A 57,671-nucleotide genomic window follows, 5' to 3' on the forward strand; every position below is an offset into this window, starting at 1 on the left:
TGCGCGTAGGTCGGCTTGATGCCGGGCGCGAGGGGGTGGCGGGCGAGCTCCGACGACGGCAGCACCTGCGGGAAGCGCTCGTTGCCGGGCACCGGGTCGGCGAGCAGCTTCTCGCGGATCATCGCGTTGTACTGCAGGCTCGCGAACTCGGGCGTGTTGAAGTTCAGCACCACGTCGAGCTTCTGCTCACGGGCCCAGCGGCGCACCCCCGGCAGGCGGCTGTGCTCGGGGACGTAGCAGTCGACCGCGACCCCGTTCTCGGACGAGGTGAAGATCCCGCGGGGCGTGTTGAACACCAGCGTGAGGTTGCCGAGTGTGTGCCCCGGAGCTGCGAGCAGCGCCACGCCGGGACCGACCAGCACGTCGCCGTGGATCAGCAGCAACCGGGACTCATCGATGTCGCGGTAGGTGTCGGGCTGGTGGAAGCGGGCCTGGAAGGGGTGCACCTCGCGGACGTGTTCGAGCTCGGTGCGCGGCACGATCAGGCGCGCGTTGGGGAACGCCGCCGGGACCGGAGCATCCGGGTACCCGAGGTCGGGGGCCGGGGCGGTCGTGCCGATCAGGCGCCGGATGTCCTGGGTGTGCAGGTGGTCGAAGACGAGGTAGTCGACGTCCTCGGGTGCGATGCCGAGGTCGGCGAGGTGGTCGGTGACGGTGGCGTGGCGGCGGAAGAACCACTCGATGGCGCGGTCCTTGTGCAGCGGCAGACGCTCGACGCTGGTCTGCAGGTAGGGCGTCTCGATCCCGAGCTCGTAGTCGGAAGGCTCGGCGAGCAGCGTCACGGTGCGGTCGCCCTCGCGCCAGCGCACGACCATCACGCGGTTGGTCATCCACACGTAGGGGACCGGGGCGCTGCACGCCTCCCACAGCGCGTAGCTGCGCGGATAGGGCAGGGTCACCAGCGAGCGCGACACCAGTGCATCGACCTGGCCCTGGCGCACGAACCACTCCCGGAAAGCGGCCGTCTCGGCCGGCACGCGGGCGAGGGCACGCGCGGGCGGCTCGTCGAGCGTCACGGGCGTGAACGCCTCGATCGGCGTGAACGTGGTGGTCGTGGTGGTGGAAGGCACCGTATAGCTCCTGGGTTAAAGACCTTATCTGACACCTGATGATGGCACATGTTGTGATGGGACGCAAGTCCGTGGTACAGTGGCCGATATGCGGTTGCGCATCGACGAGCTCGCCCAGCGTGCGGGGGTCACCTCGCGCAACATCCGTGCGTACCAGCAGCGTGGCCTTCTGCCCGCGCCGGAGCTCGAGGGCCGCACCGGCTACTACGGCGAGGAGCACCTGCGCCGGCTCGAGCTGATCGGCGAGCTGCAGGAGCGCGGCTTCAGCCTCGAGGCCATCCGCCACACCCTCGACGCGTGGTCATCCGGTGGCGACCTCGGCCACCTGCTGGGCTTCCGCCACCTGCTCACCGCCCCGTTCGCCGAGGAGGAGCCGCGCCGCTACGGCCTCGACGAGCTCGTCGAGCGCTTCCCCGAGGCCGCCGACGACCCCGCCCTCGTCGAACGTGCGGTGCGACTCGGGTTGCTCGAACCCGACGCCGATGGCTTCGTGGCCCGCTCCCCGCTGCTGATCGAAGCCGGCGCTGAGCTCGCCCGAGCCGGTGTGCCCCTGCGCGCGATCTTCGACCTGGTCGTGGCGGTCCGCGCCGACCTGGCCGACATCGCGCGACGCTTCGTCGGGATCGTCGAGGAGCACGTCGTGCGGCCGTTCGAAGCCGCGGGCGGCGATGGCGACCCCGGCGAGGTCATCGAGACCGTGCAGCGCCTGCGCCCCATCGCGCTCGAGGTCGTGCGTCCCTTCCTCGCCGAGCAGATGCAGCGCGCCGTGGAGGAGACGCTCCGCGAGGTCGGCCTGCGCCTCGACCGCGACCTCGAACCGCCTGCCTCGGCCTGACTCCCTCTGGCGACGGCGCCTCCCGCCCTTTGTCGACGCCGCATCCGCGTCGTCGATCCGATGCTCGCACCGTGCACGCGACCGAGAGCGCGGTCTCGGTCGCTGGCCTGGCACGTCACTCGCCGCCGAGAGCGTGGTCTCGGCGGCTCCGATGTCAGGGGGACCCTTCGGCGTCCGGGGGGCGGCGGACGGCGGTGTCGTACGGGGCGAGGTGGCGGGTCACCAGCTCGTAGTGGGCTGAGTGCTCGTCGAACCGCAGCAGCAGCTCGCGTGCTTCGTCGGGGACGACCGATGCGGTGGCTTCGGCCCCCGCGAACTCCTCCACCGCCTGGTGGTCCTCGAAGTTCATCACGGTCACGAACTCGACCTCGTCGCCGACGTCCCGCCGCATCGCGTCGATCCCGTGCAGGCCCACGATGCCGCGCGCGATGATCGCCGGGAGGATGTGCGAGTCGAGCAGGTGCTGGTAGTCGTCCGCGTCGTCTGCTGACGTCCAGCCGTGCCACATGCGGATGATCACGTTGGCCCTCCGGTGCGACGGGGGAACGTTAGAGGGAACGCGAGCGGTCGGTACCTTCCATGCTCCTCCCGACCTGGAGCGCCCCGCTGCGCCGTCCGATCCTGCTCGCAGTCGTCGTCGCGCTCGCGACGGGGACCGCATGCGGGTCGCGCGTGCCGGTGGATCCCGTCACGGGCCTGCCGCTGTCCGAACCGACCGCGACCGCCACGAGTGCCTTGCCACCGACCGGCGACGACGACGTCGTCGCGCCGACCGCCATCCCGACCTCGATCGGGGCCGCCCCGAGCCCGACCCCCGGCGGGGCGCCGACCGGCGAGGGACAGGCGGCGCCCGTCACGCGTCCGCCGGCCGGTGCCGAGACCGAACCGTCCGCCGAGCCCAGCGGCGAGCAGCCACCTCCGGCCGACGTGCCGATGCGCCGACCGGGGACCTACACCTACGACACGAACGGATCGACGTCGACCAGCTTCACCGGCGAGCGCGAGCTACCGCCCGAGACCACCCTGACGGTGCGCCCCGCCGACGGCGCGACCCAGGTGTCGGTCCGTGACATGCGGGGCGAGAACGGGCGCGGCTCGGTGACCGAGTCGACCCTGGTCTTCTCGACCGAGGGGGTGTCGCTCGCCCGCTTGAGGGTGACCACGGTGGTCAGCGAGGGCTTCACCGACGAGCGTGAGTGGGTCCTCGACCCGCCCGAGCTGATCGCCACTCCGAACGCGGCACCAGGGGACCGGCTCACGTTCACGATGGACGACGGCGAGACCCAGGCCGACGTCACCATCGAGGTGCTCCGCGAGGAGGCGCTGACCATCGGCGGCACCGAGGTGATCACGGTCGTGGCGCGGACCACCACGCAGCTGTCGGGCCAGGTCGAGGGGGAGCAGACCACGACCTCGTGGATCCGTCGTGAGGACTTCCTGCCCGTCCGCGAGGAGGGCAGCAGCGACGTGCGCAGCGGGCCCGTCCGGGCGCAGGGGGACTACGAGGCCCAGCTGCGCTCGCTCGACCCCGCGTAGGGCGCGCCCCGCTGCCGCTGCCGCGCACCGAGTGGGAGCAGAACGAGGCAGATGGGCCCCGAACTGCTCCCGCTGGCGCTGCCGCGCACCGAGTGGGAGCGGAACGAGGCAGATACGCCTCGAACTGCTCCCACTGCTCTAGGTCGTGACGAGGGGGCGGCTCGGGACGTGCTCCACGATGAACCCGGCGACCTCCGCGACCACGCCGTCGTCGCGGAGCACGCGGTCGTGGCCGAGACCCGACGTCGTCACCAGCCGCGCACCGGGCCAGGCACGTGCCAGCCGTTCGATGCTCGCGATCGCTACCTCCGGGTCATCACGGTCGCCGACGACCAAGCCGGGCACGTCGAGCCCGGTGACGATCCGCTCCGCCGCCACGGCGGCCCACACCTCGGGTCCGAACCGGGCCTCGATGCGATCCCACAGCCCCTCGGCGGCGCGCCGGGGCAAGCGGAAGCGTTCGACGAACCGAGCCACCGCCTCGTCCAGACGCACCGCTGGAGCGATCAGGGCGACCGCGTCGACCTCGAGAGCGGCGTCGAGCGCGAGGAGCGTCGTGGGGCCACCGATCGAGTGCGCGACGACCGCGCGGGCGTGGACCGTCTCGGCGACGGTGCGCACAGCGGCGGCAGCCTCGTACAGGTTCGTGCGGCGCCCCGGACTGTCGCCGTGCGCGGGCAGGTCCATCACCACGGCGCGGTAGCCCGCGGCCGCGAGGGCGTCGGCCGCCACGCGCATCGTCGCCCCGCGCGTGCCCCAGCCGTGGACCAGCAACACCGTGGGGCCGTCGCCGGTGGCGGCGCCCGCGAGGCCGTCGGGCAACTCGAGCCGGGTCGCGCGTTCGAGCCACGCATCACCGCCAGCACGGGCCCGGGGGGTCTCGACCCGCCACGGCGTGAACCACAACGCCCCGGCCAGCGGGGCGGCCGCGCGACGCGACACGCGTCCCACGGTGCGGGTGGCGAGCAGTGTCGCGAGGGCGATGCCGCGACGGTCCTGGATCCTCATCGTTGTCACCTCCGGGGCTGGCTCGACGTCCTGGCGACGTCGAGCTTGGCGAGTTAGTTGCGGAACGCAACGGACGATAGCCGGGGTCAGTTGCGCAACGCAACTCACGGGCTACGATGGGATCCATGGGAACCGACTTCGGCGCGATGGCCTGCTCGATCGCCCGCACGCTCGACGTGGTGGGTGAGCGCTGGGCGCTGCTCATCATCCGCGACGCGCTCTACGGCGTGCGGCGGTTCGAGGACTTCCAACGCGACCTCGGCATCGCGCGCAACGTGCTGACCAACCGACTCAACGAACTCGTCGAGGCCGGCGTGCTCGAGCGCAGGCTCTACGAGGAGCACCCGCCCCGGTCGGAGTACGTGCTGACGGCCAAGGGCCGCGAGCTGCTACCGGTCATCCTGGCGATGATGTGGTGGGGCGACCGCTGGACCGGCGACGGACCGGCGCCGGTGATCTTGACCCACACCACGTGCGGCGAGGTGACCCGTCCTCACGTCACCTGCGACCGTTGCGGCGAGCCCATCCGCGCCGGCGAGGTCCGCGCCGAGCCGATCCCCGTCGATGCCGAGGTGTGGGAGCGCATCCAGGCCGCCCGAGCCGCCGTCAGCTCCTGACGGTCACATCCGTGTTGGTACATCGCAACCGCAGAGGGTGCGAAGTACCTACATCGATGGAGACTCGACGGGCACTCAGGTCGGCCGGGTGATGCCGAGGAGCGCGCGTGGATCGTCGAGCCACGCGTCGAGCAGCTGCTGACCCAGCGGGTCCGCGCCGACCTTCATCGGTGGTGCCGCCGCGGTGATGGCGTCGACGATGCGGACCGCAGCCTCGTCGACGGCGGTGGTCATCGGCTCGATCGCCAGCCTCCCTGCGTGGGCGTGGCCGGCCAGCTCGGCGTAGCCGTCGAACGCCGCTGCCTCGGGGACCCGCGCTGAGGCGGCGAGCATGTCGGTGGCGACCGGGCCGGGCAGCACCTCGACGACGCTGATCCCGAACGGGGCGAGCTCGACCCGCAGGGTCTCCGACAGCGCCCCGACCGCCGCCTTCGACGCGCGGTACACACCGTAGAACGGCATCGGCACCACGAGGGACGAGGACGTGACGTTCGCGATGACCCCACCGCCGGCAGCTCGCAGCACGTGGATGGCGCGGCGTGTCACCTCGACCAGTCCGAACAGGTTGGTCTCGAACACCCTGCGCCAGTCCTCGAGCGGCTGGTGCTCCACCGGCAGGTAGTCGCACTCGATGCCGGCGTTGTTGACCAGGATGGTCAGGTCGTCGGGCACCTCGATCGTGTCGGGATCGGTCACGTCGAGCCGGGCGATCTCGATCGCACCACCGCTCGAGACGAGATCCTCACCAGCGGCCGGATCGCGCATCGTCGCCACGACCGGGATGCCGCGGCTAGCGAGCTCGAGCGCGACCGCGCGGCCGATGCCGCGGCTCGCGCCGGTGACCAACGCGGTCATCGTTCGCCTCCCACTATCGGCCGGTGAACCGCGGGGCGCGGCCCTCGGCGAAGGCCGCGGCACCCTCGCGAGTGTCGTCCATGTCGACCAGCTCGAGCGCTCGTCGTCGGGCGACCTCGGCGAGCTCGTCGGGAGGCTGCGTCGACGCCGCGTACGTCAGCACCTTGGAATCACGCAGAGCCGCCGGGGCGAGCACCGCGATGCGCTCCGCCCAGGCCAGAGCCGCCCCGAGCGCCCCGCCGTCGTCCACGACGCGGTTGAGGAAGCCCATCTCGGCGAGTCGCTCCGCTGGCGCCTGCTCGTCGGCCAGCAGCGCCAGCTCGAGCGCGTGCCCGGGTGCGATCCGCCGCGCCAGCGCCGCCAGCCACGGCGTGGGCAGGTTCCAGCGCGCCTCGGGCAGGCCGAACCGCGCCGACCGTCCGGCGATGCGCAGGTCGGCACCGGTCGCGATCATCATCCCGCCGCCGAGGCACACGCCCTCGATCGCCGCGATCACCGGCTTGTCGGCGAGCCCGTCGGCGACCTCGGGGTAGGGCGGGTCATCGAACCCGCCGCCGGCGGCCGCCGCGATGTCCGCCCCGGCGCAGAAGTCGTCGCCCGCTCCCGTCACCACGCCGACGCGCAGGTCGGGGTCGCCATCGAGCACGCCCCGCAGCGCCCCGACGGCGTGCAGGCCCGGCCCGTCGTAGGCGTTGCGACGGTCGGGGCGGGTGAGGGTCGCGATCAGCACCGCGCCCCGCCGCTCGTACCTGACGTAGCCGTCACCCATGGGGTGAACGCTACCCCCACAACAACTCGCGGAGTCCGGAGTTGCGCGCGACGCCTCGCTCGACCCCGGCACGGACCGAGGCCTCGGTCCCGAGCACGGTGAGGCGCTGTTGCGCGCGGGTGACTGCGGTGTACAGCAGCTCGCGGGTCAGCACGCGCGAGGTCGGGTCGGGCAAGACGACGACCACGTGGCCGAACTGGCTGCCCTGGCTCTTGTGGATCGTCATCGCGTGGACCGTCTCGACGTCCTCGAGACGGGTGGGGCGGAACAGGCGCGCCCCGTCCGGTCCGGGGAACGCCACGACGAGGCGGTCGTCGTCACCCACGACGGTCACGCCCTGGTCGCCGTTCCACAGCCCGAGGCGGCGGTCGTTGCTGGTGACGAGCACGGGGCGGCCCTCGTGCCACGTGCGGTGGGGGGCGAAGCCCGGTGCGGCCGCTGTGAGCCACGACTCGATCAGTGGCACCCACCCCGAGACGCCGGCGGGGCCCCGGCGGTGCCCGCAGAGCACGCGCAGCTCGTGCAGGTGGGCGAGTGCCTCGTCGACGCGCCCAGCCATCGCCGCGCGCACGACCGCCCCGCCGGCGCCGCACACCGCGTCGTGCACCGTGCCGAGGTGGTCGGCGCTGCGGTCGGCATCTCCGGGCGCGTCGAGCCAGGTCAGGTCGTCGTAGCCGCCGCGCAGCACGTCGACCGCGGTGTCAGCGTCGCCGGACCTGGCCGCGGTGGCCAGTGCGGCGATCCCCGAGTCTTCGCGGAAGCGGTGCACCCGGGTCAGCACCACGATGCCAGCGGCGATGGCGCCGTGCGGCTCCGCCGGAGCCGCAGCGGTTCGGGCACCGTCGCTGGCGCGGACCGGTCGCTCCGGATCGCTGCCACCTGCGCCAGCGGTCGCTGCGGGACCGACGATGTCGCCGAACACGGTGCCCGCCTCGACCGACTGGAGCTGGTCGGGGTCCCCCACGAGCACGATGCGGGCGTCCTCCCGGAGCGCGTCGAGCAGCTTCGCCATGAGCGCGAGCGACACCATCGAGGTCTCGTCGACCACGATGACGTCGTGGGGGAGGGGGTCCTCGGCGCGGTGGCGGAAGCGCGTGGGGTTGCCCGGGTTCCAACCGAGCAGACGGTGCAGGGTCGTCGCGGTCGACCCGCGTAGCCGGTCGCGCACCTCGTGGGACGTGTCGAGCTCGCCGGCGGCGTCGTGGATCGCGACCGTCAAGCGGTCGGCGGCCTTCCCGGTCGGTGCGGCCAGGCCGACCCGAGGCGCCCGCGCCCCGCCTACCTCGGCCACCTCGTGCAGCGTCGCGAGTAGCCGCGCGACCGTGGTGGTCTTGCCCGTGCCCGGCCCGCCGGCGATGACCGCGACCCGGCGGCGGACGCCGGTCTCGGCAGCCACACGCTGGCGATCGTCGTCCTCGACGCCAGGGAAGAGGCGGTCGAGGATGGCGGCGAGCGCGCGGTCGTCGACCCGCGCCTCGGCGAGCTGCGCCCGCCGCTCCAGCTCGGTCGCCACACGCCGCTCGTAGCGCCAGTAGCGGTCGAGGTACAGCCGCGTGTCGACGAGCGTGAGCGGCTGGTGCCCGGCGCTCACCGCGTCGAACAGGGTGGGCTCGCCGTCACGGTCCGGCGTCCCGATCGCGACGGCGGGGGAGCTGCGCACGAGCTCGACCCAGTCGGCGAGGTCGGGCCAGGCCAGCGCGTCGGTGGGAACGGTCGCGTCGTCGTCGGGCGCGACCGTGTCGGCGACCGTCGCGAGGTCGGCGCAGACGTGACCGAATCGGGGCGCGCGGACGGTCAGGGCGATCGCGAGCAGGACGTCGTCGCGGTTCTCGCCGGTCAGCCGGCAGATGACGCGTGCGGCGTGGACGTCCGCGGGTCCGAGGATGCCCGCCGCGTTGAACGGTGCGAGGCGCTGCGGTGGGCGTGCGACCGAGCGCACGTCGGAGGGTTCGCGCTCGATCATGCCTCCCCCCTTGAGGGGGGAGGGGCCGGCGTTGCCGGCCTGGGGGGTGGACTCGGAGTCGTCACGCCGCGATCTCGGCGCCGTCGAGCAGGTCGCTGAGTCCGGTCACGAGGGCGCTCGGCGGCCGCCAGGTGAACACTCCGCAGACGTCGTCGCCGACCGTGGGCGTGTCCGCGCCCAGCATCCCGCGGACGAACAGGTAGAGCACGCCCCCGAGGTGGCGGGCCGCGTCGTAGCCGGCAACGCGCCAGCGCAGGTAGCGGTGCAGGGCGGCGCTGTAGAGCAGCGCCTGCAGCGGGTAGTGGCTGTGGCGCATGGCCTCGGCGAGGGCGGCGGGGCGGTAGTGCCACGCGGTCAGCGGCTCGTCGCGGGGCGCCAGTCGGTTGGTCTTGTGATCGACGACGACGTAGCGATCGTCCACTCGGAGCACCACGTCGATGCTGCCCGTGAGGAAGCCGCGGAGGTCCCGCTCGAGCATCCAGGTGGGCAGGTCGTCGGCGTAACCGGCGAGGGGGTCGGTGTGGGGGAGGTGGGTGCGGAGCAGGTGGGCGATGTCACCGACCCGGACCCGCGTCGTGGGCGTGACGCCTCCGGCGAGCGGCAGCTCGAAGGCCATCTCGTCACGCCGGTCGCGGCGGGGGAACGAGGCGAGCGTCCGCCCGTCGGTCAGAGGGCCGAGGGGGGTCGCGATCACGTGCATCAGTGCCGAGACCCACGGGGCGGCGTCTGCGATGTCGAGTTGGCGCCGCTGCGCCTGCCGCGCGACGTGGGTCGTCAGCTCGTCGTCGAGGTCGTCGGCGGCCCAGTCGGATCCCTCGAGCACGGCGTGCACGAAGGTGCCGACCTCGGCTCCGCCAGCCAGATCGCTCCAGGGTGATGCGTGCGCGTGCAACGACGCCAGATCGTCATCCGCCACGAGCGGGATCACGGATGGCTCGTCGTCGGTGGTGTCGGTCTCGGGTTCGCTGGCGACCTTGCGCTCGACGTCACTACGGGGATCGGCCGCGACCGCGCTGTAGGAGGTGCGGTGCCACGCGGTGTCGATGGGGCGCTCGAACGGCGCCGCGCGCAGGTCCGGCTGGGCCGCATCCCGGGGCGACCACGGTCCCGCGACCGGCTGCGGTGGTGTGGTCTCGACCACGAACGTCCCCTCGGCACGTCCCTCGATGGAGCGGCACAGCTCGAGGATGCGGTCGTCGTCGAGCACCCGCGAGGGGTTGGTCGTCACGCACGTGTCGCGCCCCACCCGGTTCAACAGCACCCGCCCCATCGCGGACCACTCGGGCTTGCCGGCGGGGGCGTAGTAGGCGACGACCTGGTGCTCGGCGCGGGTGAGCGCGACGTAGAGCAGCCGCAGCTGCTCGCCGCGCTCCTCGTGCTCGGCGCGTTCCCGGTGCGCGTTCGCCTCGGGTGTGTCCTCCCCGCCGACGTCGATCGTGCGCGCCCCGTCGGGGCCGTGGAAGGAGTGGATGTCGGTCTCGAACCCGCCGGACGACCACAGGAAGGGCACGTAGACGATGGGGAACTGCAGGCCTTTGGCACGGTGGATGGTGAGGATCTGCACCGCGTCGTCGTCCGATTCGAGCCGGCGCAGCTTCTCGTCGTCGCCTTCGGCGGTGCGACGCGCCTCGTCGATGCGCGCCCGCAGCCACGACGTCAGCGCCGTGGGTCCGAGATGCTCGGCCGCGGCGGCCGCGTGGAGCTGCTCGCCGATGTGCTCGAGGTCGGTGACGTGGCGCTCGCCATCGGGGCGACCGAGCAGCCGCGCGTGGACCCGCTGCTGCAGGACCACGGTCCGCAGCAGCGAGGTGACATCGCGGTTGCGCAGCACGTCGGTCCAGTGGTGGACCGCGTCGTGCAGGTCGTCCCAGTCGTCGTCGCTGGCTGCCGCGACACGGTCACCGTTCCAGCCCACGAACGCCGACAGCGCCAGGGCCCGGACCCGCGCCCCCGACGCGGGGCGCTCGATCGCCTCGAGCAGCCGGAGCCAGTCGCTCGCCGCGGCGGTCTCGAACACGCTGCCGACACCGTTGATGATCGCGGGCACGCCCGCGGCCACGAGCGCGGCGTGGACGCGCGCGGCCTCGTCGTTGCTGCGCACCAGCACGGCGACGTCGCCGGGGGCGACGCGGTCCCGGCGCTCGGTGCCGTCGGCGTCGCGGTCGACGATGTGGGCATCGGAGGACAGCAACGTGACGATGTCGTCGGCGACGTCATCGGCGATGTGGTTGCGCGCCTGGTCGGCGTTGATCTTGCGCTGGTACACGCGCATCCGATCGTGACGGGGGACCAGGCGCAGACGGAAGGCCGCGTCGACCGGCGCCCCCACGAGCCTCGGGTCGGCGTGCGCGGGCGCGTGATCGACCGGGCGGAACGCGATGTCGTCCTCGCCGAACGTCGCGCCCGCCAGGACGCACTCGAGGGCTCGCAGCAGGCGCGCGTCGGAGCGCCAGTTGGTCCCCAGCGTCCGGCGCGTGACCGATGGCGTGCGGACGGCGGCGAGGTAGGCGTACACGTCCGCGCCACGGAAGGCGTAGATGGCCTGCTTGGGATCTCCGATGAGCACGAGCGCGGAGCCGTCGGCATCCTCGAACGTGGCCCGCAGGATGTCCCACTGCACCGGGTCGGTGTCCTGGAACTCGTCGATCAACGCGATCGTGTAGTGGTCGCGGATCGCCCTGCGCACGTCGTGCCCGCGCGCCTCGTCGAGGACGGCCGCACGCAGCCGCGTGAGCAGGTCGTCGTAGCTGATGCGGCGGCTGCGACGCTTGCGTCGTTCGGCGTCGTCGCGGATCGCGTACGCGAGGTCGACCCGCAGCCGCGCGATGGGGTTGTCGGTCTGGAGGGGTAGCAGCGGGGTGATGGGGTTGCCCATCACCACACGGGCGATCTCGAGCGCCTTCCGGCGAGGCAACTGCCCATCGCCGCCACCGTGGAAGCGCCGGACGAGGCAGTCGTCGACGGTCTCCTCGACGAGGTCCGCGAGGTCCTCGACCAGCTCGGCATCGCGCTCCAGGTCGCTGGCCAGCCCCAGGCCCTGCAGTACGTGCTGGCAGAAGCCGTGGATCGTGCTGATCGTCGCGGCGTCGAACTCCGTCAGCGCCTCGCTCAGGCGGGCGTGACGCAGAGCCAGCTCGTCGTCCTCGACGTCGGCGATCAGCCCGAGCACCGGATCGCTGGTAGACGGCGCCCCGCCCGCCAGTACGGCCTCGAGGTGGGTCGTGGCGGTCACGAGACGACGCCGCACGCGTTCGCGCAGTTCCGCGGTCGCCGCGCGCGTGAAGGTGAGGATGAGCAGCTGGGGCAGCCGCGCGTGTCCTTCGGCGACGTAGCGGGTGGCGAGGCCGGCGATGGTGTAGGTCTTGCCGGTGCCCGCGCTCGCCTCGAGGACGGTCGTGCCCCGAGGGAGCGGGTCGGTCAGCGACATGACGTCCGTCACGACAGATCCTTCACGGTCTCGCAGCTGACCAGGGGGTGCCACAGGCTCGCGGCGAGGTGCAGCAGACGGCTGTCCTGGTCGATCTGGCTCAGCAGCGCCGCCTCGACCTTCTTGGCCTCGTCGGCGATCAGGTCGAGAGGTGGGGGATCGGTCTTGCGGTGCAGCCACTCCGCCCGCTCGAGAGCGGCCCGCGACACGAGGGCTGCCAGCGCATCGCTGCGCTCGTCGTCGCGCACCGACCGGCGTGCGAGGTCGGCGAACGGTAGAGCGCGCCCGAACGCCAGCACGTGGTAGTCATCGGCGTTCTCCGACCACGATCGGTACGGCGTCGCCTCCCAGCGCTTGGTGGCGTAGGCGTCCGGCGGCTTGTTGTGCAGGATCGACTCGAGGCACGCCAGCGCGGTGTCGCACGGCAGCGGCAGCGGCTCGCACAGTCCCCGGTCGTACAGGGCGACGAGCCGCTGCAGGTGCATCCGCGCGTCGTCGTGGCTGGTACCGGTGAGGACCGACACCGATGCCCCGTCCCCGCCGCGCTGGCGCCGCCCCGCCGTCACGACCGTGAGGTCTCGGTCAGGCTGAGCGACCGTGGCGGCCAGCAGGTGCACCCACGACTCCAACCGATGCTTGGCGCCGAGCCGGCTGTAGCGCAGCGCCGTCGCGACGGCGCCCCGGACGCCGGAGATCGCCCCGACGATCGTGCGCCCGTCGTCGAGGTCGACGGTGACGTCGAGCGTCTCACCTGCGCCGGGCTTGGCGCCGTGGTCGGCTGCGAGCGCCAGGATCGAGTCGGTCGTGGCAGTGATCTCGCTGAGGTCCTCGTCGGCGAGCGCCCCGGGAGGCAGCACGCCCCGAGCGCGGAGCGTCGCGATCACGTGGTCGCGCTCGTGACCCGCGATCGCGGCGTCGATGAAGCGCTGGCCGACCTCCCACTTGGCCAACCCGTCGAGATCGATCGGGATGGCGTCGGAGGGCTCCTCGGCGCTCGACGGCAGCGACACCTGCATGCGCGTCCGCACGAACGCCTTGACCGGATGGGCCAGGAACGCGATCAGATCGCGCAGCTCGATGGTGTCCGCGTCGTCGGCGGAGGTCAGCGGGGCGGTGAGGAAGGCCGGTGCGGGCTCGCGCTCGGCCAACGACGCGCGCGCGGCGTCCAACCCGTCGGCGTCGAAGCTCCAGGGGCCAGGGACCCCGAGCATGCCGTCGCGGTAGTTGCGCGCGTCGAACGGCTGCAGCGGGTGGTGGATGGTGATGCGCTCGCTGGCCGGACCACCGTCCGACGTGCGCACGCTGCGGTCGATGACATCGCACAGCTCGCCGAGAGGGACCGCCGGTGGACGCGGCTCGTTGGTGCGCTCGTCACGGGCGCGGTAGGTCACGATGAGCTGCTCGGTGGCGGCGAGGACGGCGTCGAGCAGCAGCTGACGGTCCTCGGAACGGGGGTCGCGATCGCCGACGCGGGGCGCGCGGTCCACGAGGTCGTCGCTGTCGGAGATACTGCGGCGTGGGAAGCTCTCGTCATCCAGCCCGAGCAGGCACACGAGGCGGTGGGGGACCGAACGCATCGGGACGAGCGTGCACACGACCAGGTCACCGGTGCGCTGCCCGGCACGGCTCGGCCGCCCCGCGAGCCGGTCGGCGAGCAGCGAGCGCACCTCGGCCAGCGACAACGGCACCGCACTGGGCACACCGTCGCGCGACGCCTCGGCGACGACGTCGTCGAGCACGTTCGCGAGCTGCACGCGCTGCCAGCGCGTCTCGAAGCGGGTGGCGGTCAGCGCGTCGGCGACCGCGGTGATCGCGCCGCGCCACGCCCCGATGGGCTGGCCGGCGCGCAGCGACGCGACGGCGTCGGCGAGCCGCTCGACGAACTCGACGAAGCGTCCACCGAGGTCGACATCGGTGCCCTCGATGCCGTCGTAGGGGGCGGTGTCACCCACCAGGCGGAACTCCTCGTCGGCCATGGCGACCCCGAGGAGCAGTCGGTCGAGCCCGGCACGCCACGAGTTGGCGTCGATCGGGGGCAGGTCGTGCTCGGCGCGGTGAGCCCCGTCTATGCCCCAGCGGACGTTGAGGTCGGCGACCCACGCCTCGAGGCGCTCGACCGCGTCGTCGTCGAAGCCGAAGCGGTCCCGGACCGGCTCGCGGGTGGCGAGATCGAGCACCTCGGACGCGGTGAGCCGGCCGTCGGCGAGATCGAGCAGGTCCGCGACGACGCGGAGCAGCGGGTTGGTGCGCCGGATCGAACGGTCGGCCAACCGCACCCGCAGGTCGGGTCGGCCGGGACGGTCGTCGTCCGCGACGGCCTGGGCTCCGAAGACGGCCTCGATCAGCGGGGCGAAGTCCTCGATGTCGGGGCACATCACGATGATGTCGCGCGGTTCGAGCGTGGGGTCGTCGGCGAGGGCGTGCAGGACGGCGTCGCGGAGCACCTCGACCTGTCGCGTGCGGCCGTGGCAGCCGTGGATCTGCACCGACCGGTCGTGCTCGTCGAGGGCGGGGCGCTCGGCGCCGAGCGCCGGCAGCGGCCGGTCCTCGACGATGTCCCGCTGCAACCGACCCAACAACGTGAGCGGTTGCGACCCTCCTGCGGATCTCCGTTCGGGCTCGACGCGAGGCGCCATCGACGGCGCGGATGCGCGGTCGCCAGAGGAGAGCACGAGTTGCATCTCGCGGGCGTCGCGGCCCCACGAGCGCACGATCGGGTGCCGTGCCGCCTCGCGGGTGGGGTCGTGCTCGCGCAAGGGCAGGGTCGCCCCGTCGGTGCGCTCGCGGATGGCATCCCAGAGCACGGGCGAGGAGTGGAGCAGCAACAGGTGCACGTCGCGGTGCAGCGCCAGGGCCTCGAGCACCTCGACCGAGCTCGCGGGGATGGCGGTCAGACCGAACAGCGCGATGCGCTCGGGCAGCTCGACCGTCCGGGGCGTGCTCCGCAGGACCTCGACGCATCGCGCCAGTCGTTGCGCGGGCGATGGTCGCCCGACGTATGCGTTCACCGCACGCCACAGGCGGGGCTGCCACACGAGGTCGGGGCGCAGCGGCTCCCCGTCGGCACCCACGTCGCGCTCGTGGAGCCACGCCCGCAGCATCTCGGGGCGGTGCACGCCGTAGCGGTCGAAGAGGTCGGCCACGTGCCGCAGCGCGGCGAAGCGGCGGTTGGAGGGTCCCCCCGCATCGCCGAGGTGCGCCGCCAGCGGGCCGAGGCTGGCGGGTGCGACCTCGGTCGTGGCGACGAGCTCGAGCAGCGACCACACGAGCCGATCGGGATGCCAGGGGTCCTCGTCGGGGTCGGTCCCCGTCGTCGTCGCGAGGACGTCGCCGACGAGGCGCATCGGGAACGGGAAATCGATGTTCGCGGCGACGCCGTCAGCGCCCCGGGATCCGACCCCGAGGCGGGTCGCGAGCTCCTGGGCGATCCACCGCTCGATGCCGCGCGAGTGGACCGCCACGACCTCGGTGGCGAGCGGATCGGCGAGCGGCTCACGGAGCACGTCAGCGAGCGCCCCGACCAGTCGGTCGGAGCGTTCGGCGCGGTGGATGTGGAGCACGATCCTCCCCGTTGGCGGCTGCGTCGGCTCGCCGGCGTCGTCCCGGCGGCGATCCCCGTGCCCACCGGCGACAGAGTACGGGGCAGCTGTGACAGCGCCCCCTAGGAGGGTGGTGCCCAACTGTGGCGCACGTCTGGCCGGTCCAGATCGCCCAGCCGCACACCACGCTGAGCACCACCCTCCTAGCCTCCGTTAGGGTGAGCTCGGACTTCAAGTTCCCCGGCATCCGGCCGAAAGATGTACCGAGGGAAGAAGGGGAGTCCTGTGGGGGACGGCGTCGTCACCAAGGCTGGCACGACGCGTGGCCGTGAGCGCGCGTCGATCGGTCAGCTCCACCCCGACATCAGCGTCACGCTGGACAGGGTCGAGCGCCGTCGCGCTCACCTGTGGGGCGTCGCGGCGCTGTTCATGGTGGGGGTGTCGGCGATCCTGGCCGTCACGCTGTCGGGCATCGACGCCAGCGAGGTCATGCCGGACTCGCCCACCCTGCGCTGGTCGTTGTTGGCCATCGGCGCGACGTTCCTGATCTACGTCGTCGACCAGGAGCGGCGGCTGCGTAGCCTCACCCGCCGGTTGTTCGAGGCGGAGGTGCTCGCGGCCGCGCTCCACAGCCGCATCAGCGACCTGACGACGTTGACGCGCGTCGGGCACCTCGTCAACTCGTACCTGACGATGGAGGAGGTGCTCGAGGTCCTGCTCGACGCGGTCTTCGAGCTGACCGACGCCAGGCGCGGATCGGTCACCTTCCTCGAGGGCGACGACCTGGTTGTGGCGGTCAGCGCCGGCGCCGATGCGCCGCCACGCGGGGCGCTGCATCCCGCGGATCGCGGCGTCGCCGGCTGGGTCGTGGCCCACCGCGAGCCGCTCCTCATCAGCGGGCGTCTCGACACCAGCCAGTTCCCCGGCCACATCGAGCGCGCCGGCAAGCCGGGCTCGTCCATCTCGGCGCCGCTGATGGCCGGCGACGAGCTCATCGGCGTGCTGTCGGTCGAACGTGGCGCGGGCCAGCCACCCTTCGACGAGATCCAGCTGCGGTCAGTCGCCCTCTTCGCGGCTCAGGCCGCGACCGCGGTGATCAACGCCCGTCGCTACGAGGAGGAGCGGTCGCGCGTCGAGTCGCTGGCGACCGCCCTCGAGCGCCGCAGCGAGTTCGTCGCCACGCTCGTGCACGAGCTCAAGAACCCTCTCACCGCCATCGTCGGGTTCTCGTCCGTGCTCGGACAGCGCGCCGACGCCGTCGAGGGCGAGGTCCGTGACCGGATGATCACCTCGATCGGCGACCAGGCCCAGCGTCTGCGCGACATGGTCGAGGAGGTCCTCAACGTCGCCAGCGCCGACGCGGGCGCCGACCTGGCGCGCAAGCCGGTGATGATCCGCGAGCTCATCGACGCCGCGGTCGCCAGCGCGCACGCGGTCGCGATCGCTCGCGACGGTCAGCCCCGTGCGATAACGGGCACCGTCCCCGACGACCTCCCCGTCGTCTACGGCGACGCCACCGCGTTGTCGCGGGTCGTCGCGAACCTGCTCGAGAACGCGGTCAAGTACTCGGACGCGGCGACCCCCGTCCACGTCGAGGTCACACACGGCGCCAGCGAGGTGCGGATCGGCGTGATCGACAACGGGCCGGGCATCCCGGAGGACCAGCAGGAGTTGATCTTCGAACGCTTCCGTCGCTCGACCGAAGGACGCGCCGCTGGCGCCGGCCTCGGGCTGTACATCGTGCGGTCGCTCGTCACGGCACACGGCGGCAAGGTGTGGGTCGAGTCCGAACCCGGCGCCGGATCGACCTTCATCGTCACGCTGCCCGTGCGTGTGGCAGAGCGATCCGACGAAGTCGACGTCCCCGAACCGTCCGCCGTCGCGAGTCCACAGAGCACGAAATGAGCGGCGCAGGAACCTCCCGCTAGCACGTCGAAGCTCCCCCCGACCTCGAGGGAAGGGCTCACGTGGGCACACGCCGTCGCGGCCTGGCCACCATCGCCGTCCTGACCGTCGTGGCCGCTGCTGCTGCAGCGTCGCCGGTGGCCGCGGACCACCACCAGACGACGAGCGGACAGAGCCAGCCCATCTACGGCAGCTCGGTCGTGGAGCAGTACCGCGTCCCCACCGAGCACGGGACCATCTACGGCGTGGTCGAGCGCCCCGTGGTCCCCGCGGACGTGAAGGTGCCCGTGATCCTCACGTACTCGCCCTACAACCTCACCGCGACCCCCATCGGCACCGAGGTCCGCTTCGGCGACGGCGTCGCCAGCTACTACGTGCCACGCGGGTACGCGCGGGCGATCTTCGATCTCGTGGGGACCAAGGACTCGGGCGGCTGTTACGACTTCGGCGGGAAGAAGGAGGGCGAGACCGGCGCGGCCGTCGTGGACTTCCTCGGCCGCCAGGCGTGGTCGAACGGCAAGGTGGGGATGATCGGCGGCTCCTACGACGGCACCACCCAGTACGCCACCGCCATCGAGGCGCCCGAGCACCTCACCACCATCGTGCCCCAGGTCGCGATCGACCGCTGGTACGACTACCCCTACGAGCACGGGGTCCGGCGCTTCTCCGGCTTCGGCACGCCGCTGCTGTTCGACTACGGCTACGCCACGGCGCCGCCGCTCAACGTCGCTGACGACCCGGTCGCCTGGGCCGAGGCCACGATCGGGCACGTCAACCCGTGCAGCCGCGTCGAGCACCAGATCCGCGGCTACGGCTACGACCCCGTCTACGACGACTTCTGGCTCGAGCGCGACTACCGCCAGCACGCGCGGAACGTGACCGCGTCGGTGCTGATCGAGGGCGGCTGGCGCGACATCAACGTCCAGCCGGTCGGCTCGACCCGGTTCTGGCAAGCTCTGCCCGACGATCACCCCAAGAAGCTCGTGATCGGCCAGTGGGGCCACAACGCTGCCGACTTCGACGACTCCGACGACATCCGCCACGCCTGGTTCGACCACTGGCTGCTCGGCCTCGACACTGGCGTGATGGAGCTGCCGCGGGTCGATTCCGGCCTGCGCGGAGGTGAGCGCATCCAGGCCGACCACTGGCCGCCGTTGCGGACCCGCAACGCGCCGCTCGGATTGACCGGAGCGGCGGCTCAGGAGGTCGATGAGCTCGGTCAGGTGCTGGCGTCGACGACCTGGACCGACGCCGACACCCAGCTGTCCGAGGCCCGGCTCCTGCGCGACTGCCGGCCGTCGCGGACCTCCCTGCCGGCCGAGTACGTGTGCACCCAGTTCCTCGGTGAGCCGCTCGAGGCATCGGTGCGCATCTCGGGTACCCCGCTGCTCGACCTCGAGGTCGTGTCGGAGGCTCCGGGTGGGCTCGAGGAGGTCGCGACCCAGCTCGCGGTCGTGCTGTTCGAGCAGTACCCCGACGGCCAGCGCATCGCGATCACCCGCGGGATGCTCAACATCCTCAACCGCGACGGGCTCGACACCAGCGTCCCGGCCGTCTCCGGGGAGCCGTACCGCGCGACCGTCGAGCTCGACGACACGGAGTGGCGCGTGCCCGCCGGGGCGCGACTCGGTCTGGCGATCGGCTCGCACAACCGCAACGTCGCGTTCGTCCCCGACGACGACACCTACGCGACCAACGCGATCGCGGTGGCCGGTGCTGACGCCACGCCGTCGGTGCTGCGCCTGCCCGTCAGCGAGGGGCACACCGCGGTCGGCATCCCTGATCCCGACGACGAGGAGAGCGGCGGCGCCACGGGTCCGTCGGCCGAGGCGCGGACGACGGCCCTGGAGGTGGAGCGGAGTGAGCGACGCGGCGGCGTCCTGCCCTGAGCGGGAACTGCCTCTTCGGGCAGCGACGTCGGTGCAGGCTCAGGCGAGCAGCTGGCGGATGGTGACGATGTCGCGCGTCTGACCGCCGTCCTCCGAGGGGGTCTCGACGATCGCCGCCGGTACGCCGAGCTCGGCGCAGGTGACGATCATCGCCTCGAGCGTCTCCAGACCCATCTGGCCCTCGCCGAGGTTGACGTGGCGGTCGCGTCCCGCCCCGGCTGCGTCCTTGGAGTCGTTGACGTGGAGCAGGTCGATGCCGTCGGTCGCCTCGGCGAACGCCTTCACGTAGCCCATCGGGTCGGTCGCCGCATCCGGATCGCCGGCCCACGCGTGACACGTGTCGAAGCACGCCCCGATCGGGACAGCCAGATCCTCGGCTCGCAGCACCTCGAAGAGCCGTGCCAGATCGGCCAGGTGGCGGCCCGGGGCGGTCCCGCCGGACGCGGTGTTCTCGATCAGCACGGGGACGGGGGAGTCGAGTCGGTGCGCGAGGTCGATCCAGCGGTCGAGCGCCGCCGTCATGTCCCCCCCACCGGCCGCGTGTCCCGCGTGCACCACGACCCCGGCGATGCCGCAGCGCTCCGCCTCGTCGAGGGTCGCCTGCAGGTTCAGCGCGGTCTTCGCGCGCACCTCGGCGTTGCCGGATGCGGGGTTGCACAGGTACGGGGCGTGGGCGGCGACGACGATGCCGCTGCCGCACAGGTCGGCCGCATCGGGGCGGTGCAGCGGGTGCTTCCACACGCGGGGCGCCGAGAGGTGGATCTGCGCGCAGTCGGCGCCCCGCTCCGCCATCGCACGAGCCGGATCCTTCGACGGCACCGATGCCCCGATGCGCACGCGCACACCTCCCTCTCGGTCGAGGAGGGTACGGGTCAGGGTCGGGTCAGCCGGAGCACGCCGACCGAGAGGGCCGTGATCGCCTCACGGTCGTAGTAGGCCAGCCACGCGGCGACGCGGCGCTCGCCCTCGGGTGACGCTGCGTCACGGACGAACGCGCGGGCGTACGACTCCGGTTCCCAGCGGCGTTCCTCGACGACCTCGCCGACGAGACCGGTGCGCGACCACCACCCGCGTGGGTCATCGCTGCTGATCCAGCTTGCGAGCAGGATGGCCGTGCCGCGGTCGCTGAGGTGGTCCGGAAGAGCGCGGATCAGATCGCGGCAGAAACGGTCGCCGCGTTGGGGTGCGTCGCGGTAGGCGAGCTCGGCCGCGGGTGAGATGACGAACGGCGGGTTGCACGCGATCAGATCGAAGCGGTCGTCCCTCACCGGCTCGAAGCGGTCGCCTCGTCGCACGTCGATGTCCGGGGCGGCGTTGAGCCGTACGGTCATCCCCGCGAGTCGCACGGCGCGCTGCGTGAGATCGGTCGCGACGACCGCATCGCTCCAGCGGCGCAGCTGCAGCGCGAGGTAGCCCGGGCCGGTCCCGAGGTCGAGCGCCCGGGCCGCGGGTTCGCGGGGGAGGGCCGCGAGGAGCTGTTCGGTCGTCACGCTAGGGCCGGGGACCACGTCCTCAGTGGCGGCTCCGTGCTCGAAGTCGCAGACGATGTGGAAGCCGCCGTGAGGCGTGATGCGCAGCGGGGCGACGACGCGATCGCCGTCGGGGCGGAGCAAGCCCGCAGCCACCCACGCGTCGAGATCGGTCGGTGCCAGCGCCGCCTCCGCGGCAGCGCGCTCCACCGCCGCCCCGACCCCGAACAGCACGGCGATCGTGTCCCGGCGCTCGTCGCCGCTGCTGGAGGCGAGGCGCACGCTGCCGTCCGAGGCACGGGCCACGGCGAAGCCCTCGAGGCCCTCGTCGTCGTACCCCATCGCGACGAGCGGGGCGCGGAGCGCGGCGAGGTCGACCATCGCCTCACCGTAGACCCGCGGCGGTCCTCCGCGATCCGAGCAGTTGTTGACTGACCGTCGGTCATGTACGGTCCGGGTTGCGCGGACCTGGGAGGGGATGGGATGGAAGGTCACGACGCAGCAGCGCTGCGGACGGCCGGAACGCTCGCGCTGGTGGGCGGGATCGTCGCGGCGGTCGCGAACCTGGTGCACCCGGTCATCGACGACACTGCGACCACCGAGGAGATCATCGCGCTGGTCGGGGACACGTGGTACTGGACCCCGCTGCACCTGCTGATCGGCGCTGGCGTCCTCATCCTCGTCGCGGCGTTCGCCGTCGCCGCCCCGACCTTCCCGCGCCCTCGAGCACGGCAGGCCGCACAGGCCGCCGTCGTGCTCGGCGTGTTGTCGGGGGCGATCTTCGTGATCCAGATCGCGGGCATCGACGGCATCGCGTTCCGCTACCTCGCCGACGCGGGCACCGACGCCGAGCTCGTCGCGCTGCTGCAGGACCTCGACGTGGCGCTGCTGTCGCTGTCGATCGCGCTGTTCATGGGTGCGACGGCGGCTGTGTTCGGCATCGCGCTGCTCGCGGACGCGCGCTACCCGTCGTGGCTCGGCTGGCTCGCCGTCGTCGCCGGGGTGGGCAACCTCGTGACCGGACTGATCCAGAGCTTCGCCGGGCTGTCGGACCTGACGGTCACGTACCTGTTCCGTCCGCTCGCGGGCGCGGTGATCGTGGTCATCATCGGCTTCGGCGTCACCGCCCGGCGTCTCGGGTCGCCGTCGGAGACCGAGCAACCGGTCGAGCGGGCGCCGGCATCCGCGTAGGTCGTTCTTGACCCCAGGGATACAGAACCACCTACCTCGATGAGTGTCGGAGGGGAGCGGTAGGGTCGCCCCGCTCCCACCGACCCCCCACCGCGAGCGACGACGTGACGTTCCCAGGCCCCGACGCGCTCGGTCGCGGCCTCGTCCTCGGCGTCGACGACGAGGCGCCGGCTCCGTTCACCGGGCGGGAGCCCCTCGTGGTCGACGCAACGGTGCTCACCGATCCCGCCCCGATGGCCGATCGCATCCACCGGGCGTGGCGAGGACGCGAGCGCTACCTGGTCCGCCTCGCTGTGCCCGTCGAGCAGCTCACCGCCCCCGAGGTCGAGCGACGACCGCCGTACGAGCTCGACGCGGACTTCGAGTTCGCCCGGACGCGCCTGCGCTACCTGATCCTCGCCAACGCCTACTGGGCGGTCGGCATGACTCCGACGTGGCAACTCACCGAACTCGCCCTGCGGCTGGGCTGCTCACCCGGCACGTCGACGGATGTGCGTCTGCCTGATGGATGCGACGTCTGGCTCGACGGCGGACCCCGCGAGGACGTCGCGGACCTGCCGCTGCTGCACCGTGACACGCTCGAGCTGGGCTCGCTGCAGCCGCGCCCCGCCATCCCGGTCGACCACGACCTCGCACCTGACCAGCGGGGCGCGATCGAGCACGGCAGCGGACCGGCACGCATCATCGCGCCAGCCGGGTCGGGCAAGACGCGCGTGTTGACCGCGCGGCTGCGCGAGCTGCTGGCGGGGCGCGGGCACGAGCCGACGATCGTGACCGCCGTGGCCTACAACAACCGCGCCGCAGCCGAGATGCGGGCACGCACCGACGGCCTCGGGGCGAACATCCGCACGCTGCACTCGCTGGGGTTGTCGATCTGCAACCGTTTCGGACGGCGCCGGCTGCTCGACGAGCGCGAGATCCGCGACCGCCTCGAGCGCCTCGTCAGGGTCGCGCGGCAGCAGAACCAGGACCCGCTCGCCCCGTACCTCGAGGCGCTGGGCGAGGTCCGGCTCGGCCTGCGCCACCCCGAGGACGTCGAAGCCGAACGCGACGACGTCGATGGCTTCGCCGCCGCGTTCGACCGCTACCGCGACGGGCTCGCGCGCGACGGCGTGATGGACTTCGACGAGCAGATCTACGGCGCCATCGAGGTGTTGCTCACCGAGCCCCGCATCCGCGCCGAGGTGCAGCGCTCCTGCCGCTACCTCCTCGTCGACGAGTTCCAGGACCTCACCCCCGCGTTCCTGATGCTGGTGCGCCTCGTGTCCGCCCCGACCTGGGACGTGTTCGGCGTCGGCGACGACGACCAGGTGATCTACGGCTACGTCGGGGCGACGCCGCGCTACCTCATCGACTACCGCGAGCTGTTCCCCGAGGCAGCCGCGTACGCCCTGGAGCTGAACTACCGCTGCGCGCCCGGGGTCGTGGCGGCGGCGTCCAACCTGCTGAGTCACAACCTCGAACGCATCGACAAGACGATCCACGCGGCGCCGGGGCGCGCCGCACACGACGACGACCTGCGGGTCGAGGCGGTGCCGACGCGGGAGCTGGCGGGCCGGGCCGTCGACCTGCTCCAAGGATGGCGCGACGACGGGACCGACGCGACCGCGGTGGTGCTCGGGCGCGTGAACTCGGTGCTGCTGCCGGTGCAGGTCGCACTGAGCGAGCGGGGCGTGGGCCACTCGGCGCCGCTCGACCGCAACGTGCTCCAGCGCACCGGGTTGCGGGCCGCGCTGGCGTGGTTGCGTGTCGGACTCGACCCGGAGCGGATGAGCAACCGGGACGTCGAGGAGGTGCTGAAGCGACCCTCGCGGCAGCTCACGACCGTCCTGCGCGACCGCCTGCGCAGCCGGCCGCGCTGGTCGCTGACCGGACTCGACGAGCTCGCCGATCGGGCCGATCTCAGTGGAGCGCAGGCGGGGCGGCTGACCGAGTTCCTCGCCGACATCGAGGACCTGACCGACCGCATCACCCAGGGCGCCGACACGGCGGCCTGCCTGGCCTTCATCCGTCACGACATCGGGCTCGACGACGCGGCGACCCTGCTCGACGGGCGCGCCGTGCGTGGCAGCGCGTCGTCGTCTCACGCCGACGACCTCGACGCGCTCGAGCAGCTCGCCCCGCTGCACCCCGACCCCGGCGGCTTCGAACGCTGGCTACGGGAGGCGCTCGCCGTGCCGGCGGATCCCGATGGTGTCCTGCTGTCGACCATCCACCGGGTCAAGGGACTGGAGTGGGACCGTGTCCTCGTCGTGGGCGCGACCGCCTCGCTGTTCCCCCACCACCTCGCCGACTCGGTCGAGGAGGAGCGACGCATCTTCCACGTCGCGATCACCCGCTCGCGCCGGCACACCGTGGTGCTGGCCGATGCCGACCGACCATCACCCTTCCTCGACGAGCTCGAGAAGCGACGGCGCCCCGACGAGCGGCCGTTGCAGCTGGCGCGACCGTCGGCACCCGCCTCGAGGCCGCAACCAGCCGTCTTCGAGCCGGTCGGCTCCGCCGACCCCGAGGTGTTCGAGGCGCTACGAGCGTGGCGGACGGAGCGCGCTCGCCAGGACGGCCTACCCGCCTACATCATCGCGTCGAACGCGATGCTCGAGGACGTCGCTGTGCGCCTGCCCGCCACTCTCGCCGAGCTGCGTCGCTGCCACGGCATCGGCCCGAAGAAGCTCGACCTGTACGGTGAGGAGATCCTCGCCGTCCTCGAGTCGCAGGGTCGAACTTGAATGCCTGGGGGCAACTGGCTGCACCCGAGTATCCAAGTTCGCGAGGGCGGGGCGCCGCTACTGCCGACGGCTCACGGTGGGTCGGACGTCGGGGTTGAACACCGCGATCTCCTCGGTCGGCGGCAGGCAGTCCTCGGGATGTCCACGTCGAGCACGTCGGGCCACAGGTAGTCCCCACCACCGCTGACCTCGTCGCCGACCGATGCCTCCCCCCCGGACGGCAGGCGCACGACGAGTGGGTCGGGTGACGCGATGGTGGTCCCGTGTGGACACACCACGGGGTACCCCGCGTCCACGCGCGTTCCCGTCAGCGGCCGGGGCGGGGCGGGGGCGAGCGTCCCGACGCAACCACGCGTCCACGCGCGTTTCCGTCAGCGGCGGGCGTGGCGGGGGCGAGCGTCCCGACGCAACCACGCGTCCACGCGCGTTTCCGTCAGCGGCGGGCGTGGCCGGGCGCCGAGGTCAGAGGACGGGGAGGAGCCTCGCGGAGCCGCGGCGAACCTCGAACGCTCCGTTCGGCGCGTCGTTGACGCTGGCGTCCGGATCCTCGACGGGGTTGTAGTTGGGCGGGTTGAGCAGCGGCAGGCCCAGGATCCGCTGGCGCGCCACGACGCGGTCGGCGCGGACGTCGACGAGGACGTAGCCGTTGCTGTCGAAGTCGACGTAGCGCACGTGCTTGTTCGCCGCGATGGCGGCGACTCCCACCGGGTTGGTCGAGCCGTGCGGGAACGGGGTCCCGATCGACAGCATCCCGAGCCGCTCGTTGAAGTTCTCCGACGAGATGCCCGGGCACACGAACTCGGTCGCGACCGGCTCGCCGACCGGAGCGTCGCCCTGTTCGACGTACGCCTCCGATGACCAGCCGGTGTGGATGTCGCCGGTGAGGAAGACCACGTCGGGGACGGGCCCGCCGCCCTCGTCCCCCCTCAGGTAGCCGAGGACCTCGCGCCGCTCGGGTTGGTAGCCGTCCCACTGGTCGGTGTTCACCGGCAGCCCGTCACGGTGGTAGGTCACGGGGAGGGGTTCGGCCTCGGGGCGCTGCGTGAGGTCGGCGACCACGGCGCCGATCGCGTCCGGCAGCACCACCATGTTCAGCGGCGTGATCATCAGCTGGTTGCCGATCAGCTTCCAGCGCGTCCCGGCGTCGCGCAGCGCGTCCTTGAACCACGCCTTCTGACCAGCACCGAGGATGGTGCGGTCGGGATCGCTGATGCCGGGCTCGTCGATGTTGCTGGTCGGGTTGAAGTTGCGGTTGGTCCCACCGACGCCCTCGGACCGGAACGAGCGCGAGTCGAGCATGATGATGTCGGCGAGGTCGCCGTAGCGCAGCCGCCGGTGGATCCCGCGGGGATCGGGGCGATCCTCACGCGCGGGGAGGTACTCGAAGTAGGCCTGCATCCCGGCGGCCTCGCGGTCGGCGTAGGGGATCTCGGCGGGGTCCTCGTTGTCGCCGTGGTTCACCGCGCCGGTGGCCCAGCGGTCGCCCGCCACCTCGTGGTCGTCCCAGACGCAGATGAAGGGGTGCATGCGGTGCGCGGCGCGCAAGTCGGGATCGGCGCGGTACTGGCGGTACCGCTGCCGGTAGTCCTCGAGCGTGTAGGTCTCGCCGGCGGGTGCGCCGGACGCGTCCACGTGGATCCGCGGGTAGGTGCGTCGTGACGTGGGGAGGTAGGCCTCGTACTCGTAGATGTAATCGCCGAGGAACAGCACGCCGTCGAGGTCCTGCGCGGCGATGTCGCGCCACACCGAGTACCAGCCCTGCTGCAGGTCCTGGCACGAGGTCACCGCGAGCCGCAGGCGGTCGGTCGTGAGCGGGGCGGTCCGGGTGCGGCCCACCACCGACGCGCTGGTCCCGGCGACGAACTGGTACCAGTAGCGCTGCCCCGGCTCGAGCCCCGTCGGCACCGCGACGTAGGTGCCGTCGCCGTTGGGCTGCGCCTCGCCTTCCGCGACGACGTCGGAGGGATGCAGCGTGGCGGGGGGCACATCCCCGAGCCCCGCGGCCGGTGCGACGCGGAAGCGGACCGCGCCGACACCGCCGTCGCGGCGGGTCCACAGGATCACGCTGGAGGGGCCGGGATCGAACGACGCCACCCCGAGCGAGAACCCGGTGCCCACGTCCGGATCGGACCCGGCGGCGAGGAGCACCGCCCCACGCAGCGGCGGAGCGGCGGCCACCAGGGTGAGCGCACCTGCTCCCTGGAGGAAGCGCCGACGGCTGAGCCTGACACGCACGTCATCCATCAGTGAGGGGTTCGCCACCGCGCCCCGGGACTCCTGCGCCACGGGCGGCCACGGTGGTGGGGTTGAACCGGGTGAGGTTGAAGTGTTGAGTACGTCAGAGCGCACCCAACGCTTCAACGTCGGCGCTCCTACCCTCACAGCGTGAGCGCGCCCCGCCCCGAACCGACCGGCGACCCCGTCCGCGTGCCGCGGGACACCTGGCTCTACCGGCCGCTCGCCGTGTTGGTCGGTGCGCTGGGACGCGTCCTGGCGCGCACCGACGTGCGGGGAGCGCATCACGTGCCACGGTCGGGTCCGGGCCTCGTCGTCGCCAACCACATCAGCCACCTCGACACCATCGTGCTGTTCGCGGCTCTGAGTCGGCTGGGGCGACGGCCCCGCTTCACCGCGCACGCGGGGACCTGGGCCGTGGGGATCCTGGGGTGGCTGTTCGAGCAGGGAGGGGTCATCCCGGTCCACCACGGGGAGGGGCCGGAACGCTTCGCGGCGGACGTGCTGGCGTTCCTCGACGCCGGGGAGCTGGTCGTCGTCTACCCCGAGGGGACCATCCCGCGCTCGCCGCAGGACCGCCGGGCCCGTCCCGGTGCAGGCCTCGCCGCGGCTCGATCGACCGCCCCGGTCGTCCCCGTCGCGATGGCCGGCATCGCGCCCTGGACCGGGTTCCCGATGCGTCTACGCCAACCCGCCACGGTGACGTTCGGGGCGCCGATGCAGGTCCCGCCACTCGCGCCCGACGCGAGCCGGGATGCCCAGATCCGCACCTCGGAGGCGCTCCTGGACCGTATCGACCAGTTCCTGCCAGCCCCACGGACGTGAGGCGTGAGCCACCGTGGGTTCAAGTTCTCGGGTCATCCGCCGACCATTGACAGCGGGTAAGCGCGGATCGGTTCGGGTAGGAGCGACCAAGGTGGGCGGCATGGACGGCGCCGGGGGTTCGACCGAGTTCGACGACCTGCTGGCCGAGCTCGACTCGGTGAGCGGGCCGCCGCCTCCTCCCGCGGCACCACCGCCGGCGGTGCCCGCCACGGCGTCGCCTCCGGTCGCGCCGGCTGCCGTCGCGTCGCACCGGCCGACCGAGTCCCAGCCGTCGCCGGCTGGCGCCTCGAAGCCCCAGCCTCCCGACAGCATGGGGTTCTTCGGGACCAGCCCCGCCAGCACCCCGCCCGCTGCGCCGCCGTCCGCTGCTCCTGCAGCTGCACCACCGGGGGGACCCTCACCTCCGGGCGCGCAGCCCCCGCTGGGCCGGTTCGGCGCGACGGAGCCGGTCAAGGTCACGAGGCGCGGGAAGGGCACGGGCCTCGGCGGCCTCGCGATCTTCCTCGGCGTCGTGTGCCTCGGTATCGCCATCGTCATCCCGCAGTTCTGGTTCCTCATCGGCCTCACCTTCGCCGGTGCCGCGTTCCTCGGCGGCATGACCTTCCGCCACGCCATCAACTACGACACGCCAGGACGCACCACCGGCGGTATCGCGGTCGTGCTGGCGGTCCTCGCGATCATCACGTTCGTGATCGGGCTACAGCGCGAAGCCAACCGAGCCACCGAGACCACTGGAGGTGGGCTCTTCAGTGCCATGAGCGGAATCGAGATCGAGTCCGAGGTGCGCACGCTGCTCCTCGACGGCACCGGAACCGCCACGGTCTCGCTGGACGGTCAGGTGCTCGAGGTACCGCTCGAGGCGTGCGACTTCAGCGACCCGGCTGTGGGTGTCGACCAGGCCGCGCGGGGCGCCGCCACCGACGCCGGTCGGGACCTGACCGTGACGCTGCTGTCGTCGACGATCGGCGAGACCGAGGACGCCGTGTCGGTCGGGCTCGGTGCCAACGGCTACGTGCTGACCGGCCGCAACCTGTTCACGGTCGAGGGCGGGACCCTCACGGTGGCGGGCGAGATGCGTGAGGCCTTCGGCCCCGGCCGGGTCCAGATCAGCCTCACCGCCACCTGCAGCGCCTGAGGTTGGAGCATTGAGCGCGTCGCGACGTACTCAACGCTTCAACGGAGCAGCGTCGCCCAGCACTGGCTTCCCGCTGGGGCGCGCAGGTGACAGACTGGCCGCGACCCCGTAAGGGAGCACCCGTGGCCACCCGCACCGCCGTCCGGACCTGCCCGCTGTGCGAGGCCACCTGCGGTCTCGTGCTGACCCTCGAAGGGAACCGCATCGTCGGGGCGGCAGGCGACCCCGACGACGTGTTTAGCCACGGCTACGTCTGCCCCAAGGGCGCCACCTTCGGTGAGCTCGAGCACGATCCGGACCGGCTCACCCGGCCGCTTGTCCAGGTGGACGGCCGCCACCGGGAGGCGACCTGGGACGAGGCGTTCGCGATCATCGCCGAGCGCTGGACCGCGGTGGTCGACCGGCACGGCACGGAGGCGACCGCCGTTTACGTCGGCAACCCCAACGTGCACAACCTCGCCGGCAGCCTCTACCTGCGGCCGCTCCTGAAGCTGCTGAGGACCCGGAACCTGTTCAGCGCGTCGAGCGTGGACCAGCTCCCCAAGCACGTCTCCAGCGGCTACCTGTTCGGTGATCCCCTCGCCATCCCGGTGCCCGACATCGATAGCACCGACTGGCTGCTGATGCTGGGCGCGAACCCGCGCATGTCCAACGGGAGCCTGTGCACCGCCCCGGACTTCCCCGGCCGTCTCGACGCGCTGAAGGCACGGGGCGGCAAGCTCACTGTCGTCGACCCCCGTCGTAGCCGCACCGCGCGCAAGGCGGACGAGCACGTCTTCATCCGCCCCGGCACCGACGGCCACCTGCTGCTCGCGATGGTCGCGGAGCTGTTCGCCGCCGACCTCGTGGATCTCGGGGCACTGGTCAACGTCGTCGACGGTCTAGAGGTCGTCGAGCAAGCGGTCGCCGGATGGGACGCCGAGCAGGCGGCCGCTGTCACCGGCGTCGAGGCCGACACCATCCGGCGGCTGACCCGTGAGCTCGCCGCCGCCGACCGCGCCGCCGTCTACGGCCGCATGGGCACGACCACGGTCGCGTTCGGAACCGCCACCTCCTGGCTGGTCGACGTGCTCAACATCCTGACCGGCAACCTCGACCGCCCCGGCGGGGCGATGTGGCCCCTGCCCGCACACGCGATCCCGTCGCGGTGGCGGCGGGGAGGGTGGCGTACGGGGCGCTGGACGTCGCGCGTCCGTGGGTTCCCCGAGGCGATCGGCGAGCTCCCCGTCGCGACGCTCGTCGACGAGATCGAGACGCCGGGGGAGGGCCAGGTCCGCGCCCTGCTGACGGTGGCAGGCAACCCCGCCCTGTCGACGCCGGACAGTGCTCGGCTCGATCGTGCGCTCGCGTCGCTGGAGTTGATGGTCTGCGTCGACATCTACCTCAACGAGACCACCCGCCACGCCGACGTGATCCTGCCGGCGGAGCCCTCGATCGCGCGCAGCCACTACGACGCGGCCTTCTACGGCCTCGCGATCCGCAACGTCGCCAACTACTCGCCTCCGGTCGTCGACCTCGACGAGGGCCAGGAGCGCGAGTGGCGCCTGCTGCTGCGGCTGGCCGGTGCCATGACCGGCCAGGGTCCCGACGTCGACCTCGATGCTGCCGACGGCTTCGTGGCGCTCGGCCTGGCGGGCCAGCTCACCTCGTCCGAGGAGTCCCGCGTCCACGGGCGCGACCCGGAGGAACTGCTCGCCGCCACCGCGCCCCGCACGGGCCCGGAGCGGCTGCTCGACCTGATGCTGCGGGCCGGTCCGTACGGCGACGGCTTCGGGGCGCACCCGGACGGTCTCACGCTGGCGACGCTCGAGCAGAACCCCCACGGCGTCGACCTCGGGGCGCTCCAGCCGCGCATCCCCGACGTGATCCGCAACGACGGGGGGCGCATCGACCTCGCCCCGGAGCTGCTGGTCGCGGACGTGGCTCGGCTCCGGGCCCCGGCTGCTGCGAACGGCGGGTTCCTCCTCGTCGGTCGGCGCCACCTGCGCAGCAACAACTCGTGGGGGCACAACGTCCCGAGCCTGCGCAAGGGACGCGACCTGTGCACGCTGCACCTGCACCCCGACGACGCCACTGGTCTCGGCGTCGGTGACGGGGACGAGGTGCGCCTCAAGTCCGCGGCGGGCGAGGTCGTCGCCCCGGTCGAGGTGACCGACGACATCATGCGGGGCGTGATCAGCCTGCCCCACGGCTACGGCCACGACCTCGACGGCATCGAACTGTCGGTCGCGAGCGTCAACCCCGGCGTGAACGTCAACATCCTGGCCGACGGGTCGGTCGATCCGGTCTCCGGCAACGCGGTGCTCAACGGCGTCGCCGTGACGCTCGAGCGTGTCGCTGCCCCTGCGGCGGTGTGAGCACGAGCACGTGACGGTCGAGACGCCCGCGCTCGCTGCGCTGGATGCCCTAGGCGTGGAGCACCGCGTCGTGCGGACCGAGCGGGCGCGCAGCGTCGAGGAGAGCGCCAGCTTCCAGGGCATCGAGGTCGGGGCGCTGCTGAAGTCGCTCGTGGTGCGGCGGCGTGCGGACGACTACGTGCTGGTGCTCGTGCCGGGCGACCGCCGCATCGATTGGCCGGCGCTGCGTGCCCACCTCGGCGTGTCGCGGCTGAGCCTGCCCGACGCCGACGAAGCGTTCGAGGCGACCGGCTACGAGCGTGGTGCGATCACCCCGTTCGGGGCGCGGGGCGAGTGGCCGGTTCTCGTCGATGCGGCCGCCCTCGAGCACGAGACGGTGGCCGTCGGGGGCGGGGCGCACGGTGTCAACGTCCACCTCGCCCCGGCCGATCTCGTCGCCGCGACGGGCGCCGACGTCGTCGCCGTCACCGAACCGAGCTGAGCGTGGCCAAGAACGAGACCCACGTCGAGGTCGACGCCCATCTCGTGCGGGTGTCCAGCCCCGACAAGGTCGTCTTCCCACAGCAGGGCTGGACCAAGATGGACATCGTCAGCCACTACCTGCGTGTGGCCAACGGGGCGGTGCGCGGCATCTACGGGCGGCCGAGCAACCTCAAGCGCTGGCCCAACGGCGTCGAGGCCGACCCGTTCTACCTCCGCCGCACCAAGCCCTCGTCGGACATCGAGACGCAGGTGGTCGCGTTCGCGGCGGCTCACCCTGGACCGATGTGGATCCCGCGCAGCGCCGCCGACATCGTGCGCATGGTCCACCTCGGCTGCGTCGACCTCAACCCCTGGCCGAGCCGGGCGGAGGACGTCGACCACCCCGACGAGCTGCGTCTCGACCTCGACCCCACACCGGGCGTCACCTTCGACGTGGTCAAGCGCGTCGCCAAGGTCGTCCGCGAGATCCTCGAGGAGGACGGGCTGATCGTGTGGCCCAAGACCTCCGGCTCACGGGGCTTGCACCTCTACGTCCGACTCGCGCCCCGGTGGACCTTCCACGAGACCCGCCGCGCGGTCCTCGCCGTTGCCCGGGAGGCCGAGCGCCGCACCGACGAAGCGACGACCGCGTGGTGGAAGGAGGAGCGCCACGGCGTGTTCATCGACTTCAACCAGACCGCGCGCGACAAGACCATCGCCTCGGCCTACAGCGTGCGCCCCACCGGGTACGTGTCCACGCCCTTCACGTGGGACGAGCTCGACGACATCGACACGCGCGACTTCCCGATGGACCGCTCCGGCGACCGGTGGGACGAGGCCGGCGGCGATCCGCACGCTGGCATCGACGACGCCCCGTGCGACCTCACCCCGACGTTGCGGCGGGTCGTACGCGACGAGGAGGAGCACGGCCTCGGCGACGCGCCCTGGCCGCCGCACTACCCCAAGCAGCCCGGCGAGCCGCTCCGCGTCGCCCCGTCCCGCCGCGCCGACCGCGATGGAACTTGACTACCTGGGGGCACTCAGCTGCACCCGAGTATTCAAGTTCGCGCGGCGGTTGCGAGGAAGAGAGGGAAGGTGCCGGACTCCTTCTCGACGACGTGGCACGGCTGGAAGCGTACGTCGGTGAAGCCGGCCGCCTCGAGCTGGGTCGCCAGCGCCCCGCGCTCGAAGCCGTGGTGGCCTTCGAAGTCGTGGTCGTCGGAGTGGAACGAGCCGTCCTCCTCCTCGAGGTCGGCGACGCAGAGGCGACCCCCCTCGGCCAGCAGCGCGGCGAACGCGGTGAGCACGCTTGCCACGTCGTGGATGTGGTGCAGCGTCATCACCGTGACGACGAGGTCGAAGCGTTCGCCCGATGGGGCGGATGCCGCCGCCAGGTCCAGGTCCCAGACCCGGCTGTCCGCGGGCAGCCGTCCGTCCCCGATCTTGGCGGCGATCACCTCGCGCATGCCGACGGACGGTTCCGCCAACGTGATCGCCCCGACGTGCTCCGAGAGGAACTGGCTGACCATGGCCGTGCCCGCTCCGTACTCGAACAGGCTCGTCTCCGACCCCAGCGCGACGGCACCACGGATCGTGTCTGCCACGACCCGCGCCCGTTCGACCTTGGCGGGATCGTCGTCCCACGTCGCTGCGCGCTCGTCGAAGTCGGTAGCCACGGTCGCTCCCTCCCGAGCTCAGGCGTCCCAGAACGGGTCGACCCGGTAGGGGTCGTCGGTGATGGACCACATCTCGACGATCGCGCCGTCCTCGAGGTGCGCCACGATGACCAGCGAGTACGCGATCGACTCGCCGCCCCGCTCGGCCGTGACGTCGATCAGCGCGACCGCGTCGGAGTCGTTGGCGAAGATCTCGAACGGGGAGGTGTTGAAGGTGCCGCCGGTCAGCTCGTCGATCCGGCGGAACAGGCCCACGATCGCGTCGCGCCCGACGTAGGTGCCCGAGATCCGCGAGCGGCCGTTGACGCGGTAATGGCAGTGCTCGTCGAGGACGGCAGCCGCGGCCGCGTAATCCTCCGCGGCGAAGGCTTCGAACGCCGCGCGGATGCGCGCGGCGGTGGGGTGCTCCGAGCCCGAGCCCGACGTCGGTGAGGCCATCGTGGCAACGTAGACCCTCGCCGAGGGGTGCGCGAAGACGGGCGGCCGAACGGACCCGCTACGACGCGCGTCGACCGGACTCGCTAGGACGGACGGCCGACGAGCTCGGCGCTGACCTCCCACAGCTTGCGGGCGAGGTCGTCATCGCGTGCGACACGCGACGGCTTCACCTCCCGCCGGCCCTTGTAGTAGCGGCCGGTCCGCCCCTCGAGCTGCGGGGCGCCGGCGACGAAGACCGACGTCCGCGCTCCCTGCTCGGGGGTCTTGAAGAAGGGCCGCGCCAGCCACAGGCCGATCCGCAGCAGCCCCGTCGTGTCGCTGCCCCAGCCGGTCCGGACCGTGCCGGGGTGCAGCGCGTTGGACGTGACCCCCGAACCCTCCAGGCGTCGGGCGAGTTCGCGAACGAACAGCACGTTCATGAGCTTGGTGCGCGCGTACTCGACGAGACCCACGAAGGGCCGGTGCTCGCTGTCGAGGTCGTCGAAGTCGATGCCCCGCGCCGACCGGTGCGCCGCGGATGCCACCGTGACGATCCGTGCCGGAGCGGCGGCCCGGATCCGATCGAGGAGCAGGTCGGTGAGCAGGAACGGGGCGAGGTGGTTGGTCTGGAACAGCATCTCGTGCCCGTCGACGGTCTCGCGCCGCTCCGACAACGTCAGGCCGGCGTTGTTCACGAGCACGTCGAGCCGCTCGTGGCGCGCCCCGAACGCATCGGCGAACCTGTGGACGTCGGTCAGGTCGGCGAGGTCAAGCGTCATCGCCTCGAGCGCGGCCGACGGGACTTCGTCGCGGATGCGCTCGATCGCCTCGTCGGCCCGCTGCTGCGAACGCGACGTGATGACCACCTGCGCGCCGCGGCGCGCCAGCCCGATCGCGGTCCACTCGCCGATACCCGAGCTACCGCCCGTCACCAGGACGGTCCTGCCCGACAGGTCGGTCGCGTCCGTCACGTGTCACCTCCGCTGGTAGCGGGGGAGCGGTCGCGTGGCGGGATCGGGTGGGGTCAGGCGTGTCCGATCCACGATCGCGTGTTCCACCGCGGCGAGGGTCGCCGCGGCCCGGCTGCTCACCCCGAGCTTCATCCCGATGGTCTGCAGGTGGCTCGCGACCGTTCGGGTCGTGATGTGGAGCCGTTCGCTGATGCGCTCGTCGTCCTCTCCCTCGGCCGCGAGCCGCAGAACCTGGACCTCTCGGTGGGTGAGCGCGGCGGGCCACGTGGTCCGCCCCGGAGGTGGGGTGCGTCGCGCGGCCGCGTGGAGGGTGGCCTCGACGCTGTCGCGGCCGAGCCGGCCGTCGCTCACCTCGCGGCGCAGATGCTTGGCTGCATCGTCCGGATCCAGCGCGGGACGGTAGGGGCGCGGCTCGGTCAGGGCCTGGTAGACGTCCGCGGCGGCGAGGATGCGGCCCAGCAGCGGCTGATCCGCCTCGGGGGCGGCGCGGTGGTAGCCGGAGCCGTCGAGACGCTCGTGGTGTCGACCGACGATCGTTCCCAGGTGCGCGAGCGTGGTGCTGCGTGCCAGCAGACGTTCCGAGTGCTCGCTGTGGCTGCGGATGCTGCGCCACCCGCGCTCGTCGGGCTCGTCCTCGTCGGTCCAGACCCCGAGCGGAACGGCGACGCGTCCGAGGTCGTGCAGGCAGCCGGCGTGCAGCAGCGAACGGATGTCGGTGCGGGCGAGGTCGAGCTCCCTCGCCGCATCCGAGGCCAGCGCCCCGACCGCCGCCGAGTGGCCGGTGAGGAAGGGGATCTTCAGGTCGCCGAAGTGCCCGACCGCGGCGATCGCGTCGTCGAGGTGCTCTTCGGCGATCGTGTGTCGCGGGGTGGGTTCGGCGCCGAGCATGTCGTCCCAGCCGAGCTGCGGTCGCCGCGCGAGCACGGTCGAGGCCCGCCGGTCCACCAGATCGACCAGCACCGGATCGTGGTCCTTCCCGGAACGCTCTCGCAGCGGTGCGACGAGGTCCTCGGGATGGTCGGCCGCGGGGGCGGCCAGGACGTGCGCTATCCGGGCGATGCGCGCGGTGACGGGGGTGGACTCACGGCTGACGCCGTTGGGCCAGCCGTGCCCGTCCCAGCGTTCGTGCACGTGGTGGAGCGCGAGCCCGACCCCGGAGCGCAGCCCGAGCCAACGCGACAGCGTCGAAGCGGCCTCGGCGTCGGCTCGGTACACGCGGTGCAGCACCCGCGGTCCCAGGGCCAGTCCGCGCAGTGTCGCGCGCGCACGCCCCGCCCGCTTGCCGTCCGCGGCACCGCGCGCGACCCGCGCCATCGCCCCGCGCGGGCGGCGCAGGTCGACGTCGGCGACGCGGCTCTGGGCCGCGATGTCGTCCTCCGCGAGGACCTGAAGTTCGCGGGCACGGGCGGTGCAGCCGAGGTCCCGCAGCAGCGCCACGTAGAACGCCTCGTGGCGGTCCACCGGGTCGAGCTCGAGCAGCTCGGCGATGCGGACCGCGAACACCGCAGCGCGCAGGCCCTGACCTGCCGGTCGGCCCTCTGCGAGGTCGGTCGCCAGCGACACCACACCGGCGAGCTCCGCCAGGCGAAGGCGCCTCACGGCGAGCGCTCCAGGTCGCCCTGGTGCTCACCCAGGCCGGGCGCTGCCGCGGGGGGCTGGCTGCCGTGCAGCGGCCCGCGCACGAGCCGGTACGCACCGGCTCCCTCGCCCACCTCGACGACGATGCCGCGCGCGGCGACGTAGGGCGTGGCGATCGCCTCGAGCAGTGACAGCACCGGGGCGTTGGGGACCTGAGCCGCATCCAGTCGGCGCTTGGCCTCGTCACGATCGAGTCGACCGAGCGCTCCTGCGACGACCTGATCGACTCGGTCCCGAGCGACACGGCGCCCTGCCCCGGTCCGCAGCGTCGGGTCGGATGCCAGCTCGGTCAGCCCCAACGCGTCGCAGAGTCGCGGCCAGAACTTGTCGGCAAGGGCCGCGACCACCAGCCAGCCACCGTCGGCGGTCGCGTAGGCGCGGTAGGGCACCACCTCGTGGTGCCCTGATCCGACCCGGGGCGGCTCGTCACCGGTGTGCAGCGCGGCCGTGGCCATGTACGACAGCAGCGGCAGGGTGGCGTCGAGCAGCGGGATCTCGATGTGGGTGCCTCGCCCCGTCCGCTGTCGCGCCACCAGACCGCCCAGTGCCCCCAGTGCCGCCCACAGGCCGGCGGCGAGGTCGCTGATCGGTACGCCCGCACGCGCTGGTGGGCCGCCCGGTTCACCCGTGACCGCCATGATGCCGGCCTCGGCCTGCACGGTGACGTCGAACGCACCCTCGTCGCTGCGCTCCGACCCGCGTGCGTAGCCGCTCACGGTGACGTGCACGAGGTGCTGGTGGCGCGTGGCCACGGTCTGCGGATCGAGGCCCAGGTCGCGGGCGGCGCCGGGGCGGAAGTTGTCTACGAGCACGTCGACGTCCCCGAGCATCCGGTCGAGCGCGGCCCGGTCGTCGGCGTCCGTGAGATCGAGGACGACCCCACGCTTGCCGGTGTTGAACGTGGCGAAGTACAGCGACCGACCGTCGGCGTGGGGACCGATCTCGCGTGCGGGGTCCCCTTCGGGTGCCTCGACCTTCGTGACCGTCGCGCCCATCTCGGCGAGCACGTGCGCGGCGAAGGGGCCCGCCAGGACCCGCGACAGGTCCACGACGCGCACACCTTCGAGCAGCCCGGTCACATCCACCTCCCCGCGCTGTGCTACCGCTTCGCTACTTGAGCACTGTCGCTGTGCTACCGCTTCGCTGCTTGAGCACTGGCGGGCGTGACGGTACCGGGTTGCTCAGACGCACCGTCCCGTGCCCGGGGCGGGTGGGGACTCGAGGAACGCCCGCAGCTCGGATGCGTCGAGCGCGAACGACGACGTCGCGCGATCAGGTGACACAGCGAAGACCGCACCGGCGATGCCGCCCGACTGCGTGATCACGGCCGCGCCCGAGTCGCCTCGCTGCAGCTCGGCCGCCAGGAACATGACCTGGCGCTCGACCCGCGCTTCGTCGTAGATGTCCTTGCCCACGGTCGGCTGGATCGAGCGGACCGTGCCGGGTGCCACCCGAGGCTCGTTCTGGCCACCCGGGTAGCCGATGATGGCGACGCCCGACTCCTCGGATGCCTCGGTCAGCTGCAGCGGCTGCTGTCCCAGACCGGGGACGTCCAGCAGGGCGAGATCCCGCGCGGGATCGAAGGTGACAACGTTGGCCGGGAGCACCTGTCCATCGGGGCGGCGTACCTCGACGACGTCGGCGCCGGCGATGACGTGCGCGTTGGTCACGACTCGGTCGACCGCCACCGCGAAGCCGCTGCCCTCGAAGCGGGCATCGCATCCCTGGGATTCCACGTTGACGGTGGAGGCGGTGACGGCCGCGACGACCTCGGGTGCGACCGGGACCTCCGATGGCGGGGGTCCCGTGTCGGGTGTCGGCCGCAGGTCGGCGAACACCTCGGGGAAGCGCGTGCGGTCGACCAGCGTCTGGATGGTCGCGACGGTGTCCGGGGGTTCGGGCGTCACACCTTCGACCCAGCCGGCGATCGCCGAGCCCCGGATCTGTTCCGAGGCGGTCGGTGAGAACGCCGCCGCGACCGGGGCAGCCAGCCAGACGAAGACGACCAGACCGACGACCCCCGCGACGGCCCCGGCGCTGCGATCGATGGTGCGCAGCGACGACCGCTGCACGCTCGTCCGTAGCTGCCAGCCGACCACCTCGCCCAGGGCCATGCCGGCGCCGACGGTGAGGAACAGCACGACGAGTCCGACGCCCATCCTCGTGAGGGGTTCCGCCGTATCGAAGGCGCCGAGCGCGAAGGGCACGGTCACCGTCGTCGCGAGCAGTCCCACGATGAGTCCCGCCCAGGACGCTCCGCGGGCGAGGAAGCCCATGCGGTAGCCACCGATCGCCGCGACGATCAGCAGGACAGCCAGCAGCAGGTCGAGCAGGTTCACCGCCGTACTGTGCTGCATCCGGTCCTCGTGGCACGCATCCGGCCCCCGGCCGACCGGCCACGCCCCGCACGCCCCGAGTGGACCCCCACCAGGCGGTGTGCGAGGCTCCGTCCGGTGCTGTCCGCGGGGAACGATGTTCGAACGGTTCACGGAGCAGGCGCGGCGTGCGGTCGTGCTCGCGCAGGAGGAGGCACGGCGCCTGCACCACGACTACATCGGCACCGAGCACCTACTCCTGGGCCTGATCAAGGTGGGCGACGGGGCCGGCGCCACGGCCCTGACGGAACTCGGCGTCTCGCTGACCGCCGTCCGCCACCAGGTCGAGTCCATCGTCGGGCCTGGACGACATGTACCCGTGGGGCACGTTCCCTTCACCCCGCGCGCCAAGAAGGTGCTGGAGCTCAGCCTCCGCGAGGCGCAGCAGCTCGGCGAGGACTTCATCGGCAACGAGCACGTCCTCCTCGGGCTGCTCCGTGAGGGGGAAGGGCTCGCGGCACTGATCCTGATGAAGCTGGGTGTGGACCTCGAGCGGATGCGCGAGACCGTCGTCCGGGTCCTTGATGAGCAAGCATCCCGGTCTTCCCGACGGCGCCGGTCCAATTTCGTCGAGGCTGGCACCGGGGCGCTCGAGGTCGTTCGCGCAGCGGCGGGAGCCGATCCGCCCCGATGCCCCCACTGCCGCTCGTCCATCGACGAACAGCTGCGTACGTCGCGCTTGCCGGCGACCGACGACACGGGGGCGGCCGCCACGGTGCTGGTCGTCTGGTGTGGGGTCTGCGGGACCAACCTCGGCGTGATCGGGGTGGACGGCGGTTGACGTTGGCCCCACCGTCCCGTGTGTGCGAGGCTCCGCCGACCACCAGGGGAGGGACGGATGACCAAGGGACGTGGTCCGATCGTCGAGCAGCTGCGGACGCATCCGCTGTTCGACGGGCTGAGCGACAAGGACCTCGACGCGGTCGCCGGGCTGGTCGAGCCCTTGCAACTGCGAGCCGGCGCCACCGTGATGCTCGAGCGCTACCACGGCGAGCAGCTCCTGGTGATCGTCTCCGGCAGCGTCGAGGTCACTCGCGATGGCGAGCACGTCGCGACGGTCGACGCGGGCTCGTTCGTGGGCGAGATGGGGATGCTCCGTGGCGAGGACCGTTCCGCCACCGTGCGCGCGGCCAGCGACGTGAAGATGCTCACCGTCGACCGCACGTCCTTCGACGACCTGGTCGAGCGGTTCCCGGTCATCCGCAGCCGGCTCGAGGACGAGATGCGGGCCCGCGAGGACGGCGCGTAGCGAGCGGCGCCTCAGGCACCTCGCGTGATCGCGCCACCGATCGTGGCCCAGGCAGGATGCCGGGGGTCGATCACGTCGAAGTGGCCGGCACCGTCGATGACGACGTGATCGACCGCGTCGCCGCTCGCCCGAGCGGCGACGGCGTAGGTCGCGCCCTGGGAGGCAGGGACGAGCCGATCGTCCGCTCCGTGCACCACGGTCTGCGGCACTCCGATCGGGACCAGCTCCAGCGGCGACGCCTCCGCGAGGCGGGAGGAGCGGTCCCCGATGAACCGCGACACCGCACCTCCTCCGAGCCCGTCGCGGTGTGCAGTCGGCAGATCGAGCACGCCTCCCAGCGTGACCACGTGGACGGGGCGGGGCCGACCGGGATCGTGCGCGGCGCTGGCTGCGTACCACACCGCTAGTTGCGCCCCGGCCGAGTGCCCGGCCAGCGTGAGTCGCGACGTGTCGAGTGGCAGCCGCTGGGCGAGCTCCTCGAGGTGTCCGATGCCCGCTGCTACATCGTGGGCGGTGGTGGGCCACCCACCGTGGCCACCCACGCGTCGGTACTCGAGGTTGACGGTGACGGCACCGGCGCTGGTCAGGTCGACGGCGACACCCTCCATGAGGTCCCGCTCCCAGGGCTGGAGCCAGAACCCCCCGTGCAGGAGCACCACGACCGGGTGCCGACCGTCTCCGACAGGTAGGCGCACGTCGGCCACGAGATCGGGGTGGTCGCCGTAGCTGAAGGTCTGCACCGGCCACACCTTGCGGTGGACCAGGTGGTGCAGCGCCCACCGGAACCCGTCCGCGCCCCGCCCGTGGATCGTCCACACGCACGCCGGACTCAGCAGCGATGCCGGTGCGCCGGGAAGGGAGCGGTCGCGGAGCTGTACCTCGACGACCGGGATAGACACCTCGAGCAGCGCCGCGGCGAGCGCCTGGGACTCGAAGGCGAGGGGGCCGGGGTGGAGCACGACACCGTCGTAGTCGGCGGCTGCATCGCGGAGTCGCTCCAGCAGCGCCTCGTCGCTGCGCGGCTGGTCGATGTCGACCCGCACGCCCACCTCGGCTCCCCAGATGTCGCACAGCGCGTCGAGCTCGCGCAGGTCCCGCGGCGCCGCCAGCGGTCCATGGCGATCGACGGCGGCGTCCGGGCCGTGCAGGACCAGGACGCGACCCACGCCGTTCACTCGCTGGCTCCCAGCAGCGAGCGGGCGATGATCGTGCGCTGGATCTCCGACGTCCCCTCGTAGATCCGCGTCGCGCGGACGTCGCGGTACAGGTGCTCGAGCAGGTGTCCGCGCTGGAGCGCTCGCGCCCCGTGGATCTGCACCGCCGCATCGATCACGAACTGGGCGGCCTCGGTGGCGTAGAGCTTGGCCATCGCGGATCGCTGGGTGAGCTGGTCGGTCCGGCCCTCGTCGTACGCCGCCGCTGCGGCGTAGACCAGCAACCTGGCCGCCTCGAGCCGCGTCGCCATGTCCGCGAGGGGATGCGAGACGGCCTGGAACTCGGCGATGGGATGACCGAACGCCTCTCGGTCCCGGGCGTGCTGCACCGCCGCGTCGAGCGCGGCCTGGCCCATGCCCACCGCGAACGCCCCGACCGAGGGACGGAACAGGTCGAGGGTGCGCATCGCGACGCGGAACCCGTGGTCGACCTCGCCCAGGACCGTCTCGGCACGGACGCCGTCGAACGTCAGCGTGCCGATCGCGTGCGGGGCGAGCAGATCGAGCGGCTGGCCCGCGAGACCATCGCTGTCGCCCGCGACGACGAACGCGGTCACCCCACGCGCACCCGCTTCCGGCGTCGTCCGAGCGAAGACCGTGTACACGTCGGCCGACGGTGCGTTGCTGATCCACGTCTTGGTTCCGCTGAGGCGCCAGCCGTCGCCGTCGGGGTCAGCCTTCAGGGCGATGGCAGCGGCGTCGGAGCCGGCATCCGGCTCGGTCAACGCGAACGCGGCGATCGCCTCACCCGATGCCACGGCCGGGATCCACCGCTGTGCGACCTCGTCGCTCGCCGACTGCAGGATGGGGTAGGCGCCCAGGCCCTGCACGGCGAGGGCGGTCTCGGCCGCCGTGCTCTCCTGTGCCAGACCCTCGCGCAACACGCACAGCTCGGTGGCGTTGACGGTCGTGTCGGCACTGCCGCCGTGCGTCCGGGGGAAGAGGCGGGGGAGCAGTCCCGATGTGCCGAGCAGGCGGACGAGCTCGCGGTCCACGCGCCCGGTCTCGGGACCGAGCTGGGGCACGACGTGGTCGCGCGCGATGCGCCGCACATCGTCGACCCGGCGCGCTAGTCCGTCGTCCAACGACCCCGCCTCCCGCGACGTGCCGAGGGTGCGGCCCCCACCGTAGCTACGGTGGCGCGGCACGCGTGGCAGGATGCGCGACACGGAGCGGGAGGTCGGTGTGCGGGTCGGAGTGGGTCTGCCCACCACCACGCCCCGCGACGATCCCGCCGTCCTGCTCGACTGGGCGCGCGACGCCGAGGCCGGTCCGTTCACGAGCCTCGGCGTGGTGGACCGGGTCGTCTACGACAGCCACGATCCGCTGACCACGCTCGCGGCTGCCGCGGCCGTCACCGAGCGGGTACGTCTGGTGACGATGATCGCCATCGCCCCGATCCGCAACGCCACCATCCTCGCCAAGCAGGCCGCGTCCATCGATGCGCTCTCGGGTGGACGGCTGGTGCTCGGCCTGTCGTTGGGGGCACGCGAGGACGACTACCTCGCGACCGGTGCCGCGTGGCGTGACCGCGGGCGCAGCTTCGACCGCCAGCTCGCCCGCATCCGCGAGGTGTGGGAGGACCCGGCGATCGGACCTCACGGAGGGGCGCAGGACGGACCGCCCCTCCTGGTCGGTGGGGGAAGCGCCCCCGCGTTCCTGCGGACCGCGCGGTCCGCCGATGGCTACGTCCACGGAGGCGGCCCTCCACGAGCGTTCGACAGTGCGGCATCACACGCGCGCAGCGCGTGGGTCGATGCGGGGCGACCCGGCGAGCCGCAGCTGTGGGGCCAGTCGTACTTCACGCTGACCGACCCGGACGCCGGTGACGCCTACCTGCGCGACTACTACGCCTTCACCGGCGCGTTCGCCGAGCGCATCGCCGCCGACCTACTCACCTCCCCCGAGGCGGTGCAGGACCGCGTCCGCGGCTACCGCGACGCCGGCTGCCAGGAACTCGTGCTGCTTCCTGCCACCTCCGATCCCTCCGAGCTGTCCCGCCTGGCCGAGGCCGTCGCCCCGGTGGTGAACGGGTGAGGGTCGCCATCGTCGGAGGTGGACCGGCCGGGCTCTACCTGGCGATCCTGCTCCTGCGTGACGAACCTGGCCACGATGTCGTCGTCTTCGAGCAGAACCCCCGAGGCGCGACGTTCGGCTGGGGCGTCGTGTTCAGCGAGGACACCCTGACCGAGCTGCGTGACGCCGACTACGAGACCTGGCTCGACCTCGACCGCCACCTCGTGCGCTGGGGTGGCATCGACATCCACCGCCACGACGAGACGGTACGTGCGAGCGGCCACGGCTTCTCCGCCATCCGGCGCCTGACGCTGCTGCAGCGTCTGGCTGCACGTGCCACCGCACTCGGCGCCGATGTGCGCTACGAGACGGCGGCCGACGCGCTCGTCCTCAGCGACGAGTACGACGTCGTCGTGGCGGCCGATGGCGTGCACAGCCCGACGCGCCAGCAGCTGCAGAAGGAGTTCGGGAGCTCCGACGCGGAGCACGGTGGCACCTTCGCCTGGTTCGGCACCGACCACGTCTTCGAGGTGTTCACGTTCATCTTCCGCGAGACCGACCACGGCCTGTTCACGGTCCACGCCTACCCGTTCGACGCCGGCTTCAGCACGTTCATCGTCGAATGCGACCACGACACGTGGCGGCGCGCCGGACTGGACACGATGACCGAGGACGACAGCCTGGCGTTCTGCCACGACCTGTTCGCCGATCACCTGCGGGGCGGGAGGCTGCTGTCGAACCGGTCGGTGTGGCGGCGCTTCACCACCGTGCGCAACCGCTCGTGGCACCACCGCAACGTCGTGCTGGTGGGGGACGCGGCGCACACCGCCCACTTCTCGATCGGGTCGGGGACCAAGCTCGCGATGGAGGACGCGATCGCGTTGTCGAAGGCCTTCGTCGCGCACCCCGGCGATCCGGATGCGGCCTTCACCGACTACGAGCTCGAGCGTCAGGGACCGGTCGAGCGCTTCCAGGAAGCCGCCATCGACAGCGCCGACTACTTCCTCGCGCTCGTGCGCGGCCGCTACCGCGGTCTGTCGCGCGAGCAGTTCGTGTTCAACCTCCTCACGCGCAGCGGACGCATCCTGCGCAGCGACCTGCAGCAGCGCGATCCCCGCACCGTCGCGGCGGTCGACCGCAACCTCCGTCATCGCAGCAGCGGTGAGACCCGCCTGATCGGCGCCCCGCCCTCGCTCGCGAGCTTCCGCGTCGGGTCGCTGGTCCTCGCCAACCGCATCGCGTTGCAGCCGCCTCCCGGTGACACCGCTCGCGAAGGCACGCCCGGGACACCCGAGTTCGCGACGTACGGCCGCGCCGCCGCGACCGGTGCCGGGCTGATCATCACCGAGCCCGTCGCCATCTCGGCACACGGCCGGGTCACCAGCGGCTCCCCGGGTCTGTACCGGGATGAGCACGTCGCGGCGTGGCGCCGCATCGTCGAGACCGTCCACGGAGAGGGCGCGGTCATCGCGGCCCGCCTGGGTCACTCGGGGCGGCGGGGCGCGACCCGGCCCCGTCAGCGCGGCCTGGACCGTCCGCTTCGCGACCACGCCTGGACGGTGCCGGCGCCGTCACCGCTGCCGTACACCCCGTGGAGCCAGGAGCCGGCAACAGCGGAGGCGGACGGCTCGGTGATCGAGGACGTGCGTCGGGCCGCCCACCGGGCGCGCGAGGCCGGCTTCGACCTGCTGCTCCTGGATGCCTCCGACGGCTACCTGTTCGCGAGCTACCTGTCCCCGCTGACCAACCACCGCGACGACCACTACGGGGGCGACCTGCTGTCGCGGCTGCGGTACCCCCTCGAGGCGTTCGCCGCGGCCCACGAGGGTTGGGGCGAGGGACCCGTCGGTGTGCGGCTCACGGTCGACGACCGCGTGCCCGGCGGGCTCACCGCCGACGACGGCGTCGAGCTCGCACGCGCGTTCGTCGACGCCGGAGCGGCCCTGGTGGCCGTCGCCGCGGGCCACACCGTCCCGCGCATCTCGACCTCGCAGACCTACCGGCGACGGTTCCTGGTGCCGCTGGCCGACCGGATCCGCAACGAGGCCGGGGCGCGGACTCTCGTCGGAGGCAACGTGACCACCTTCGACGAGATCGACACCATCGTCGCAGCGGGGCGCGCCGATCTCGTGGTGCTCGACCCCGTGCGCTTCCTGGAGGAGAGCTGATGGGCCGCACCGCTGTCGTCACGGGAGGCAACAAGGGCATCGGCCGCGCGGTGGCCGCCCGCCTGGTCGAGCTCGGCCACGACGTCACGGTGACCGGCCGGGACGAGCAGGCCCTGTCGGCGGTCGCGTCCGAGCTGGGGGTGCAGACAGCCGCGTTCGACATCACCGACGAGGACGCGGTGGGGGCGTTCTTCGACGGCCGCTCGGTGGACATCCTGGTGGCGAACGCGGGGCGCGATCTTGCTGCGCCGGTGCACCGCACCAGCCTCGAGGACTGGAACACGATCCTGGCGATCAACGCGACCGGGGTTTTCCTCTGCATGCGCGCCGTCATCCCCGGGATGAAGGAGCGTGGGTGGGGCCGTATCGTCACCCTGGCTTCGGTGGCGGGGGTGCAGGGCATGCGCTACACGGGCGCCTACGCCGCCTCGAAGCACGCGGCCGTGGGGTTGACCAGGGCTGCCGCGCACGAGCTCATCGGGACCGGCGTTACCGCCAACGCGGTCTGCCCGGCGTTCGTCCGCACCGAGATGGTCGAGCGCACGCTCGCGAACATCCAGCAGCGCACGGGGCGCTCCGAGGACGACGCCTTGCGCGATCTGCTGCAGGTCCAGGCCCTCCCGCGTCTCATCGAGCCCCAGGAGGTGGCCGCGGCCGTCGCCTACCTCGCCTCCGAGGACTCAGGCGCGGTCAACGGGCAGACGATCGTGATCGAGGGCGGGGAGGTGCAGCGGTGAGCGGCTTCCGGTGCTCGGTTCCGGCGAGCGTGGACGGTCGCGAGGTGCAGCGGTGAGCGGCTTCCGTGCGTCCGCGCCGCTGACCTCCGACTGGGAACACCTGCGGTTCGAGGTTTCGCAGCGCGTGGGCACCGTGACGTTCACACGCCCCGACAAGCTGAACGCGCTGACGCTCGACGTGTACGCCGACCTGCGCGACCTGCTGGCCGAGATCGAGCATCGCGGTGACGTCGATGCGCTGGTGATCGCGGGGGAGGGGCGCGGATTCTGTGCCGGCGGCGACGTCCACGCGATCATCGGGGCGCTGCTCGAGCGGGGCGACAAGCGCGAGGTGTTCGCGTTCACGCGCATGACCGGGGCGGTCGTGCAGCGGATGCGCGAGCTGCCGGTGCCGATCGTCGCCGCGGTCAACGGCGTGGCGGCGGGGGCCGGGGCGGTCATCGCACTGGCCGCCGACCTGCGCGTGCTGGCGCGGTCGGCGAGCTTCCGGTTCCTGTTCACCCAGGTCGGCCTAGCCGGCGCCGACATGGGGTGCGCCTACCTACTGCCGCGGGTCGTGGGGCTGGGGCGGGCGACCGAGATGCTGCTGCTCGGTGACGCCGTCGACGCCGAGTCGGCCGAGCGCTACGGGTTGGCGAACCGGGTCGTCGATGACGACGCGCTGATGTCGGAGGTGTCGGCGCTGGCGCGGCGGCTGGCCGACGGGCCGACGTGGGCGGTGGCCGCGACCAAGAACCTGCTCACGCGCGAGCAGGACACCTCGCTCGGGGCCGCCATCGACCTCGAGGCGTGGACCCAGGCGTTCCTGATGACGGCTGAGGACCACGCGGAGTTCTACGCCGCGTTCCAGGCGGGGCGCGACCCCCAGTGGCGCGGCCGCTGACGAGAGGTGAAGCGATGACGACCGGACACCGGCTGATCAACCCCGACGGGTTGCTGCCTCCCAAGGGCTTCAGCCACGTGACCGTCCCGCTCCCGGGGCGGCTGGTGTTCGTCGCGGGACAGACGGCGCACGACGCGGACGGCAACATCGACGACGGCTCGATGGCGGGTCAGGCGGCTGCAGCGCTACGCAACCTCGCCACCGCCGTGGCGGCTGCCGGGGCCAGCCCCGATCAGCTTGTGTCGCTGCAGATCTTCGTGACCGACGTCGCCGCTTACCGCGACGCGCTCGGGCCGATCGGTGAGGCGTGGCGCGAGCACCTCGGGGCGCACTACCCGGCGGTGTCGCTGTTCGGCGTCACCGAGCTGTTCGACCCCGAGGCCTCCATCGAGATCGTCGCCACCGCCGTCATCCCCGGCCCCACCTGATCCCCCGCGCCCCGCTCCGTGTCGGATGTGTCTCGCAGGTGAGGCCAGGTCTCCACGCAGCGGGGCGTGGGGGGGCGGGGCGCGGGGGCAGGGCGCTCAGGCGATGACGGGGACCTTCTCCATGGCGGCGCGGACCTTCTCCTCGGGGTACTCGAAGTCCTCGAGGCGCCCCGACAGGTACTCGTCGTACGCCTGCATGTCGAAGTGGCCGTGGCCGCACATGGCGGTGAGGATGACCTTCTCCTCGCCCGTCTCGCTCGCCTTCTGTGCCTCGCGCACCGCCGCGGCGATCGCGTGGGTGGGCTCCGGGGCGGGGATGATCCCCTCGGTCTGGGCGAACAGCACCCCGGCCTTGAAGCACTCCGTCTGACCGATCGCCTCCGCCTCGACCAGCCCCAGCTCGTAGATGTGGCTCAGCAGCGGCGACATGCCGTGGTAGCGCAGGCCACCCGCGTGGATGGGGTCGGGCACGAAGTCGTGGCCGAGCGTGTGCATCTTGACGAGCGGCGTCATGCCGGCGGTGTCACCGAAGTCGTAGCGGTACTCGCCCTTCGTGAACGACGGACACGCCGCGGGCTCGACGCACCGGATGGTCGGGTCCATGTTCCCGGCCATCTTCTCGCGCAGGAACGGGAAGCTCAGACCGGCGAAGTTCGACCCACCGCCGGTGCAGCCGACGATGACATCCGGCGTGTCGCCGACCTTCGCGAGCTGGAGCAGTGTCTCCTCGCCGATGATGGTCTGGTGCATCAGCACGTGGTTCAGGACGCTGCCGAGCGCGTACTTCGTGTGGTCGTCCTGGGCGGCCACCTCGACCGCCTCGCTGATCGCGATGCCCAGGCTCCCGGGGGAGTCGGGCGCGTCCTTCAGGATGGCGAGGCCCGCCTGGGTGATGTCGCTAGGAGACGCGTGGACGGTGGCGTTCCACGTCTCCATCATCACGCGCCGGTACGGCTTCTGGATGAACGAGGCGGCGACCTGCCACACCTCGCACTCGAGGCCGAACATGGCACAGGCGAGCGCGAGCGCCGATCCCCACTGGCCCGCCCCGGTCTCGGTGGTGAGCTTGCGGACGCCCTCCTGGGCGTTGTAGTAGGCCTGTGGGACCGAGGTGTTGGGCTTGTGGGACCCCGTCGGCGAGACGCCCTCGTACTTGTAGTAGATCCGCGCCGGGGTGCTCAGCGCCTTCTCGAGCCGGTGCGCCCGGTACAGCGGGCTCGGCCGCCACATCCGGTACGCGTCGAGGACCGGCTCGGGGATGTCGATGTAGCTGTCGGTGCTGACCTCCTGCATGATCAGCGCCATCGGGAACAGCGGGGCGAGGTCCTGTGGACCGATCGGCTCGTGCGTCCCCGGGTGCAGCACCGGCGGTGGAGGCTCCGGCAGATCCGGGATGATGTTGTACCAACGGGTCGGCATCTCCGATTCTTCGAGCAGGATCTTGGTCTGGTCCGCCATGTCGGGCTCCCTGGTCGTCGCACTCCCGGTGCGCTGACGATAGTCAGCCGAGGGCGGACCGTGCGCGGGCCAGGAGTTCATCAACGTCGCCCTCGTCGTGGTAGACGCCGAACCCGACCCGCAGGCGGTCGCCGCGATGGTCGGCGATCACCTTCTCGCGCCGTAGTGCGGCGCGGATCTCGGCGGCCTGGGGCGAGCGGAAGGTGAGGAAGTTGCCGCGATCCGGGACGTCGCAGGGCGGGAGCAGCTCGCCGAGGTCGAGGTCGGCGGTGGCGTCGACGAACCGCTCCTGCAGCCCGCGCACGTGGGCGTGGATGGCCTCGACGTCGATGCCCTCGGCCGCGAGGAGCCGCTGCACCGCGTTGAAGCGGTAGAGCGCTGAGGGATCGAACGTCGAACCCCAGAACCGGTCGGCGCCGTGCTGGTAGCGGACCCTGTCGTCGACCCCCTGATCGAGGTCGCTGAACGCGGCGAACCAGCCGGTGTCGACGGGGCGCTCCCCGTAGCCAGGGGGGACGTGGAGGAACACCGCCCCCTCACCCGACATCGCGTACTTGTAGCCCCCGGCGAGGTAGAAGATCCGGGGTCCGAGGGCGCGCAGGTCGACCGGCAGCGCCATGAACGCGTGGTAGCCATCCACCACGACGAAGGTGGCATCGTCGGGGACCGCGGCCAGCAGCCGCGGCAGGTCGGGCACGACGTAGCCGGAGTCGAAGAACACGTGGCTGAGGAACACCAGATCGTGCTCGCCCACGCGCGCGGCGTCGGCGAAGCGGTCGGTGAAGGTCGCGAACGGCTCGGCCGGGACACGCTCGACCACCGCGTCGCCGGCCTCCTGCAGGCGGCGCGACTGGCGGCTGAAGCTGTGGAACTCCGCATCGGTGGTCAGGATGCGGGCGGGGCGTGGCAGGCACGAGATGATGCGCAAGACGAACTCGTGGGTGTTCGGGGCGAAGACCATCGACATCGGGTCGCTGAGGCCGACGGTGTGGGCGATGTGCCCCTGCGCCTCGGGGATGACGGTCTCGAAGACGTGATCCCACTTGTCGTCGTGCATCGCGGCCGCGTCGAGCCACGCCTGCTGCTGGGCGTCGAAGGTTGCGTCGGGCCACGGGTGGTGGCTGTGCGCAGCGACGTGAAGGCGCTCCGGGTCGGACGTGAGGAACCGCGAGAACGCGTGCTTGAGGTTCACCCGCCGGACCACCGGAACTGCATCGCCTGGCGCATGTCCTCCGGCAGCTCCGGCAGGTGAGAACGGGGGATCAGGAACGTCGCGAGGTCGAAGAGGTCGCGGAAGACGCGGTGCCGCTCGGCGGCCTTGCGCAGGTACGCCGCCCCGCTGGTCCCTCCGGTGCCGATGCGCCCGCCGATCATGCGCTGCGCCATCAGGGCGTGGCGGTAGCGCCACGTCGTGAACCCCTCGTCCACGTCCATCAGCGCTTCGAGCAGCCGGAACGGCAGCTGCATGATGGGTTCGTCCCGGTACAGCGTGATCTCGAGTGCGGCGAGGAACGCCATCCGGGACAGGTGCCGGTAACCGCGCGCCATCAACGCGTCGTAGCGCTCGTCGTCGAACAGCGCCTCGTAGTGCGCGACCGTCTCCTCGAACCGCTCGAGCTGAGCCTGGCGCGTCCCCTCGTCGAGGTTGGGGTTGGTCTCGATCAACCGACGATCGCGTCCGATCATCTCCTCGACGGCCCCGCGGTAGGCGGTCCAGAAGTCGAACCCTTCCCAGCTCAGGAACGGCGTGCGTTCGAGCCAGCGCTCGACGTGGTCGATGAGCGCGGGCTCCTCCTCCGAGTCCAGCAGCTGCTGGGCGTGCACCGACGTGAGACGGGAGTGGTACGGCGCCCCGTCGATCTTCAGTCGGTACGCGGGATCGAGGCCGAGTCGGTTCTCGATGAGGCGGAACTGCACGCTCTGGAAGCCCGATGCGGGGATGAGCATGTCGCGGAAGTCGAGGAAGTCCAGCGGCGTCATCGTCTCGAGCACCGAGATCTGGTCGATCAGCAGCCGCTGGATCTCGATGATGCGGCGCAGGTGACTCACCGTGCGCCCGACGTCCCGCTCGGCGACCTCGTCCTGACCCATCATCTGCAGGACCGCATCGAGCTCCCACAGGATCTGCTTGAACCACAGTTCGTAGGCCTGGTGCACGATGATGAACAGCATCTCGTCGTGCGCGGTCGTCCCGGCCTTCGCGCTCTCGAGCCGCTGCGCCCCGAGCACGTCGTCGAGGTGGAGGTAGTCCGCGTAGTAGAGCGGAGCGTCCCCGCCAGCCGTGGCGTCGTCGGTCATGGGCCCGACCCTACCCTCGCGCCCCCAGCGTGGGGCTCCGCGGCTCCTCGAGGCTCTCCTCGCGGAGCCGCCTATTGCCGCGAGCACGTCGCCTCGGCTCCGTACGTGTTACCGAACTGCAGGCTCCGCGATGAGACCCTCGCTGCGCCGCTCCGCCGCGCGCCCCACGTCGGTGTTCCGGTCACCTCGGTCGCTCGCACGATCCTCGATCTCGCCGCGGAGGTCACACGCCAGCGGCTGGCCGACGTCCTCTACGACGCGTGGCGGCATGGGTTGGTCACGCCGCTGGAAGTGGCATCGTGCCTGGGTGAGTTGGGGAGGGTGCGGGGTGCTGCGAAGCTGCGGCGGGTGCTGGCAGGCGCTGACCCTGCGCTCGCGCGGACCCGTTCCATCGCCGAGATCGTGGGCTTCCTCGCGATCCGCGACTCCGGGCTTCCCATCCCGTCGTCAACCACCGTGTGGAGGCGGCGGGGCGCCGTTACGAGATCGACCTCGCCTGGCCGGATCGCGACAAGGGCCTGGAGATCGACGGGAAGGCGTGGCACTCGATCGCGCCGGACGTCGCCGCCGACGAGGCGCGCCAGGCCGACCTCGAGGCGGCGGGCTGGGACATCGACCGCGCCCCGGCTTCGGTCGTGCTCACCGACCCCGATGCCTTCGTGGCCCAGGTCCGCGCCCACCTCGCCGCGCCCGCTCGGTCGATGTCCCGCTGACGTTGCGATGTGGCACCGGAACCGGGACACCGATGCCAGGGAGCAGCTGGCCCAGCCGGCGCCCCGACGCGACCGGCGGTCCGACCAGGGTCAGCGGAGGCGCAGCGCCCCGACCCCGGCGAGCACCAGACCGAGGAACGCCAGCCCGGCCCCGGTGGTTGGCAGCGGAGGACCGTCCGGGGCGGGGTCAGGCGCCGGAGGCGGAGCGGGAGCCGGTGCACCACCACCCGCGGACCGGAACGCCACGCAGTCGTCGAGCGGTTCGCCGGCGACGCTGTGCCGCGACGCGCGCTCGTCGAGCAGCAACCCGATCACCGGCTCCGCGGTCTGGCCCATGTCCACGAACACGCCGGCGTCGACCCCAGCGGACCCGATGTCGTGGAGTTCGAAGGCGGTCCCGACTGTCTCGGCCTGGTCTGCGGTGAGCAGGTAGCCACACGGCGGCGGGTCGGCGAACGACGTCGACTCGGCCTGGCCCGTGCCGGTTACCGTCGTGTCCTCGAACTGGCCGTTGAAGAACAGCGGGGCGCTGCGGTCCTCGCCCTCCTGCTCCTTGACGACGCGGGACTCCTCGGCGGTCGCGCGGACCTGCTCGCCGTTGGCTCGGTAGTACTCCAGCGTGCACTCCATGACGCGGTAGTGGCCATCCACGCGGCGGTTCTGGTTCGCCGCGGAGTCGAGTTCGCCGGTCGGGTTGCGCGGGTCGGGCAGCAAGCCCGACTCGATCAGGATCCCGAGGCTGTGCCGCAGCCCCGCGGCGTTGCGCGAGATCCCCTCGTCCGGTCCTCCGGCGGTCTGGGTCAGGTCCTGGTCGCCGAACTCGTTGATGCCGTACTCGTCGCCGCTGAACCCCTCCTCCTCGAGGCAAGGATCGATGTGGTCCTGCAGGAACGTCTTCGCCAGGTCGCGTACTGGCTTGTGGACGTTGAGGTTGCGGGGCCACATGTAGGTGATGTGGTCGTCGTAGAACAGCGGGGTCTGGCCGTACTCGTGGTGGTCGAGGGCCATGTCCGGGGTCCAGTCACGGATCACACGGGCGATGGCGCGTGCCTCGAGCGTCTCGAGGTTGAGGTGGTCGCGGTTGATGTCGATGCCGTCGGCGTTCCACCGGGTGTTGGCCTCGCGGCCGTCGGGGTTCGCGGTCGGCATGAAGATGATCGTGTGGTCCTCGAGCTGGCTCACGAGCGTGGGGTCGTCGGTGAACGCGAGATCACGGATCCAGCGCAGGCACCCTTCACGCGGCGCCGGCTCGTTGCCGTGCTGGGTGCAGAAGATGAACACGGTCGGCTCCTCCTGCGCTGCTTCGACACCGCGGGGCGTGGGGTGGCCGACCTCGACGAGGTGCAGCGGCCTGCCCTGGACGCTCTCGCCGACGACGCTGACCTCGACGCGGTCGGACCCGTCGGCAACCGCCTCGAGGAAGGCCAGCTCGCCCTCGTGCGAGGTCCACTCGGCCCCGCCGCTGGCCTCGAACTCGGTGGTCGGCGGTCCGTCCTGGGCGAGCGCCGGCAGCGCGATCGATCCGGCGAGCAGCAGCGATGAGGCGACGATGACAGCACGGAACCTGTGCTCAAGCAGCGAAGTGGTGGCACGGAGCCTGTGCTCAAGCAGCGAAGTGGTGGCACGGAGCCTGTGCTCAAGCAGCGAAGCGGTAGCACGGAGCCTGTGCTCAAGCAGCGAAGCGGTAGCACGGAGCAACGCATCCCTCTCGTGGTCTCTTCTAACCGGCAGCGAACCTAGCGCTCATCCGCACAAGTAGCCTGCGGGGCGGAGGCGCACGGGAGAAGTGGCGTGGGGTTCGAGGTGCCGGTGCGGTTCAACCTCGCCGATCACTTCCTCACGGCGCGGCTCGAGGCCGGCGACGCGGACCGCGTGGCGCTCCGGCTCGACGACCGTGACGTGACCTACGCACAGGTCCACGCCCTGAGTCAGGCCTTCGCCGCGCGCCTCATCGAGCTCGACGTTCGGGTCGAGGAGCGCGTCGTCATCGCGCTGCCCGACGGCGCGGCCTACGTCGGGGCGCTGTTCGGGATCGTCACGGTCGGGGCGGTCGTCGTGATGGTCAACCCCGACCTGCCCGCGGACGCACTCACGGCGATCCTGCACCAGAGCCGGGCCCGGGTCCTCATCACGGACGAGAGCGGACGGACCGACGAGGCGGTCGCCAGCGCCCGCACCGTGCAGCACGTGCTCACCGTCGACCCGGCCGTGGGCCCGTCGACGAACCGTGAGGCCGTCGCGACGGCAGCGACCCACCGAGACGACGCCGCGATCTGGCTGTTCAGCGGCGGCACGACCGGCGCCCCGAAGGCGGTGCCACAGACCCACCGCTCCTTCGCCAACACGACCGAGCGCTACGGCAAGGGCGTGCTCGGGATGCGCCCCGACGACATCACCATCTCCGTACCCAAGCTCTACTTCGGCTACGCGACGGGTTCGAACCTGCTGTTCCCGTTCTCGGTCGGCGCGTCGACGGCGCTGTTCGCCGAACGCGCCACGCCCGAGGCGTTGTTCGAGCGCATCGCGCGCCACGACGCCACGATCCTTGTCACCGTCCCGAAGATGGTCAGCGCGATGCTCGATCAGGACGAGCCGACGGACCTGTCGAGCCTGCGTCTCGCGACGTCGGCGGGAGAGGCCCTGCCGGCCAAGCTGTACCAGCGGTGGGTCGATCGCTTCGGTGTCGAGCTGCTCGACGGCCTCGGTACCGCCGAGATGTGGCACATCTTCCTCAGCAACCGCCCCGACGACGTCCGTCCCGGGACGCTGGGTCGTGCGGTGGTTGGCTTCGAGGTGCGGGTGCGCGACGAGGAGGGGGCCGATCTGCCTCACGCCCAGGTCGGCCACCTGTGGGTGAGGGGCGACTCGCGCGCGCTCGGGTACTGGCACAACGCCGACGAGACGGCGCGGACCTTCCGTGGTGAGTGGGTGGTCACGGGCGACCTGGTCTCGCAGGACGCCGACGGCTACGTCAGCTACGTGGGGCGAGCTGACGACGCGCTCAAGGTCGGAGGCAAGTGGGTCATCCCCTCCGAGGTGGAGGGTTGCCTGCTCGAGCACGACGCCGTGCGCGAGGCGGCGGTGATCGGGGTGCCCAACGACGCCGGCCTCACCGAGCCGGTGGCGTTCGTTCTCCTCGGCGATGTCGAGACCTCGCACGGCATCGAGGCGGAGCTGCGCCAGCACGTCCTCGACCGGCTCGAGCCGCACAAGCATCCCCGGAAGGTGGTCGTGCTCAACGACTTCCCCCGCACCCACCTCGGCAAGGTCGACCGTGGCGCCCTGCGCCGATCGGGGACCTGAGCCGCCGCAGGCGGCGGCCGAGCCCGACCCCGATCGGGGACCTGACGCCGCTCCCGGTAGCGTGCCCGCCCCATGGGAAGCTGGCCGCTCGAACCGGATCGCGACGAGTTCCTCGCGATGGCACGCGAGGTCGTCGGTCGCGTCGCCGACTTCGTCGAGACCGTCGCCGAGCAACCCATGCGCCCATCCGACCGTGCCCTCGACCTCGTCGCCGAGGTGCCCGGCGATCCTCCTGAGGACCCCGGCGATCTGGCGACGCTGCTCGACCTCGTCGGCGCGGGCGCCCTCGAGGCCTTCAACACCACCGGCCCCGGATACCTCGCCTACATCCCCGGAGGTGGCGTCGTCACCGCGGCGCTCGCCGACCTTTACGCCGACGCGACCAACCGCTACGTCGGCCTGGCCGCCGCCGCACCCGTCCTGGTCGCCATCGAGCAGTCGGTGCTGGCGTGGTTCGCACGTCTCTTCGGACTGCCCGACACCGCGCAGGGGATCCTGACCAGCGGCGGCTCGCTGGCCAACTTCTCCGCCGTCGTGGCGGCGCGGTCGCAGCATCTCGGCGAGGGCGTGGCCAGCGGGACGGTCTACGTCGGCGAGCACACGCACGCATCCGTGGCGAAGGCGGTACGGCTGGCGGGGTTCCCCGAGGACAACGTGCGCGTCGTGCCCTCCGGCGCCCACCACCGCATGGACGCCGACGCCGTCCGCGAGGCGGTCACCGCCGATCGGCTCGCCGGTCTGCGCCCCGCCCTCCTCGTCGCCAGCGCGGGCACGACCAACACCGGCAGCGTCGATCCCCTGACCGCTCTCGCCGACGTCGCTGCCGACGAGACCCTGTGGCTGCACGTCGACGCGGCGTACGGCGGCTTCTTCGTCCTCACCGAGCGCGGCCGCGAGCGCTTCCGCGGCATCGAGCGGTCGGACTCGATCACCCTCGACCCGCACAAGGGCATGTTCCTGCCCTACGGGGTCGGGGCGCTGCTGGTGCGTGACGGCGAACGGCTGCGACGCGCCCACGCCGACGCGGCGGTCTACCTCGCCGACATCCAGGACGTCTACGCCGAGGCGGGGCTGCCGAACTTCTCGGAGCTGTCCCCGGAGCTGACCCGGGATTTCCGCGGGCTGCGCGTGTGGCTGCCGCTGCACCTGCACGGCGTCGCCGCGTTCCGGGCAGCGCTGGACGAGAAGCTCGACCTCGCGTCTGTCGTGTACGAAGGCCTCGTTGCGGATGGCCGCTTCGATGTCCCGTACGAACCCGACCTCAGCATCGTGCCCTTCCGGCTCCGGGAGGCGGACGACGCCAGGAACCGCGCGCTGCTCGAGGCCATCAACGCCAGCGGGCGTGCGCTCGTCAGCGGCACGGTGATCGCCGGTGAGTACTGGCTGAGGGTCGCCGTCCTGGCCCACCGCACCCACCGTGACCACATCGACGAGTTCCTCGCCATCGTCACGGACGCCGCGGACCGCGCGCAGGCCGGCAGGACGGTCGCGTGACGACGATCCAGCGCGTGTGCGTCTTCTGCGGCACCTCGGCGGGTGACGACGAGGTATACGCCGACGCCGCTCGCGACTTCGGCACCGCCCTCGCCGAAGCGGGCATCGACCTCGTCTACGGCGGGTCGAGCCTCGGCATGATGCGGCTCGTCGCCGACGCCGTCCTCGACCGGGGCCGTCAGGTGATCGGGGTGATGCCGCGTCACCTGACCGACCGCGACGTCCCCTACGAACGCGCCACCGAGCTGCACCTCACCGAGACCATGCACGAGCGCAAGGCCCACATGTTCGAGCTCGCCGACGCGTTCGTGGCGCTGCCGGGCGGGCTGGGCACGCTCGACGAGCTCATGGAGATCTCGACCTGGGCCCAGCTCGGCCTGCACGACAAACCCATCGCGATCCTCAACGTCGCGGGCTACTTCGACCAGCTGGCCTCGTGGCTGGACCACGCCGTCGAGCACACCTTCCTGGCTCCGCGCCACCGCGAGCGGATCGCCGTCCTCGACGACCTCGCTGCTCTGCTCCACTACCTGAGTGCTCAGGTAGCGAAGCGGTAGCACGACGTGAGTGCTCAGGTAGCGAAGCGGTAGCACGACGTGAGTGCTCAGGTAGCGAAGCGGTAGCACGACGTGTACCACCGGACCCGGGGAGGCGATCCGTGAACGACCTGTTCTCCGTAGATGGCAAGGTGGCGCTCGTGACCGGCGGCACCCGCGGCATCGGGCTGATGATCGCCCGCGGTTTCGTCGAGGCCGGCGCCAGGGTCTACGTGGCCTCGCGCAAGGAGGACGCGGTCGCGGCGGCCGAGAGGGAGCTC

Annotated in this window: 47 protein-coding genes (1 of these 47 running past the window's edge); 24 read left to right on the plus strand and 23 right to left on the minus strand. The window is 71.9% G+C overall.

Annotated elements, in window-relative coordinates:
- Nucleotides 1-1,070: hypothetical protein (locus KY469_13945; GenBank protein ID MBW3664197.1), on the minus strand; the 1,070-nt coding region annotated here is incomplete at its 3' end.
- Between the two features lie 94 nt (nt 1,071-1,164).
- On the opposite strand from KY469_13945, the gene KY469_13950 reads away from it, so the two are divergent.
- The gene (locus tag KY469_13950) at nt 1,165-1,905 is read left to right on the plus strand and encodes a MerR family transcriptional regulator (protein MBW3664198.1); all 741 of its coding nucleotides are present in this window, start codon (nt 1,165-1,167) and stop codon (nt 1,903-1,905) included.
- Between the two features lie 154 nt (nt 1,906-2,059).
- Here KY469_13950 and KY469_13955 read toward each other — a convergent pair whose 3' ends face one another.
- Nucleotides 2,060-2,425 carry an antibiotic biosynthesis monooxygenase gene (locus KY469_13955; GenBank protein MBW3664199.1) on the minus strand — a complete coding sequence of 122 codons (366 nt, stop codon included), beginning with the start codon at nt 2,423-2,425 and terminating at the stop codon, nt 2,060-2,062.
- 59 nt (nt 2,426-2,484) lie between these two features.
- Between KY469_13955 and KY469_13960 the strand changes: the two genes are divergently transcribed.
- Entirely contained in the window at nt 2,485-3,441 is a 957-nt protein-coding gene (locus tag KY469_13960; GenBank protein ID MBW3664200.1) for a DUF3108 domain-containing protein, read from the plus strand.
- A 138-nt stretch (nt 3,442-3,579) separates the two neighbouring features.
- Here KY469_13960 and KY469_13965 read toward each other — a convergent pair whose 3' ends face one another.
- Nucleotides 3,580-4,449 carry an alpha/beta hydrolase gene (locus tag KY469_13965; protein MBW3664201.1) on the minus strand — a complete coding sequence of 290 codons (870 nt, stop codon included), beginning with the start codon at nt 4,447-4,449 and terminating at the stop codon, nt 3,580-3,582.
- A 125-nt stretch (nt 4,450-4,574) separates the two neighbouring features.
- On the opposite strand from KY469_13965, the gene KY469_13970 reads away from it, so the two are divergent.
- Entirely contained in the window at nt 4,575-5,066 is a 492-nt protein-coding gene (locus KY469_13970) for a helix-turn-helix transcriptional regulator (GenBank protein MBW3664202.1), read from the plus strand.
- Between the two features lie 75 nt (nt 5,067-5,141).
- On the opposite strand, the gene KY469_13975 is transcribed toward KY469_13970, so the two are convergent.
- From KY469_13975 to recC, 5 genes are all read right to left on the minus strand, one after another.
- Entirely contained in the window at nt 5,142-5,921 is a 780-nt protein-coding gene (locus KY469_13975) for an SDR family NAD(P)-dependent oxidoreductase (protein ID MBW3664203.1), read from the minus strand.
- Between the two features lie 13 nt (nt 5,922-5,934).
- Entirely contained in the window at nt 5,935-6,690 is a 756-nt protein-coding gene (locus tag KY469_13980; protein MBW3664204.1) for an enoyl-CoA hydratase/isomerase family protein, read from the minus strand.
- Between the two features lie 10 nt (nt 6,691-6,700).
- The gene (gene recD, locus KY469_13985) at nt 6,701-8,653 is read right to left on the minus strand and encodes an exodeoxyribonuclease V subunit alpha (GenBank protein ID MBW3664205.1); all 1,953 of its coding nucleotides are present in this window, start codon (nt 8,651-8,653) and stop codon (nt 6,701-6,703) included.
- Between the two features lie 61 nt (nt 8,654-8,714).
- A complete protein-coding gene (locus KY469_13990; GenBank protein ID MBW3664206.1) occupies nt 8,715-12,080 on the minus strand; it encodes a UvrD-helicase domain-containing protein in 3,366 nt (1,121 codons plus the stop codon).
- 8 nt (nt 12,081-12,088) lie between these two features.
- Nucleotides 12,089-15,640, minus strand: a complete 3,552-nt coding sequence (gene recC, locus KY469_13995) for an exodeoxyribonuclease V subunit gamma (GenBank protein ID MBW3664207.1) — start codon at nt 15,638-15,640, stop codon at nt 12,089-12,091.
- Between the two features lie 264 nt (nt 15,641-15,904).
- Between recC and KY469_14000 the strand changes: the two genes are divergently transcribed.
- Both KY469_14000 and KY469_14005 read left to right on the plus strand, forming a co-directional pair.
- Complete coding sequence (locus tag KY469_14000) at nt 15,905-17,524, plus strand: GAF domain-containing protein (GenBank protein MBW3664208.1); 1,620 nt, start codon at nt 15,905-15,907, stop codon at nt 17,522-17,524.
- Between the two features lie 62 nt (nt 17,525-17,586).
- Complete coding sequence (locus KY469_14005; GenBank protein MBW3664209.1) at nt 17,587-19,413, plus strand: CocE/NonD family hydrolase; 1,827 nt, start codon at nt 17,587-17,589, stop codon at nt 19,411-19,413.
- 39 nt (nt 19,414-19,452) lie between these two features.
- On the opposite strand, the gene KY469_14010 is transcribed toward KY469_14005, so the two are convergent.
- The gene (locus KY469_14010) at nt 19,453-20,250 is read right to left on the minus strand and encodes a TIM barrel protein (protein MBW3664210.1); all 798 of its coding nucleotides are present in this window, start codon (nt 20,248-20,250) and stop codon (nt 19,453-19,455) included.
- 35 nt (nt 20,251-20,285) lie between these two features.
- On the minus strand, nt 20,286-21,263 hold the full coding sequence (locus KY469_14015; protein ID MBW3664211.1) for a methyltransferase: 978 nt from the start codon (nt 21,261-21,263) through the stop codon (nt 20,286-20,288).
- 102 nt (nt 21,264-21,365) lie between these two features.
- Between KY469_14015 and KY469_14020 the strand changes: the two genes are divergently transcribed.
- Nucleotides 21,366-22,073 (plus strand): hypothetical protein, encoded by a 708-nt coding sequence (locus tag KY469_14020; GenBank protein ID MBW3664212.1) that lies wholly within the window; start codon nt 21,366-21,368, stop codon nt 22,071-22,073.
- Nucleotides 22,074-22,177: 104 nt separating this feature from the next.
- The gene (locus KY469_14025; GenBank protein ID MBW3664213.1) at nt 22,178-24,802 is read left to right on the plus strand and encodes an ATP-dependent DNA helicase UvrD2; all 2,625 of its coding nucleotides are present in this window, start codon (nt 22,178-22,180) and stop codon (nt 24,800-24,802) included.
- A gap of 462 nt (nt 24,803-25,264) precedes the next feature.
- On the opposite strand, the gene KY469_14030 is transcribed toward KY469_14025, so the two are convergent.
- Complete coding sequence (locus tag KY469_14030; protein ID MBW3664214.1) at nt 25,265-27,088, minus strand: alkaline phosphatase D family protein; 1,824 nt, start codon at nt 27,086-27,088, stop codon at nt 25,265-25,267.
- 141 nt (nt 27,089-27,229) lie between these two features.
- Between KY469_14030 and KY469_14035 the strand changes: the two genes are divergently transcribed.
- The 5 genes from KY469_14035 to KY469_14055 all read left to right on the plus strand — a co-directional run bounded on the left by KY469_14035 (nt 27,230) and on the right by KY469_14055 (nt 32,842).
- Nucleotides 27,230-27,862, plus strand: a complete 633-nt coding sequence (locus KY469_14035; GenBank protein MBW3664215.1) for a 1-acyl-sn-glycerol-3-phosphate acyltransferase — start codon at nt 27,230-27,232, stop codon at nt 27,860-27,862.
- Nucleotides 27,863-27,962: 100 nt separating this feature from the next.
- Nucleotides 27,963-28,997, plus strand: a complete 1,035-nt coding sequence (locus tag KY469_14040) for a hypothetical protein (GenBank protein MBW3664216.1) — start codon at nt 27,963-27,965, stop codon at nt 28,995-28,997.
- Between the two features lie 122 nt (nt 28,998-29,119).
- Entirely contained in the window at nt 29,120-31,354 is a 2,235-nt protein-coding gene (locus tag KY469_14045) for a molybdopterin-dependent oxidoreductase (protein ID MBW3664217.1), read from the plus strand.
- A gap of 10 nt (nt 31,355-31,364) precedes the next feature.
- The gene (locus tag KY469_14050) at nt 31,365-31,835 is read left to right on the plus strand and encodes a YbaK/EbsC family protein (protein MBW3664218.1); all 471 of its coding nucleotides are present in this window, start codon (nt 31,365-31,367) and stop codon (nt 31,833-31,835) included.
- Nucleotides 31,836-31,837: 2 nt separating this feature from the next.
- Nucleotides 31,838-32,842, plus strand: coding sequence for an ATP-dependent DNA ligase (locus KY469_14055; GenBank protein MBW3664219.1), 1,005 nt, complete (start codon nt 31,838-31,840; stop codon nt 32,840-32,842).
- 32 nt (nt 32,843-32,874) lie between these two features.
- On the opposite strand, the gene KY469_14060 is transcribed toward KY469_14055, so the two are convergent.
- The 6 genes from KY469_14060 to KY469_14085 form a co-directional block, all read right to left on the minus strand.
- A complete protein-coding gene (locus tag KY469_14060) occupies nt 32,875-33,492 on the minus strand; it encodes a class I SAM-dependent methyltransferase (GenBank protein MBW3664220.1) in 618 nt (205 codons plus the stop codon).
- 18 nt (nt 33,493-33,510) lie between these two features.
- Complete coding sequence (locus KY469_14065) at nt 33,511-33,930, minus strand: nuclear transport factor 2 family protein (GenBank protein ID MBW3664221.1); 420 nt, start codon at nt 33,928-33,930, stop codon at nt 33,511-33,513.
- 83 nt (nt 33,931-34,013) lie between these two features.
- On the minus strand, nt 34,014-34,862 hold the full coding sequence (locus KY469_14070; GenBank protein MBW3664222.1) for an SDR family oxidoreductase: 849 nt from the start codon (nt 34,860-34,862) through the stop codon (nt 34,014-34,016).
- 21 nt (nt 34,863-34,883) lie between these two features.
- The gene (locus tag KY469_14075; GenBank protein MBW3664223.1) at nt 34,884-36,479 is read right to left on the minus strand and encodes a LuxR C-terminal-related transcriptional regulator; all 1,596 of its coding nucleotides are present in this window, start codon (nt 36,477-36,479) and stop codon (nt 34,884-34,886) included.
- Nucleotides 36,476-37,597: a CoA transferase gene (locus KY469_14080; GenBank protein ID MBW3664224.1), complete on the minus strand. Its 1,122-nt coding sequence runs from the start codon at nt 37,595-37,597 to the stop codon at nt 36,476-36,478. Before KY469_14080 ends, KY469_14075 begins: the two co-directional genes overlap by 4 nt.
- Before the next feature lie 102 nt (nt 37,598-37,699).
- Complete coding sequence (locus tag KY469_14085) at nt 37,700-38,875, minus strand: MarP family serine protease (GenBank protein MBW3664225.1); 1,176 nt, start codon at nt 38,873-38,875, stop codon at nt 37,700-37,702.
- A gap of 115 nt (nt 38,876-38,990) precedes the next feature.
- Here KY469_14085 and KY469_14090 point away from each other — a divergent pair, with 115 nt between their 5' ends.
- A complete protein-coding gene (locus KY469_14090) occupies nt 38,991-39,674 on the plus strand; it encodes a hypothetical protein (protein MBW3664226.1) in 684 nt (227 codons plus the stop codon).
- 57 nt (nt 39,675-39,731) lie between these two features.
- A complete protein-coding gene (locus KY469_14095; protein MBW3664227.1) occupies nt 39,732-40,142 on the plus strand; it encodes a cyclic nucleotide-binding domain-containing protein in 411 nt (136 codons plus the stop codon).
- Nucleotides 40,143-40,153: 11 nt separating this feature from the next.
- Here KY469_14095 and KY469_14100 read toward each other — a convergent pair whose 3' ends face one another.
- Nucleotides 40,154-41,308 carry an alpha/beta hydrolase gene (locus KY469_14100; protein ID MBW3664228.1) on the minus strand — a complete coding sequence of 385 codons (1,155 nt, stop codon included), beginning with the start codon at nt 41,306-41,308 and terminating at the stop codon, nt 40,154-40,156.
- A gap of 5 nt (nt 41,309-41,313) precedes the next feature.
- Nucleotides 41,314-42,441, minus strand: coding sequence for an acyl-CoA dehydrogenase family protein (locus KY469_14105; protein MBW3664229.1), 1,128 nt, complete (start codon nt 42,439-42,441; stop codon nt 41,314-41,316).
- A 100-nt stretch (nt 42,442-42,541) separates the two neighbouring features.
- Between KY469_14105 and KY469_14110 the strand changes: the two genes are divergently transcribed.
- From KY469_14110 to KY469_14130, 5 genes are read left to right on the plus strand one after another with little or no spacing between them, the layout of a single operon-like run.
- On the plus strand, nt 42,542-43,393 hold the full coding sequence (locus tag KY469_14110; GenBank protein MBW3664230.1) for an LLM class flavin-dependent oxidoreductase: 852 nt from the start codon (nt 42,542-42,544) through the stop codon (nt 43,391-43,393).
- On the plus strand, nt 43,390-45,540 hold the full coding sequence (locus tag KY469_14115; protein ID MBW3664231.1) for an FAD-dependent monooxygenase: 2,151 nt from the start codon (nt 43,390-43,392) through the stop codon (nt 45,538-45,540). The genes KY469_14110 and KY469_14115 overlap by 4 nt, the downstream gene beginning before the upstream one ends.
- On the plus strand, nt 45,540-46,277 hold the full coding sequence (locus KY469_14120) for an SDR family oxidoreductase (protein MBW3664232.1): 738 nt from the start codon (nt 45,540-45,542) through the stop codon (nt 46,275-46,277). Before KY469_14115 ends, KY469_14120 begins: the two co-directional genes overlap by 1 nt.
- 52 nt (nt 46,278-46,329) lie before the next feature.
- Entirely contained in the window at nt 46,330-47,160 is an 831-nt protein-coding gene (locus KY469_14125) for an enoyl-CoA hydratase family protein (GenBank protein ID MBW3664233.1), read from the plus strand.
- Nucleotides 47,161-47,174: 14 nt separating this feature from the next.
- Nucleotides 47,175-47,588: a RidA family protein gene (locus KY469_14130; protein MBW3664234.1), complete on the plus strand. Its 414-nt coding sequence runs from the start codon at nt 47,175-47,177 to the stop codon at nt 47,586-47,588.
- 96 nt (nt 47,589-47,684) lie between these two features.
- Here KY469_14130 and KY469_14135 read toward each other — a convergent pair whose 3' ends face one another.
- Genes KY469_14135 through KY469_14145 form a run of 3 tightly spaced genes read right to left on the minus strand, consistent with a single transcriptional unit; the run spans nt 47,685 to nt 51,344 of the window.
- Nucleotides 47,685-49,046, minus strand: a complete 1,362-nt coding sequence (locus tag KY469_14135; protein MBW3664235.1) for a TrpB-like pyridoxal phosphate-dependent enzyme — start codon at nt 49,044-49,046, stop codon at nt 47,685-47,687.
- A gap of 43 nt (nt 49,047-49,089) precedes the next feature.
- A complete protein-coding gene (locus KY469_14140; protein MBW3664236.1) occupies nt 49,090-50,238 on the minus strand; it encodes an aminotransferase class V-fold PLP-dependent enzyme in 1,149 nt (382 codons plus the stop codon).
- Nucleotides 50,235-51,344, minus strand: a complete 1,110-nt coding sequence (locus KY469_14145) for a tryptophan 2,3-dioxygenase (GenBank protein ID MBW3664237.1) — start codon at nt 51,342-51,344, stop codon at nt 50,235-50,237. The genes KY469_14140 and KY469_14145 overlap by 4 nt, the downstream gene beginning before the upstream one ends.
- Nucleotides 51,345-51,802: 458 nt before the next feature.
- Between KY469_14145 and KY469_14150 the strand changes: the two genes are divergently transcribed.
- Nucleotides 51,803-52,057: a hypothetical protein gene (locus KY469_14150; GenBank protein MBW3664238.1), complete on the plus strand. Its 255-nt coding sequence runs from the start codon at nt 51,803-51,805 to the stop codon at nt 52,055-52,057.
- Nucleotides 52,058-52,147: 90 nt separating this feature from the next.
- Here the strand turns inward: KY469_14150 and KY469_14155 are convergent, their stop codons facing one another.
- Nucleotides 52,148-53,755: a M14 family metallocarboxypeptidase gene (locus KY469_14155; GenBank protein ID MBW3664239.1), complete on the minus strand. Its 1,608-nt coding sequence runs from the start codon at nt 53,753-53,755 to the stop codon at nt 52,148-52,150.
- A 93-nt stretch (nt 53,756-53,848) separates the two neighbouring features.
- Here KY469_14155 and KY469_14160 point away from each other — a divergent pair, with 93 nt between their 5' ends.
- The 4 genes from KY469_14160 to KY469_14175 form a co-directional block, all read left to right on the plus strand.
- The gene (locus KY469_14160) at nt 53,849-55,360 is read left to right on the plus strand and encodes a benzoate-CoA ligase family protein (protein MBW3664240.1); all 1,512 of its coding nucleotides are present in this window, start codon (nt 53,849-53,851) and stop codon (nt 55,358-55,360) included.
- A gap of 72 nt (nt 55,361-55,432) precedes the next feature.
- Nucleotides 55,433-56,854 carry an aminotransferase class V-fold PLP-dependent enzyme gene (locus KY469_14165; protein ID MBW3664241.1) on the plus strand — a complete coding sequence of 474 codons (1,422 nt, stop codon included), beginning with the start codon at nt 55,433-55,435 and terminating at the stop codon, nt 56,852-56,854.
- Nucleotides 56,855-56,859: 5 nt separating this feature from the next.
- Nucleotides 56,860-57,411 carry a TIGR00730 family Rossman fold protein gene (locus KY469_14170; protein ID MBW3664242.1) on the plus strand — a complete coding sequence of 184 codons (552 nt, stop codon included), beginning with the start codon at nt 56,860-56,862 and terminating at the stop codon, nt 57,409-57,411.
- Between the two features lie 101 nt (nt 57,412-57,512).
- A protein-coding gene (locus KY469_14175) for an SDR family oxidoreductase (GenBank protein MBW3664243.1) crosses the window boundary here: on the plus strand, nt 57,513-57,671 show its 5' portion. The gene runs 612 nt beyond the window's last position; only the first 159 of its 771 coding nucleotides appear in the window; it begins with the start codon at nt 57,513-57,515; its stop codon lies beyond the right edge, outside the window.

The sequence above is a fragment of the Actinomycetota bacterium genome (genome assembly GCA_019347575.1).
GTDB lineage: Bacteria > Actinomycetota > Nitriliruptoria > Nitriliruptorales > Nitriliruptoraceae > JAHWKY01.

Bases quoted from the DNA above. Each gene is read 5' to 3' on its own strand.
- KY469_13960 (MBW3664200.1), top strand. From the start codon at position 2,485: ATGCTCCTCCCGACCTGGAGCGCCCCGCTGCGCCGTCCGATCCTGCTC.
- KY469_13965 (MBW3664201.1), bottom strand. From the start codon at position 4,449: ATGAGGATCCAGGACCGTCGCGGCATCGCCCTCGCGACACTGCTCGCC.
- KY469_13970 (MBW3664202.1), top strand. From the start codon at position 4,575: ATGGGAACCGACTTCGGCGCGATGGCCTGCTCGATCGCCCGCACGCTC.
- KY469_13975 (MBW3664203.1), bottom strand. From the start codon at position 5,921: ATGACCGCGTTGGTCACCGGCGCGAGCCGCGGCATCGGCCGCGCGGTC.
- KY469_13980 (MBW3664204.1), bottom strand. From the start codon at position 6,690: ATGGGTGACGGCTACGTCAGGTACGAGCGGCGGGGCGCGGTGCTGATC.
- recD (MBW3664205.1), bottom strand. From the start codon at position 8,653: ATGATCGAGCGCGAACCCTCCGACGTGCGCTCGGTCGCACGCCCACCG.
- KY469_13990 (MBW3664206.1), bottom strand. From the start codon at position 12,080: ATGTCGCTGACCGACCCGCTCCCTCGGGGCACGACCGTCCTCGAGGCG.
- KY469_14015 (MBW3664211.1), bottom strand. From the start codon at position 21,263: ATGGTCGACCTCGCCGCGCTCCGCGCCCCGCTCGTCGCGATGGGGTAC.
- KY469_14020 (MBW3664212.1), top strand. From the start codon at position 21,366: ATGGAAGGTCACGACGCAGCAGCGCTGCGGACGGCCGGAACGCTCGCG.
- KY469_14040 (MBW3664216.1), top strand. From the start codon at position 27,963: ATGGACGGCGCCGGGGGTTCGACCGAGTTCGACGACCTGCTGGCCGAG.
- KY469_14065 (MBW3664221.1), bottom strand. From the start codon at position 33,930: ATGGCCTCACCGACGTCGGGCTCGGGCTCGGAGCACCCCACCGCCGCG.
- KY469_14085 (MBW3664225.1), bottom strand. From the start codon at position 38,875: ATGCAGCACAGTACGGCGGTGAACCTGCTCGACCTGCTGCTGGCTGTC.
- KY469_14090 (MBW3664226.1), top strand. From the start codon at position 38,991: ATGTTCGAACGGTTCACGGAGCAGGCGCGGCGTGCGGTCGTGCTCGCG.
- KY469_14095 (MBW3664227.1), top strand. From the start codon at position 39,732: ATGACCAAGGGACGTGGTCCGATCGTCGAGCAGCTGCGGACGCATCCG.
- KY469_14120 (MBW3664232.1), top strand. From the start codon at position 45,540: ATGGGCCGCACCGCTGTCGTCACGGGAGGCAACAAGGGCATCGGCCGC.
- KY469_14130 (MBW3664234.1), top strand. From the start codon at position 47,175: ATGACGACCGGACACCGGCTGATCAACCCCGACGGGTTGCTGCCTCCC.
- KY469_14135 (MBW3664235.1), bottom strand. From the start codon at position 49,046: ATGGCGGACCAGACCAAGATCCTGCTCGAAGAATCGGAGATGCCGACC.
- KY469_14145 (MBW3664237.1), bottom strand. From the start codon at position 51,344: ATGACCGACGACGCCACGGCTGGCGGGGACGCTCCGCTCTACTACGCG.
- KY469_14165 (MBW3664241.1), top strand. From the start codon at position 55,433: ATGGGAAGCTGGCCGCTCGAACCGGATCGCGACGAGTTCCTCGCGATG.